The sequence below is a fragment of the Butyrivibrio sp. INlla21 genome, from assembly GCF_900116875.1.
Taxonomy (GTDB): Bacteria; Bacillota; Clostridia; order Lachnospirales; family Lachnospiraceae; genus Butyrivibrio.
Window position 1 is genome coordinate 1 of sequence record NZ_FPCC01000011.1, and the last position, 57,671, is coordinate 57,671.

Below are 57,671 nucleotides of genomic sequence, written 5' to 3' on the forward strand. Positions count from 1 at the left end.
GTTCAGCACCGCCTCGTTTCCTTGTACGGTGGTTACTCCTTTCAGAGCATTTCACGCAGACCTCCCTAGGTACCACACGTTTCTTCCTCTCCATCCATCTGCCTCATCTATCATGCATGATTCCGTGTAGTTATGGGGTTTCGACTTGTGCAGTAGCCTTACCCTCATGCATGACCTCATATGAGATTTCTGTTCGTCAGACCAGAGATTTGCCCGTGAGTTAGTATGTTCCTCACATCCAGCTTCCTTCAGATTCCACCTCGCGATGGACACCCTTGCCTTCGGCTATATCCTTCCCACTACCGGGCGAATTCGGGACTTTAACCCGTTGGAAACGTGCGCCGCTAGGCGCACTACAGAAAAGGGGTCACACCCAGATGATTAAATAATCTGGGCGTGACCCCTTTTTTATGGTTAATTGGTTAATTAGGTTAATTGGAATATTTAATATTGTACCGTTCTCACGGCAGAATCCTCATTAAGCGAAAGGGTTCTCTGTAGGGTAAGGAAGAGATGCCGGCTGGTTGTAGCCGATTGTCTCTGCTCCGATGTACTTAAATACCTCATAGAGAGCCTTTCCGAAGTGACCGAATGCTACAGCACCGTGGTGAGGGAAGTTGCCCTCGATAAGAACGTGTCTATAGAATCTGCCCATCTCAGGAATAGCGAATACACCGATACCGCCGAATGACTTAGTAGCAACAGGAAGAACCTCACCCTGTGCAACGTATGTGCGAAGGTGGTTGTCAGATGTGCTCTGAAGTCTGAAGAATGTGATATCTCCGGGTACGATGTCACCCTCAAGTGTTCCCTGTGTAACTTCCTCAGGAAGGTTTCTAGCCATGATTCTCTGGAACTTCATCTCGCAGCTTGAAAGCTTGCCTGTGCAAGTATTTCCGCAGTGGAATCCCATGAATGTATCTGTGTGCTTGTAATCGAACTTGCCCTTGATGCTCTCGTTGTACATATCCTCAGGTACTGAGTTGTTGATATCAAGGAGAGTAACTGAATCGTTACTTACGCATGTTCCGATGAACTCACTGATTGCTCCGTAGATATCTACCTCACATGATACAGGAATTCCGCGTCCTGTAAGTCTTGAGTTAACGTAGCAAGGAACGAATCCGAACTGTGTCTGGAATGCAGGCCAGCACTTACCGGCAATAGCTACATACTTCTTGTAACCTCTGTGCTCCTCAACCCAGTCAAGAAGTGTAAGCTCATACTGAGCAAGCTTCTCAAGGATTTCAGGCTTCTTGTTACCTGCGCCAAGATCCTTCTCCATGTCCTTAACAACATCAGGAATTCTCTTGTCGCCTGCATGCTTGTTGAAGCTCTCGAAAAGATCAAGCTCTGAGTTCTCTTCAATCTCTGCACCAAGGTTGTAGATCTGCTGAATAGGTGCGTTACAAGCAAGGAAGTTCATAGGTCTGGGACCAAAGCTGATGATCTTAAGATCACGAAGACCTGCGATCGCTCTTGCGATAGGAACGAACTCGTTGATCATCTTAGCGCATCCCTCTGCTGTTCCAACAGGATACTCAGGAATATATGCCTTTACATTACGAAGGTGGAGGTTGTAGCTTGCGTTAAGCATTCCGCAGTAAGCATCTCCTCTTCCGTCGATAAGATCATTCTGTGACTCCTCAGCTGCAGCACAGAACATGATAGGTCCATCAAAGTGCTTAGCAAGAAGTGTCTCTGATATCTCAGGTCCGAAGTTTCCAAGATATACGCAAAGAGCGTTACATCCTGCCTTCTTGATATCCTCAAGAGCATTAACCATGTCGATCTCGCTCTCAATGATGCAGATAGGACACTCATATACGTCCTTATCGTTGTAGTTCTTCTTGTAAGCTTCTACCAATGCTTTTCTTCTGTTTACTGCAAGTGATGCAGGGAAGCAGTCACGGCTTACAGCAACAAGACCAATTTTTACTTCAGGTATGTTTATCATAAAAAATCCCCTTTCTTTGCGCGTTTTTTGCGCTATACCTTTCTTGTCCTTCTTTATATCAAGAGTTGCCAAACTCTCTAAAGAACTAATTAAACATCTTGCCATGTATACATGACATTATACCACTTATGTCCGTGGCATTAAATCTGAATTTCCGCCTTTACACATGTCTTTCCTGTGAGTTCTTTGGATCTCTCATCAGGCTGCATAGTTCCGGCAAAAATATCGAACTTCTTGGAAAAGATCTTTCTGTTTCCGTCGTTGTCTACGGATGTAAATGCTCTGTCTTTTACAAAGATAGTGATCTTCTCAGAAGCGCCTGCCTCAAGGTGTACTCTCTTAAATCCGCACAGACATGCATTGGGAATAGCAAGCTCGTATTCCTTGTCCTTGATGTAAAGCTGAACTACGTCATCTGTTGCAACCTTGCCTTCGTTAGCAACTGTAACGGTTACTTCAGCACCTTCCAATGTTCCGTCTGAAGCTTTCTTAACAGCTACATCGATATCTTTGCATACTACATCGCCGTATGTAAGACCGTAGCCGAAAGGATAGAGAGGTGTTCCCTCAAAGTATCTGTATGTTCTGTTCTTCATGGAGTAATCCTTGAAATCAGGAAGCTCTTCAGAAGAATAGTAGAATGTCACAGGAAGTTTTCCTGAAGGTGAAACATCACCGAAGAGGATATCTGCAACATCCTTGCCGCCAAGTGCGCCGGGATACCAAGCCTGAACAACGGCATTAGCTTCATTCTCAGCCTTAGAAAGGTTGATGGCACTACCTGACATATTGATAACGATAGTAGGTTTCTTCATCTCAAGTACTGAGTTGATGAGAAGTCTCTGAGGCATAGGAAGATTGAGATTAATCTTATCTCCTGATGCAAACTGGTTTCCTGTATCTCCCTCTTCACCTTCGAGTGTCTCATCGAGACCAACTACCACTACAACCACATCTGAATACTCGGCAACAGTCTGTGCCTCTGCGATCCTGTCTGAACCATTAGGATCTGACAGAGCGCTGGCATTGGCCTTCCAAAGGTGGCTACCCTCTGAGTAAAGAACTCTTACATCATCGCCAACTTTATCCTGGATACCCTCAAGAACAGTGATGTATCTTGAAGATGTTCCGTGGTAGTTACCGATAAGTGCCACTCTTGAATCTGCGTTGGGGCCAACTACGCCGATAGTCTTAATCTTGTTCTTATCAAGAGGAAGTATGCCGTCGTTCTTGAGAAGTACGATACTCTCCTTGGCAGCCTTGTGAGCCACTTCAAGGTGTTCCTTGCTCTCAACAACAGTGAACGGGATCTCATCCATCTCTGTCTTATCAAACATTCCAAGAAGGAATCTTGTTGTAAACAATCTCTCGCAAGACTCTGTGATAACTTTCTCATCAATAAGTCCTGCTCTATATGCATTCATGAGCTTCTGATATGTACATCCGCAGTTAAGGTCGCATCCCATATCAAGTGCAAGCTTTACTGACTCCTCGGGAGTCTCTGTAACCTTGTGATTCTCATGGAAGTCTCTTACTGCCCAGCAGTCGGAAACGAAATGTCCCTGGAATCCCCACTTACCTCTAAGAAGGTCTACCATAAGGGGCTTGTTTGCGCAGCAAGGCTCGTCATTTGTTCTGTTGTAAGCACCCATAACTGCTTCTACATCAGCATCCTTGACACACGCCTCAAACGCAGGAAGATATGTCTCTTCCATATCCTTGGGAGTAGCCTTGGCATTGAAATGATGCCTGTCAGCTTCGGGACCTGAGTGTACAGCAAAGTGCTTAGCACAAGCTGCTGCCTTCATGTACTCTCCGTCTCCCTGGATTCCCTTGATAAAAGGAACTGCAAGAGTACTTGTAAGGAAAGGATCCTCTCCGTATGTCTCATGTCCTCTTCCCCATCTGGGATCTCTGAATATATTTACATTGGGAGCCCAGAATGTAAGTCCTTTATAAATATCTCTGTCGCCACGCTTGGACTGCTCATTGTACTTAGCTCTTCCTTCGAGGGCGATGATATCTCCGATATCCTTCATCATCTCCTCATCAAAAGCAGCAGCAATACCGATAGCCTGCGGGAACATTGTTGCCGTGCCGGCTCTTGCAACGCCGTGAAGCGCCTCATTCCACCAATTATAAGCCGGAATACCCAATCTTTCGATCGCGGGGGCATCATAACGAAGCTGAGACGCCTTCTCCTCAACGGTCATCTTCGCCACGAGCTCTTTTGCTCTTTTTCTTGCCTCTGTTCTGTTCATTAATCCACCTCTTAATTATGTTGATATTCCTAATACGATTCAGATTACATGTATAAACATTGTACTGATGATCAGAACACTATTCCTATCATTTAATGCTTTTTACATCTTGAATTATGCGAAAGAAAGGAGCGAACAAAATGCCCGCTCCAAACCGATGATTTAATATATCTTTCTTCCCTTCTCATCGGGAATGCCGCTCTTCCTATAGAAATATGAGTTGATCTGATCTCTCCACTCATTGGCATTCTCGACCTGAAGTCTGAACCTCTCCATCACTCTCTCATATACGTCTTTCGGCACCGCATCTTTTAACGATCCCCATTTTTCCATCAGCTCTTTTGCCTGACATGCCCCTTCAAAATGCGAATCGTAGATGTACTGAATAAGAGTCTGTCCGCTCTTTAGCTTGTAGGTATAAGGTATTCTATGGAAGAAAAGAAGCAGCTCCTCGGGACAGGTATCGGGATCGTTATACATATCCGCATTCTTCTTATAATACTGCTGCGCATATCCCGTTCCCTTATCGCTTCTGTCAACGCCTATCGCATGATGATCGGCTCTGTGATAGGTTCCCCATCTTGAATATTCATATCCGTCAACGCTCGGTCCGTAGTGCGTATTAGGTGTCACCATCCAGCCGATTCCGAGAGGTGCCGTATACTTCTCGTAAATATCTCCCGAATCAAGGAGCATACCCACAAGCACGTCCTCGGATTTTTTATCCCTTGAAGATGCGTAAGTAAGGCGAACCCACTCTCTTGCTATATCTTCAGCCGAAAGACTCATGTCATAAGCAAGTCTTCCAAAGCCGTAGAGATTGGCTGCGGCAAGATCGTTGCCTGTCCAGTTATAGTCATTACCCGTATTAATAACAGCTGCAAATCCGGCGTTCTTATTACCCATCGTCTTACCGCTTATGATGTCGGCAACCGTATCACAACCTTCTTTGCAATAAGTATGGAAGCCCAATACTTCCTTAAACCACGGAATAAGGTAAAAGAGATCTATCTGGTGTCCGGTGTATTCCTGCGCAAGCTGAACCTCAAGCATCTGATTGGTCTTTGTAAGTCCTCCAAGAAGCGGAGATACAGGCTCTCTTACCTGGAAGTCCATGGGTCCGTTCTTTATCTGAAGGATAACGTTGTCGCGATACGCTCCGTCAAACTCTTTGAAATAGTCATAGCCCGCTCTTGCTCTGTCGGTCTTATAATCTCTCCAGTCCTGAGTACAGTTGTAGACAAAGCATCTCCAGATGATGATTCCTCCAAAAGGCTCTACGGCATCCGCAAGCATGTTTGCTCCGTCAGCCTGCGTTCTTCCGTATGTAAAAGGTCCGGGTCTTCCCTCGGAATCTGCTTTTACAAGGAAGCCTCCGATACCGGGGAGCTTTTCAAATACTTCTTTTGCCTTGTCTTTCCACCAGGAAATGACTGTCTCATCAAGAGGATCGCAGGTCTCAAGCCCTCCGATCTCGATGGGAGAAGCGAAGTTTATCGTTAGATACAGCTTTATTCCGTAATCCGCAAATATATCCTGCAGCTCTTTTACCTTGTCAAAAAATCTGTCGGTTATAAGATACGTCGCTGCGCCTTTTACATTGACGTTGTTTATTGCGATCGCGTTGATCCCGATACTCGCCATAAACCTTGCGTAATCGACAGTTCTGTCATTAATGATTATGTCGTCGTTTTCAAAAAAGAATGATTCTCCGGAATAGCCTCTCTCTATGCTTCCGTCCATGTTGTCCCAGTGATTAATCATTCGAAGCGGATTAGACGGAGAAGATTTCTCATTAACACTTTCAACAGAAACACCCATAGCAATTTTTCTAAGAAGCGCAAATACTCCGTAAAGGATTCCGTTTTCATCGCTTGCCTTTACAGTAATCTCGCTATCCGTGCCGGCGATCTCATAGCCTTCTTTTGCGACAGATGATTCTCTGAAAAAAGAGATCTCTTTTGCCGAATCAGCATTCGAAGAAGCGCCTGCTGCCACAAGCTCTGTTCCGACAAGCCCCTTAAGGCCCCTTTCCAGCTCTTTTGCCGCACTTTTTATGATCCTGTTTTCGGCGTCAAATCCTTCAATTATCAGAGCCCGCGTGCCGCCAAGCTCGTTAATCCTGTCATATGAAAGCCAAAGATCTGACCACTTCTTTTTTTCCATCAAAAAAATCCTTTCAGTTTACGAAAATTTACGAAAATATCTAGCTACTATTTTGAGTGTTATATGGTAAAATACTTCTGTAATTTACAGTAGTTTACACGCAAGGAGTATCCTCGTATGATACATGATATCAACGAACAATCCCGCGAAGATATCTATTACGATACGCAAAAAGGTGTGCTGTTATATCACAACACTCTGAGCGAGTATCCGACCCATTGGCACAATGAGATCGAGCTCATCCTGCTTTTGTCGGGAACGCTTCGCGTCAAATTTCACAACGATAAATCAACAGTGATAAATTGTGTGCCCGGAGACATCGTAATGGTTGCTCCCGGAACACTTCATGAATATCTTTCCGAGTCAGATGGCGGAGAAAAGCTTATTCTCCTCTTCGACATCGGCGGATACTCTCAGGTTTCATCTCTTGTTCCGCTTCTTAAAGCAATGCCTGCTTATGTACATATCAAGCAGGAAGAATTTCCCGTTGAGACGGCTCGTCTCCAGAATTACTTCTGGGAGATCGACAGACTCTACGGCCAGCGAGATGAATTCCTTCAGATCTCAGTTTACTCACTTGTTACTTTAATACTTGCGCAGATTGGAAGCATGCACTTAGGCGACACAAATCTTGCGAAAAACACCGCCGATCCTCAGCGCAAGAATATCGATAAGCTTGTAGCGGTTACCAATTACATCGACTCACACAGATCCGACGATCTTACGGTTGAGCAGCTGGCTGAGCTCGCAGGCTTTTCCAAGTTCCACTTTGAAAGACTCTTTAAGAACTACATGGGTATCTCCTGTTATCAATACATAACCAAGCGAAGAGTAATGATGGCTCAGGAGCTCCTCGGCGATACGGATCTCTCGGTCATGGATATCGCGCTTCAATCCGGTTTCTTTAGTCTTTCAACCTTCAACAGGGTGTTTAAAGAGATCAACAAATGTTCACCCACTGAGTTTAGAAAGCTTTACAGGACGGGAGCAGACTTTACTCCCGCCACCTGATCTTTATTCAATAGGAAGTTCAAACGGGCACATCGGTATGCCGATGGCGTTAACAATGAGTCCGCCTCTATAGGTGTTTTCACAGCACCAGCGAAGAGCGACTGCATTCTTAACATCATCCTTGCTGCGTACAACGATGCTGCCCTCTTTTATTTCAGCATCCGCTTCGTGAAGCTCACCGTCTTTATCTACGAAAAAGAAATCTCGTATCTCGGTTCCTTTTCCTTCATCCGAAACTTTTAGTTCCTGTGCATGCTCAAGTTCTACCAGTACAGCTGCCTTTTCATCCTGTACCTTCTTAATTGAAGCAGCCATAGGTCCGCAGTATTCTCCGATGTAGCCGTATTTAAGATGTCCTGCCCAAAGAGCAAGTCTCTCCCCCACAGGCTTCTTGGTCACGGGATGAAGGTCGTTGTCTTCTCCAAGTCCCATAGTAACGACAAGTCCGGTTGAAGGTATATCCAGGATCTTGTTCTGCACAAGTCTAAACTCGCCCCAATTCTCTTCCTCAGTCAAGTCGATCACAAAGTTAGGAAGCTGAACCGCGATGAACGGAAGGTTATCTTCTTTCCATAATTTCCTGTAACCGCGTATCATTTTCTCTGTCAGATCTGCGTAGTCCCAGGGCTGACCAACATTACTTTCACCCTGATACCAGATGATTCCGTCTACAGGGAAATTATGGCAAGGCGCTGTCATTGCATTGTACAGTCCCGAAGAATTCCAGTTGATAAAATCAGTAGGCGGCATCTTGTCGCAGGTTGCACCGATCTTGTACTTCCAGATTCCGTCAAGCTCTGCGGACGCATCTTCGTTAAAGATCTTATACTCCTTGATCGCACCGGGAGTTATCCTTCCAAGTCCAAGCTCGATCTTAAGACGCACGACAAGCGTGTTGTCCTTCTGTCTTGTAAGTCCTTCTCTGATATCATATTTTCTCGGAGGATACTGATATTCGGTTACTCCGACTTTTTCACCGTTAATGTATGTCTCATCGGAATCAACCATTGTTCCGAGGAAAAGACGCGCACTCTTACCCGCAAGCTCTTTTGGCAGATCGAATTTCTTTCTAAACCAGACACTTCCAACGTGTCCTTCCAAAGGAGTTCCGGTAAACATGGTGGGAACCGAAAGTTCATCCCAGTCAGAGTCATCCGTGTTCTCTTTTTCCCAAGAATTCTGTATTCCGAGATCCTTGTTATATAGATCGTTTATCCATTTATTGGTCTTGTCTTCGTTCCACTTGGCTCTCTCATTTCTGAAAGCAGCGTCGTTATATTTGTCGGTCTCGGCGATAAGCTCATCGTAGCCTTCAAGCATCTGCCTGCTCATCCACGACTGGATCCTCGATCCGCCGAGTGAAGCATTGATAAGGCCGACAGCCTGATGAGTCATAGCTCTTAATTCCTTGGCAAAAAAGTAAGCTACTATAGAAAAGCTCATGATGGTGTCTTTGTTTACGGACACCCAGCTTCCCGTGTTGTGCTCTTCGTAAGGCCCGGAAAAACTTGTCTCTTCTATAATCTTAAAGGTACGGATCATGTCTTCGTCTTCTATAGTTCGAAGAAACGGATATTTATCCGCAACTCTGGCACCGGGAAATTCCATGTTGGACTGTCCCGAGCAAAACCAGACTATACCTATCATCACGTCCTTAACAGTGATGCTGTCCCCCTCACTGTCGGAAACCGTAAGATCATAGGGTCCGCCGCCTTCTCTTGCGGGAAGGTAAATGTCAAATCGTCCGTTATCGGAGGTTTCAACATTTCCGACCACTCCGTCAAGCTTTGCCGTTACCCTGACGCCGGGAGTGTCCCAACCCCAGATATGTATGCTTTTTCTTCTTTGTAATACGCATCCGTCAGACAACAAACGCGGTAAAATAAGTCTAGCCATGGCTAATCTCCTATCCTCTTAATGATTTGATTATAACCATTGCTATTCTTATTTTACCGCGTACATATTGCTAAAATCATGCTATATTTTGCTATTACGCAAGATAGTATATCATTTTAGCATTCAAAGCGATATTTTGATTTATTCCTGATTATGTCCGGAGGAACCGATCCTGACAAGCGCTCTGTAGAGCTTGGCTTCCGCTCTTACTCTGGCTTCCTTATCAAGGATCTCGTTCTCAAGCATCTCCTCTGCTTTGGCTTTGGCAGCTTTGGCACGCTCGATATCAATGTCTTCGCTCCACTCCCAAGTTGTGGGAAGAACTCTGACTTCTCCGTTCATAACAGAAAGCATTCCGCCGATACAGGCGGCTTTTCTCTCTTCGCCATCTGCTGTGACGACTTTGGCTGTGCCCATTCCGATAGCCGTACAGTAGTTGGTGTGACGAGCAAGTATCTCGACGTCACCGTCTATCGTACGTAGCAATATCTTTTGAACTTCACCTTCATATTCAAGGCCGTCCAGGGATACAACCTGTAAATGATAAGAAGTGGACATACAGATCCCCCTTACTGCTTCTTAGCTTTCTCAAATACTTCGTCGATAGTTCCAACGAGAAGGAATGCACTCTCGGGAAGATCATCGCACTCGCCGTCAAGGATCATCTTGAATCCACGGATTGTCTCCTTAAGAGGAACGTACTTTCCGGGAAGTCCTGTGAACTGCTCCGCAACGGAGAAGCTCTGTGACAGGAAATTCTGAACCTTACGTGCTCTGTATACGGTGAGCTTATCTTCTTCTGAAAGCTCGTCCATACCCATGATGGCAATGATATCCTGAAGTTCACGATATCTCTGAAGCACCTGCTGTACTCCCTTGGCAACTTCGTAGTGCTCTTTTCCGACGATATCGGGTGAGAGGATACGGCTTGTTGAATCAAGAGGATCAACAGCGGGATAAATACCCTTGGATGCGATGTCACGGGAAAGAACCGTTGTAGCATCAAGGTGTGTGAATGTTGTAGCGGGAGCCGGGTCGGTAAGGTCATCGGCAGGAACGTATACGGCCTGAACCGATGTGATGGAGCCCTTCTTGGTTGATGTGATACGCTCCTGGAGCGCACCCATCTCGGTAGCAAGTGTGGGCTGATAACCTACGGCTGAAGGCATACGTCCGAGAAGTGCTGAAACCTCTGAACCTGCCTGTGTGAAACGGAAAATATTATCGATGAAAAGAAGCACGTCCTGATTTTTAACATCACGGAAATACTCAGCCATCGTAAGTCCGGAAAGACCAACTCTCATTCTGGCTCCGGGTGGCTCGTTCATCTGTCCGTAAACCAGAGCTGTCTTATTGATAACTCCGGATTCTTTCATTTCTCCGTAAAGGTCGTTTCCTTCACGGGTACGCTCTCCAACACCTGTGAATACGGAAAGTCCACCGTGTGCTGTAGCAACGTTATTGATAAGCTCCATGATAAGAACGGTCTTACCTACTCCGGCACCGCCGAAAAGACCGATCTTACCGCCCTTAGCGTAAGGGCAGATAAGGTCAACGACCTTGATACCTGTCTCAAAGATCTCAGTAGCGGGAACCTGATCTTCGTAAGCGGGAGCGGGTCTATGAATAGGCCATCTCTCTGCTGTCTGAGGAGCAGGACCGTTATCAACGGGGTCTCCGAGAAGGTTGAAGATTCTACCAAGACACTCTTCACCAACGGGAACGGTGATAGAGCTTCCGGTATCAACAGCGTCAACACCACGAACAAGTCCGTCTGTTGAGCTCATGGCTACGCAACGTACTACGTCATCTCCGATCTGCTGAGCAACCTCCGCAACCAGCTTGTGATCATCAATCATGATCTCTATAGCATTGTGAAGATCGGGAAGTTCACCCTCTTTGAATCGGATGTCGAGTACAGGGCCTGTAACCTGTATTACCTTTCCAACATGATTTTCACTCATTGTTAAACTCCTTAATTATTTAAAATGATGCACCTGCAACGATCTCCGTGATCTCCTGCGTGATGCTTGCCTGACGTGCTCTGTTGTAGTACAGACTCAAGGTATCTATCATTTCTTCCGCGTTATCTGTAGCGGCTTCCATCGCCGTTCTTCTGGCAGCAAGCTCACTCGCATAAGAAATGCTGATACTGGAATACATGATTCCCGCCAGATATTCCGGAACAATAGCGTTGAACACAGTCTCACTGTCCGGTTCATACAGTATCAGATCTTTAGCCTTGCCATCGTCTGTCTTTTCTTCCGATTTAAGATCGGAAAGAGGAAGAAGCGATGATGCGGTAGGAACCTGAGAAAGCATCGATACAAAATCGGTGTAGCACAGATAAATATGTCCGAACTCGCCGTTTCTGTATGCGTCGCAGATAAGCTTGGCTATCTGGAAACAATCGGAGATTGTTATCTTGGCTACCTCGGCGTATTCTTCCGTGAATAGAGACACTTTTCTGTGCTTGAAATATTCAACGGATTTCTTACCGATGGGAAGGACGGTGTATTCACCTCTGTCCTTGGTCTCCGACTCCATGAACTTAAATAAGTTGGAGTTGTAGCCGCCCGCAAGTCCTCTGTCACCCGCAATTACAACGTACAGCCATTTATCGCTCTTACCGCTCTGGGTATACGGTGATCTGAAATCAGTATTACCGTTTGCGATGTCTGTAAGTGTTGCAAGTGTGGTCTCAAGATAAGGTTTGGATAGATCCGCCTTTTCTTTTGCCTTGCGGAGCTTTGATGCAGCGACGAGCTGCATCGCCTTGGTTATCTGCATAGTGCTTTGAACGCTCTTGATTCGGAGTTTAACAGCTTTCATACTTCCGGCCATTTTTTATCCTCCTATTAATTCGCACTCGCTTTTTTCTTTAAGAAGTTGTCTGTGTATGCGTTCAATGCGTCTTTTAACTTTTTCTCTGTTTCTTCCTCGAGCTTACCTGTCTCGCGAATGTCGCGCATAGCTGCGATTCCGGAAGGATCGTTGTCAAGGAATTCGTAAAGGCCTTCCTCGTACTCTGCAACGTCCGTTGCCTCAACCTTTATAAGGATGTTGTTTACAACGGCGTAGAGGATAGCAACCTGTTTCTCAACGGGAACGGGTTTGTTCTTGTCCTGCTTGAGCACCTCAACGATACGCTCACCTTGTGCAAGACGCGCCTTGGTGTCTTCGTCAAGGTCGGAACCGAACTGAGCAAAGCTCTGAAGTTCTCGATACTGTGAATATACGAGTTTAAGTGTACCCGCAACCTTCTTCATTGCCTTGATCTGAGCGTTACCACCAACTCGGGATACCGAGATACCGGGGTTAACGGCCGGCATGATTCCCGAGTGGAAGAGCTCTGTCTCAAGGAATATCTGTCCATCTGTGATAGAGATAACGTTGGTCGGGATGTACGCCGAAACGTCGCCCGCCTGTGTCTCGATGATGGGAAGTGCGGTAAGTGATCCTCCTCCGTTCTCATCGGAAAGCTTGGCAGCTCTCTCAAGAAGTCTTGAGTGGAGGTAGAAAACGTCTCCGGGATAAGCCTCACGTCCGGGGGGTCTTCTGATCAAAAGTGAAAGTGCACGGTATGCTACGGCGTGCTTGGAAAGATCGTCGTAGATGCAAAGCACGTGCTTACCTTTATTCATAAAATACTCACCCATTGCACAACCTGTGTAAGGTGAAATGTACTGCAGCGGGCTGGGCTCAGAAGCTGTAGCGGCAACTACGATTGTGTAGTCCATTGCGCCGCCCTTCTTAAGGTCCTCAACCAGCGCCGTTACTGTCGAACGTTTCTGTCCGATGGCAACATAAATACAGATAACATCCTTGCCCTTCTGGTTAAGGATAGTATCTATAGCTATTGTTGTTTTACCTGTCTGTCTGTCACCGATGATAAGCTCACGCTGACCTCTTCCGATGGGAATCATTGAATCGATAGCCTTGATACCTGTCTGAAGAGGCTCTTTAACGGGCTGTCTTGCAATGATACCGGGAGCGGGTGACTCCACAGGTCTGTATTCCGATGATTCGATCGGGCCTGCACCGTCGATAGGCTGTCCGATAGCATTAACGACACGTCCGATCATCTTCTCACCTACAGGAACAGATACGACTCTTCCTGTACGCTTAACGGTCTGTCCTTCGCTGATTCCTACATCTTCTCCGAACAAAACCGCAGATACTACTGTTTCTTCGAGGTTCTGGGCCATTCCGAATGTACCGTTTTCAAACTCCAAAAGCTCTCCGGACATACAGTTCAAAAGGCCGCTGACTCTGGCAATACCGTCACCGACTGTGAGAACCGTTCCGGTCTCGTTCTGGATTATTGCGTTCTGATAATTCTTTATCTGGCTTCGAATGACCTCGGATATTTTTTCTGGTTTCAGTTCCATATTATCCTCCGACGTTTATTTTTCTTTATATAACTGTCTCGTCGACACGTCTCTGTATCTCGGATAACCTGCCTTTGACCGTTCCGTCAAAGAGCTGTCCTTCAAGATCGACGCGGACTCCTCCAAGAACTCCGGGGTCAACCTTCTGTGAAAGAAGTACTTTCTTGCCGCTTATCTTCTCGAGCTTTGCTTTAAGCTGCTCAAGCTGCGCGTCTCCCAGCGCTACTGCTGTGGTAACAAGGGCATCTGCGATACCGTGTTCCTCATTGTAGCTCCTTCTGAATCTCTTCTGACAAGCAGAAAACTCACGCAAAAGATCTTTTTCTATAAGGATCTTGATGAAGTTAAGAAGGTATTCCTGACATCCGTCTTTAAAAGCTTCATCAACAAGCTGCAATCTTTCTTTCTTGGGAACGGAAGGTTCCGAGAGGAGAGTGATATAATCGGGATTTTCTTTGAAAAGATCCCTTATGATCTCCATTTCTCCCAGTATTTCATCCGTAAGGTTCTCTTCGGCTGCCAGATCATACAGGCTCTGCCCATAAAGATCTCCAGCTTTACTCATGATTACCTCTTTTCTTTGATTAAGCTCCCACCTTGCTTATGAAGTCATCGATAAGCTTCTTGTGGTCTGCCTCATTGATCTCTTTTTCTACAACCTTACCTGCAATATCCATTGCAAGTCCGCCGATTTCATCTTTGGCCTCGTTGATAGCCTTCTTCTTCTCCTGCTCAATATCCGCAGCAGCTCTGGCTTTGATATCCGAAGCTTCCTGCTGAGCCTCTTTTACCATGGCATCTGCCTTGCTCTGTGCTTCCTTCTGTGCTTCGGAAACTATCTGAGCCGCCTCGGCATGTGCGTTGGTCAAGCTGCTCTCGTATTGGTCTTTCAGAGAATCGGCTTCTTCTTTGGCCTCTCTTGCTTCCCTGATCTCTTTATCCGCAAGCTCTTTTCTCTTCTCAAGTATGTTATTGATAGGTTTGAAAAGAAATCTCTTGATCAGATACATCTGAATGAAAAGATTTATTATCTGTGCTATAAAGGTCCAGGGAACCAGTGTTACCAGTTCCTGCGTATTCTTAGCTTCCGCAGTGAACATCATAAGCGCCTGTAATTGCATATATGTTCTCCTCTATATCGAATACGAATCCTTTATTACTGCAGATAGTTCATGAACATTCCGGGTGCTACGAAGATAAGCAGAAGTCCTGTAACGAATCCGTAGATACCGGTTGTCTCTGCAACGGCACAACCAAGAAGCATTGTACTTGTTACATCACCTTTGCACTCAGGCTGACGTCCGATTGCTTCAAGAGCCTTAGAAACAGCAGTTCCTTCACCAATACCGGGTCCGATACCTGCGATAAGTGCACATCCTGCACCGATTCCGCATCCTGCAAGTGCTATACCTCTAGCTAATAACTGAAAATCACCCATAATTATTTGTCCTCCTAGAAAACAATTTGTTTTTGTTCTTAATATTTTTTATTTGTTTTTAGCCTTCTTCCGCTGCATTGGCGATATACATTACCGTCAACATACAGAAGATGAATGCCTGCATGCATCCTGAGAACCAATCAAAGTACACGCCCGTGATGGCCGGGACACCTACTCCCAAGATAGGGATATTGGAAAGGAATTTGCCTACAGCTCCGGGAATTAGTCCGAAGAGCGCTGCCGATGCAAGTCCCAAAGCCCAATAGATAAGGCCATCGATAACTACGCCGGAAAGGATATTTCCGAAGTGACGGCAAGCCATGCTGACCGGTGTCGCAAGTTCGGAAAGAATATTAAAAGGTGTCATTACCGCAATAGGTGTTGTGAATCCCTTTAAATATCCGCCGACGCCGTTCGTTTTTATCTTGGTGGCTGTGATCATGATAAATACGACCACTGCCCATGCCGCTTCTGTCGAAAGATCCGCCGTTGGACTTCTTAGTCCCGTAAGGCTGATAAGATTTGACACCACACTTGTGACAAACAGTGCCGCCACAAACGGGATCAGCTTATCAAACTTGTTTCCGCCGGTGTTGTTACGAACGAAGTTGTTAGCCATCTCGACAAGCATTTCGGCGAATGCCTGTCTCTTTGATATGTTCTCAGTCCTCAGATCCCTTGTAAGGAATATGCACAGGCCTGTGATTATTGCCATTACGATCCAGCTTACAACCAGTGTCTCAGTGATGTTGATGTCTCCGAGAATGGGAATTCCCGTATGGATCGTCGCATATATTTTGGGGCCGACAACCGAGAAATCATTACTCATATCTTCGTCTTCAACCTCCTTTCCCCGCAGATAATAAACCGCGTAGTTTTATCATCAAGCTAGGAATGAAAAGGGGAAGTATCCCCGATACCGGATTGATGACCGGTATCACAATTGCAAGAATGATCCACAGAAACTGAAGCAGTGTCCTATATCTGTAGCTCACTCCCATTGTGCTCCTAGCCTTCGCATCGTCAGTAATTGATGCCACCTTTTGCACGGTTACCGCCATCCAAAAGAAATTTCCGACAGCAACGGCAAAACCGCCGATCGCTCCAAGGATAACTTTTATATCAAATGGTGCCCAATCGGGTATAACCATGTGCAAAACGAAAAACACAACGATCATGATGAGAATACCTACAGCCGTCCATGCCGCAACTATCCCCGTCTCTTTTTTAACTGCAGACTGTAACTTCATGCCTGATTCTCCCCTGTCTTTAGTCTTAGTTCAAAACTCAAATATGTTTATTAAACGATATTTCGTTTTTGTTTCTTGATTTCTTTTTAGATTCTTTGTTAAGAACTGCCAGATATACCTTATAGGCAGTCGTCATAGAACCTCCAAGCCCCAATATAAATCCCGGTATATAAACCCACGCTCCCACTGATAGCTTGGAGCATAATAGATAACACGCAAACAGACACATAAGAAGCGGCATTATCAGGGATAATCCCAATTGCCCGATCATAGCTAATTGACCAAATATTTCAGACATTCGCTTCATTTGCATCTAAATTCTGTCTACGCTCCTTTTTTAGTAAAATTCGATACAATCCTACCTTATATCTTAACTTATTTACGCGCATTTCTCAATAAAACGAATCGTTATCGCAATTTTTACTCACTTGATACAAAAAAGTCGGATACCGCGTAAATACTGGATTTCGCGACATCCGACTTCTGTGTTTATATATATTTTACAAAATTTTACCGTTATATTTCGTATAAATCGCCATACCTAGCGGGCTAAAGCCATGTAGTACGACTTGTTCTCAGTCTTCCTGAGGCTCTTCTACGGCAGTAGTCTTGATATGAAGCTCCTCAAGCTGCTTGTCTGTAACGAATCCGGGAGCACCCATCATAACGTCCTGAGCGTTCTTGTTCATAGGGAAAGGAATGATCTCTCTGATAGAGTCCTCTCCTGCAAGGAGCATAACCATACGGTCTACACCGGGAGCGATTCCTGCGTGCGGAGGTGCTCCGTAGCAGAACGCATTGTACATAGCGGGGAACTTGGCCTTAACGTCATCTTCGCCAAGTCTTACCATCTCAAATGCCTTGATCATGATCTCGGGATCGTGGTTACGAACGGCACCTGATGAAAGCTCTACGCCGTTACATACAAGGTCGTACTGATCCGCTGTAATTGAAAGAGGATCGATCTCGCCTCTCTCAGCCTTGAGAAGTGTCTCAAGACCGCCGCTGGGCATTGAGAAAGGATTGTGGCAGAACTCAAGCTCGCCTGATTCCTCGCCAATCTCGTACATAGGGAAATCAACGATCCAGCAGAATGTGTACTGCTCTTTATCCATATGTCCGGGAACAGCAGCGCCAAAGGTCTTAACGATAACACCTGCAGTCTTCTGTGCAGCGCCGAGCTTGCCGCTTGAAAGAACAACAAGGTCGCCAGCCTTAAGATTAAGTGCTGAAACAACTGCGTCCTTGATAGGAGCAACAAACTTGGAGATACCGCCTACAAGCTCGTTGTTCTCATCTATTCTGAACCAATAAGCCTTGTTTCCTGACTGAACCTCAACATCGCTTATTGTCTTATCGATAAACTTTCTGCTCTCTTTGAAATCAGATATAACTACAGCCTTGATCCTTACATCTGTAGCGCTTCCGTCCTCTGCGGTCTTGGCAAAAGGTCCGAAGCCACAGTCTGCAAGCTGCTCTGTAACATCCTGTACTGTGAGGTCGATTCTGAGATCGGGCTTATCCGTTCCGTACTTCTCCATTGCCTCGAGGTAAGGAATACGCATGAAAGGTGCACCTGAAGCGCGGTCATAGTTACCGTACTTAGCAAAAATGGGAGGAAGTACATCCTCGATAACTGCAAATACATCTTCCTGAGAAGCAAATGCCATCTCCATGTCAAGCTGATAGAACTCTCCGGGGCTTCTGTCGCCTCTTGCGTCCTCATCACGGAAACAAGGTGCAATCTGGAAGTAGCGGTCAAAGCCTGCTGTCATGAGAAGCTGCTTGAACTGCTGAGGTGCCTGAGGAAGTGCATAGAACTTGCCGGGATGCTTTCTCGCAGGAACAAGGTAGTCTCTTGCGCCCTCGGGTGAAGATGCTGTAAGTATGGGAGTTGTGATTTCCAAGAAACCATGCTCCGTCATTGACTGACGAAGAGCTGCAATTACGTTACATCTAAGGATGATGTTCTTTTTAACCTCGGGATTACGAAGGTCAAGGTATCTGTACTTAAGACGAGCAGTCTCATCAGCCTCTCTTGAGTGATTGATCTCAAAAGGAAGCTCATTGTATCTGCAACGACCGAGAATCTCGATAGACTCGGGAACGACCTCGATGTCTCCGGTTTCCTGCTTGGGGTTCTTAGAGCTACGCTCTCTTACTACACCCTTAACGGAAATTGTAGACTCTTTGTTGATAGCCTTGGCTGTCTTAACCATCTCCTCAGTCTCAAGAACGATCTGTGTTGTGCCGTAGAAATCACGAAGTACGACGAATCCGAGTCCGCTTCCTACTTCTCTCATATTCTCAAGCCATCCGACAAGCGTAACGCTCTTGCCGGCATCGCCGATACGAAGCTCACCACAGTTATGTGTACGTGATTGCATCATGTGTATTACTCCATTTCTGATTAAAAATATTGATGTTTTCGCAATTTAAAATGCGCGGTATCGGAAAAAATCCAATACCACGCACAACATTTTAGAACATCATTGCATTAGTTGCAAGTGTATTTACCTTATTATTATTTAACCTTGTTGCCGCCCCATTCCACAACGGTGAATCCGTCTCTGCTGCCCTCTTGTATGGACTGAGGATTGATCTTTACATATTTATCGGAAGGATACCACGCCATGAATACACGGATAAGATTATCGGGCTGAGGAGAAATGCTAAGCTTTGCTCCCTTCTTGTATGTATCGCCCTGGAAACTGATAACGTTATATTCATTGCCTTCCATTCTGGGAAGCCAGAACTCAATGAACTCAGCGGTCTCAGCATCATTAAGTCCCATCTCGTGAAGCTTGTCATTAAGGAAGCTCTCGGTATCAGATCCCTTAACACAGAAGCCTGAGAAGAAATCATACTCGTAATTGGGATCTCCTTCCCAGAAAAGATAATCGTATGTCTGTCCGTCATAAGTGATCGTACCGTCCTTGTCGGCAACCACTTCCCACTTATTCTCAGAACTAAACTCAGGAATAAGTTCATTGAGATTACCGTCATAGTTAAGACTTACCTCTACCTCTGTTCCGTCTTCTTCGGGATATAAGTAAATTACAGGCTTAAGGTCAAGTCCCGGCTCTTCATACTTCGTATCCGGACATTTCTTTCTGGCGCAAAAAGCAAATCCTACGCAGCATAGCATAAGACAAGCAGCCAGAAAAGCTATTATATACTTTGTTCTCATAAGCCCACCTCCACAATACTCTCATAAATAGGGAAATTCCCACAACATAATTATATACTTATTATCGTCAAAAAGATAGATATTCATGAGTGAATTGCAAGATTTTTTATTAATTTTGCCCGAATTTATCTGAATTCTTTGGAGTAGTAAGGGATTATTATGTCTTCTCCCGCAGTAACCATGCCGCCTTCCTCGATATGATTGATACTGCAGACTTCGGCGATATAGTCATCTATACTGTCATAATTCTCATATGAGATGTTGGCAGACGCTATACTCCAAAGCGAATCACCGGCAGTAACAGAGATTTGCTTATAGTATTTGTAGAGAATATCACTATTATCCACCTTGGCATTAAGTGTTATCGTCATGGCAAAAAAGATTATCGCAAATACCACAAGCGCCGCGATAAGTCCCAGCGCAAGGCGCTGTCTTCTTACTATCTTCTGTCTTCTTAACTTGTTCTTATAAATCCTAAGCTCACTCTTTGATAAAAATCTCTGATCGTTATATAAGCTAGCCGCAGTCATAAGTGCCCTTGTCATATCACACCTCCAAAATACTTCCCTCTACACGAGCTCTTTCTCCCCAATGAAAAAAGCTTGTGCTGTCGGGTAGTTATCTACCTTACAACACAAGCTTATAATTTTAGGTGGGTCATAAAAAGGACAGCTTATCGTTCAGCCTTCCCCGTAATATTCTAGCACAGCTTTTCCTACATTTTGAGCAACGCCTTCTCCATAGAGTGAATCTATAACTCCTGCGACTTTAGCATCACTTATATATGATCTTGCGCCCGCGATCAGCATGGATCGGGCATTACTCATGTGATACATTTTATTCGTATTGTCTTCAAGTCTCTGCACAAGTTTATGACGTTTTGTCTGATCCTTCGGAAGTTTGGCAAAAGAGTGATAGATTTCCTTAAGTTCTTCTTCCAATGCCTTATGTTCCTCGGGCGTCATGGAATCTATTTCTTTAAGGGCTTTTAAGTAGTTTTCTTTACTTCCATACATTCGAAGAATATCTTCCCCGATCTCTCCTTTCGTGAGATTGGTCTCCACAGTCTTTTTCATCTCTGCAATATCTTCTTTTTTTACAGGCTTACTTGTAACCTTCTTGATCTCAGCTTCTTTTTCTTTAGCCTCTTTTATCAGAATGTCCGATACCGTCTTGGCTTCATCTTCTGTAAAAGGTTCAAAGCTTATATTCTTCCCTTCCGAATCAAGTCCATCAATCACTCTTATCAAGCCGTTCAGCTTATTGACTTTACGAACCAGCTTTTCTTTTTGAGCCCTCAGAATGCTGTTGTAATCACATTTTCCGGCGTCCAGGATTTCTTTTATCTCAGAAAGCGGGATCTCCATTTCTTTCAGAAAAGCTATGGCGCGCAGCCTCTTTAAATCTTCGTCGTCATATAATCTATAGCCGGCGTCGCTTCTTTTCTTCGGGACGAGAAGCCCTATATTGTCATAGTGTCTTAGGGCTCTCTCCGATAGCCCTGCTATCTTAGCAACTTCTTTTACTGTCTTCATGGTCAAGCCTCCTTTTAGATTAAGTTTAAAGCTTGACGCTACGTCAAGGTCAAGAAAATTATAACACAGCAAAATCCTTAAAAAAATCTGCATTTGACGAAAGTATATAGAAGTATATAATTAAATTAAAAGTATATAGAAGTATATAAAAGTATATAAGACTATAAAAAGTATATAGAAGTATATAAGCAACACAAAAGTATATAGGAGGACGCCATGGAACGAAATCCATTTGTACTCAACTTCGGAAAAGTCCCAACTCAATACATCAGCAGAGAAATTCTCATAGATGAAATTGTACAGGAGCTTACAGCGGAGAACGCGCAGAATAACTGCTTTATGCTTACAGGTACAAGAGGAAGCGGAAAGACTGTTACAATGACTTCCATAGAAAAAGAAATTTCCACGTTCGAGGATTGGATCATTATAAGACTCAATTCTGAGAGAAACATGCTTGAAGGACTTGTCGCGAAGTTATATGACAGCAAAGAATTCATAACCAAATTCATTGATACAAGCATCAATCTGTCAAAATTCGGAATCGGTGTGACCGTAAGCTCTAAGCCGCCCGTAGCCGACATCGAATCTGCGCTTGAGAGAATACTAAAAGAAATCAAGAAAAAGAAAAAAAGACTTCTCGTTACAATAGACGAAGTCTCCAATACTGAATATATGAGAGAATTTGCCAGCAGCTTTCAGATATTGATAAGAGAAGATCTCCCCATCTTCTTGCTAATGGCAGGATTGTATGAGAACATACACGATCTCAAAAACGAAAAGAATCTTACGTTCTTGTACAGAGCGACGCAATATGAAATGGAGCCTCTTAATCTGACGCTGATCGCAGACAGATATTCTAAGGTATTTGGCATATCTTATGAAAAAGCAATGGATATGGCTGTGATTACCAAGGGTTATCCTTTTGCGTATCAGGCAATGGGAAAGTATGTCTGGGATGACAAAAAGCACGAATTAAACAATTCCGTTCTGCTTAAATTTGATGAAGCACTCAGCCACTACGTCTACAAAAAAATGTGGTCCGAGCTTTCACAGAAAGACAAGTGGTTTATGTCTTTCATAGTACAAAAAGAAGATATGCCCGTTTCCGAACTTTTAGAAATATCTGCCCAGAAGAAAAATGAGTTTTCACAGTACAGAGAAAGACTCAGAGACAAGGGTCTAATAGATGTGTCGACTCACGGTATCATCAAATACACGCTTCCAAGATTTGATATCTTTGTAAAAAATCAGCCTCAATAAAAACATTGCCCCTTGCCTGAATTGCTTTCAGGTAAGGGGCATAAATTTTGTTTATGATTTTTATTTAAGATCTTTTTCCGTGATTGCCTTTACGTTAGGTGTTCTGCCGTCCTCTGAGCAAGGGATTTCGATCTCCTTATTCTTAAGCTGCGTGACAGCTTTCTCTCTTAAATCCTTATCCCATTCATAACCTGTGATCTTCCAGTTATCATCGCACTCGGGTTTGATCTGGCCTTTCTTTACGTTGGTTATATAGTCACCGATCAGCTCTCGAACTCCGCCGATATCGCCTTTGACATCGATCTCTACAAGCTTAGGAAGTTCCTCGCCTTCCTCATAAACCTCTCCGGGTGTGAGAAGGTGAGATGAAGCTCTGTAGTTGTTTACTGCGATATCAAACTCATCGTCGTCGCGGACGGGTGTACCGTCAGGCCATGTAAGATTCTCAATCCTGCTGCCGGGTTCTTTCGAAATGTTGATCTCGTAGTTTACACCCGCAAACATATCGAAATTGTAAGCGCGAACATCGGGGTTAAAAGAAATTGTGAGGTCGCCGGGTTTAAAGGTGTTAAAATACTTCGCCGACCACTCCATGTATTTCTTGAGCTGCGCTCCTGTCATGTGCAGCTTGTAAAGTGTATTGGTATATTTGTAAATAAGAGCCGTATCGCACTTCTTGATATCTCCGGGATACATGTTGGCGCCAGCTGTAAACAGCGCTGCAGCTGAAACTTTGGCTCCCGTATAATGAAGCTGAACATCATTTATAAGATCGATAAGAGCAGTGTCTTCTATCTGCGCTGTAGGAATCTCTTCAATCTCATTGACGGGAGAAAGCTGATCTCCGACAAGCTTTCCTATAACACTGTTTGCATCATTCTTGGCCTGCTCATCATATTTACTAAGGAGTTCAACGAGCTCGGGATCTGCTTCATAATCTTTGGTCTCAACACTCTTTGATGTCTTATCGGCAACCTTGTAACCGTCGCCATTCTTCTCAAGCGTAAGATCAATAACAGAGAAGGTCTTCGCCATCTCTGTGTTCATAACAACGAGCGTACCGTTTATCGTCTCGCCTTCAACCAATGCGTGTGCATGAGATGCAAGCATAACATCAAATTCGGGACACTCCTTTAAAATATCCTCAACTCCGGAATTGGGAACATCGTACTCGTCATCGATTCCCATATGATATACGCCGACAAGAACATCATACTGTCCTTTAATACTGTCGATTATCTTGCGTGTCTCCTCAAGCGGATCGGTAACCATGCAATCGGCAAGGTTTACACTGTCCCAACGTGTAATGTTGGGAGTAACCATTCCGATTACGGCTACTCTTATTCCGTTCTTCTCAATGATGGTGTATCCGTCCGCAATCGGCTCTCCGTTTTCATCATAAACATTGCCGCCAAGCGTAGCGCATTCCAGATCTCCGATGGTCTTTTTTACAACGTCCATGCCGTAGTTGAACTCATGGTTTCCGACCGTCCAGACATCATATTTAAGGGCATTTATCGCCTGTATCATAGGATGTACGTCATCTTCTCCGACAAAGATATCGGAATAATTGTCCTGAATAGTGTCACCTGCGTCAAAAAGCAAGGTGTCATCCGTACGATACTCTTTTAATGCTGTAGAAAGCTGAGCTACACTACCTGAAGTATCTTCGGCGTTAAGGGCATAATCCCAAGGCAGGAACTTTCCGTGAAGGTCACTTGTTCCGATTATTCTGAGGGTTTTGGTCTCCGCGCCGGCTCCCGTCTGATCTAAGCTTGCTTCCACGGAGGCACTGTCTGCAGCATTTGCCGCTCCGTTATCCTCATCCTTCGGCGCACTACCGCCGGCCGCGCATCCCACAGCCAGAAACAGAGCCATACTTAACGCAATAACACTTGATAAAACTTTTTTCATTATCATTTCTCCTTCCCTTTATAAAATAAGCGTTTTATATATTCAGATGCAGCAGCCTCGTTGCGATATTGAAATACGCAAGGAGCGAAAGCGCATCAACGATCGTTGTGATCATGGGACTCGCCATAACAGCAGGGTCAAAGCCGAGCTTGGATGTGATCATCGGCAAGCAACAGCCTATGAGCTTAGCAATGACAACAACCATAAGCAGTGTCAGACAAATGACTGCCGCAACCGAAACGGTGAGTCTGTCAAGAAATATCAATTTAAGGAAATTAGCTGCTGCCAGCGTAAGACCGCATAGCACGGCAACTCTTATTTCTTTCCATATGATCTTAAAAAGATTCGCAAACTCAATCTCTTTTAACGAAAGACTACGAATGATAGAAACGCTTGCCTGCGAACCCGCATTACCGCCTGTATCCATAAGCATGGGAATATATGCGGTAAGTATTACGTATGCGGAAAGTGCATCTTCAAACTTAGTGATGATCGCACCGGTAAATGTAGCACTGACCATGAGGAACAGAAGCCACGGCATTCTGCTCTTGTAAGTCTCAAAAATACCAACCTTGGGATAAGGCTTGTCAGACGGCACGATAGCGGCCATCTTCTCGATATCCTCGGTAGCCTCTTCTTCCAAGATGTCCACAACGTCATCGATAGTGATGATTCCGACCATACGTGATTCGTTGTCTACAACGGGCATGGCGGTGAAGCCGTATTTCTGGAACATTCTCGCAGCTTCTTCCTGGTCGGTCATCGTATTGATGCTGATGACATTGGTGTTCATGATGTCACCGATCACGTCATCGGGTTTCATGATGAGCAAATATCTGAGCGCTACGGTTCCGACAAGTATCTTTTGCTTGGTAACAACGTAGCAGATATTGATTGTCTCGGAATCAACGCCCTTTTGCCGTATTCTGTTGATCGCATCTGTGACGGACATATCTTCGCGCAGATCAACATACTCCACGGTCATGATACTTCCGGCAGAGTCCTCAGGATACTGCAGAAGGTGATTGATATCAGCGCGTGTCTCGGGACTTGCGTTGGCAAGTATGCGCTTAACTACATTGGCCGGCATCTCCTCCAAAAGGTCGGTAGCGTCATCGGCCATTAGATTGTCAACGATTGTGGAAGCCTCTCGATCTGACAGTGAACGAATGATATATTGCTGATCATCCAGCTCCAGATCGGCAAATACGTCGGCAGCCATGTCCTTGGGAAGGATTCTGAACATTTTAAGTGAATCCTCATCCTCCATCTCTCCCATTGCAGCAGCGATATCTACTGTATTCATCTCTGAGATTGTCTGGCGAAGCTTGGTGTATTGCCTAGATTCAAGAAGCTCTTTTAAGATTTCAACGATTGTCTTCTCTTCTTGTAATTCCATGGTAATCTCCTTTTCTATGTGCGGTTTTTATGGTACTTCGACCGGGAGCAGGATCGCTGCCACATTTATGTGAATCCTTCTTCATAAAAACCACCACCTTTCCTTCGGAGATTTCCCAATAGGGATGCGAATTGCTTTAGATTAACAAGCACATTTACTGTACCACAAAATGCCCCAATTGTGTAGGGATTACGAAAAGAAAACACAGGCAAAAAATCCGATTGCCGATTGGGATAAAAATTGCAAAATGGAGTAGACGCAAAAAAGAGAGAAAATTATACTATCTCGTGTTAGCAATAACTAACTTGGTGTAAAATTATAGAAAGGAACATTTAAACGATATAAAAAAGAAAAAGGAAGCAACCTGTTTGATCGCTTCCTTTTTATATGTTTTATTCAAGTTTGAATTTTCCGACTTCGGTTCGGAGCTTTCCGGAAAGTTCGCTGCTGGCGGAAGCATCCTCATCAATCTTGAGCATGTTCTCGCTCATCTCAACGGACTTCTCCGCAGTGCTCTGCACATGCTTGGTCGCATCTTCCACAGCGCTGTTTATCGATCCCGTAGATTCCCGGATGAGATTTACATTACTCTGTATCTGCTCGGAAGCTTCTGCAAAGCGTTCCATCATCTCATCGATTCGCTCTGCCGAATTCAGGTAATCATCACTTATATTAACGAGCTTATCAAAGCCGTCTATAGTAGTTTCTTTTACAAAATCCAAAAGATCTTTTGCCTCCGTCGCAAGTTCGTTAACCGCGGTTACAACTTCGGATGAAACTGTCTGAATCTCACTTGCCGCCTTCTGTGAATTGCTTGCAAGTTCACCAATCTCCGCAGCAACAACCGCAAAGCCTCTTCCTGCATCTCCCGCTCTTGCCGCCTCTATTGAAGCATTCAGTGCAAGAAGATTGGTCTGGTTTGATATCGCGATGATATTTCCCGTAAGATCTTCAATCCTGCTTACAGCCTTTGAACGTTCAATCTTATCGGAAACAGACTCAGCCATATCCGAAACTTTTTCTTCGGCGCTGCTTCGCTCAGCTTCAGCTCTTTTGCCCGTTTCAGAAGCGGAATTCTTAACTTCTTTGGAGAAATCACGGCCACCTTCTATTTCTGAAACAATGTCCTTAAACGAATCCGTAATTTCATTCATATGCTCGGCCATCTCATTGAGCGAACTCGACGTATTCTGCATAACAGAGCTCATATCCGTGATCGTGGCAGATATCGCCTCGGAATTATTTCTTGCATCTTTGATATTTTCCGCGATGTGTCCCGACGCCTTACTAAGCTGGTCGGAATCTGTATTTATGGAAAGAAGCATCTCGCGGATAAACGAAATGAGCTTATTGATATTCCCACCGATAACTTCAAATTCATCTCCGGAATCAAGTTCTATATTTTGGGTTAGATCTCCGTCACCTTTGGTAAGCTCGACAATTTTATCATTTAAAAGCACAAATTTTTTGCTCAGTGCTCTGCTCAAAATGATGAGGATTATGCAGCCCACTATAAGTACGAGCAGGCAGGTGATAATAATATCTTTTACTAGTGCTCCCGTCTGTTCTTGTACCCAGTCCATGCTGACATCTGCGCCGACTGCGCCGACAACCTTTCCATCTACATAGATAGGGCTGTAGGACGTTATATGTGTGCCCCACTCATCAGTATAAGGCTCATCACTTGAAACAACCTGTCCCGAGAGTGCTTCTATAACTTCGTCATCGGTAAACTCATCTCCGATATAGGACATGTCCTCAATCTGCGCATCGATAGCATATTCCAAAGACTTATCGGCAGCATATCTTACCGTATAAAGATATTCAACACCCGAAGCGTTAAGCATCTTAGTTAGGAAATTGCTGACCTTTAGATAGTCTTCCGTTTCCTCCTCTCCCGGTTGTACCGACGCAACTATGCTTCCGTCGATAAGTGCAGCGGCAGATGATGATATGGCTTCAGTGTTCTTTCTGATCTCCTGATTCAAAATATTACTTGCTTTGTTATAGATAACAATTCCCAATATGATGTCCGCAACAATAAAAAGGGCTATAACTCCAACAATTACTTTCTTGATTATACTGATCTTACGTACTTTCATGCGAGACTCCTCTCTGCGTAGAAAACAGGCAAAAAAACATAACAAGAACGTCTATAAAAATAATACCTTACAATCGGTATTAAGTGAATTAAATATCTATAAAATCGTACTCGTCAAAAAAGTTAATTTTTTTGAAAGAATTTTTGATTTTAGTATTGCAAAGATAATTCCATGGTGTTATAGTGTATTAGTACTGGTAGTACAGTATGTAATACACGCTTGTTTACTGGAAAGAGGCGATTTTTTGATGTCAAGAGAATTAGATAGTATTTATTACAATAGCAGATCGGATATGAAAAAGGCCAGCGGCGCAAACACACGTAGATCGGAAACACGCAGATACAGTGACGACAAGCCTTCTTACCGCAGAGGAGAAATTTACAATTACGGTAAAGAAGATGTACGAAGGCCCAGACCTCGCAGGTTTGACCCTCAGACAGGCGAGCCGCTTCAGCGTGTGCCTAGATTTGATCCACAGACTGGCGAGCCTTTAGCAAGCTCACGTAGGTCAGACAATATAAGGACAGATGCTCGCAGATACAGATATGACGATGTCAGAGCAAATACTCGCAGAGGTGACGATAACAGAGCGGACTACCGCAGGCGCGAGCCCGGAAGACCTGAACCTCGAAGAGCCGATCCTCGCAAGTTTGAGGATAACAGAACTCGTACTCGCAGACCGGAAGCAGACAATCACGACGAATTTGCAATAAGACCCGGAAAGCGCAAAAAGAACAAGCTTTTTGGCAGTTTTTCCCTTCTTGTTATAGAGCTTCTTGCTCTTGCAGGACTCCTTTTCTTTATAGTAAATAAACTTCCTATCAGCGGCGGGCTCGAGACCTCTGAGATAACTGAGTCTTCACAGTCTTCCGATAAGAAAAAAGCAAACGGCAAGGAAGATATAGATGTCCCTTCATGGGTTCAGGTTGATCTGATAGACAGTGTAGATCAAGGAAATCCTTCAAGGACATTATTACCTTTGGATGGCGTTGAAGATATAGTAATCCACTATACCGCCAACCCCGGAACAAGCGCCGCACAGAACAGAAGCTATTTCAACGACCCGAGTTCAGATTCCTGTTCTCATTTCATAGTAGGAATAGAAGGAGAAGCAATTCTGTGTGTACCGCTTAATGAAAGATCCGCGGCCACCAATCACAGAAATAATGACACTATTTCCATCGAGGTCTGCCATCAGGATGAGACAGGACAGTTTACCGATGCATCATATGATACGGTTATAAAGCTCACCCAGTGGCTTATGGATAAATATAATCTCGATACGGATCATGTCATCAGACACTACGATGTTACAGGAAAAGAGTGTCCTAGATATTTTGTACAGCATCCCGACGCATGGGATCAGTTCAAAGAAGATCTTAAGAAATAACAACACTTACATAGCACTTACCAATCCTCCAAATTGAAAACGTGCGCAAGGCGCACATAAAGCAAAAGCCCGAGTGGTCATATACCACTCGGGCTTTTACAATGTAAAAAAGGCAAATATATTTGATCACAGGTTAGAGTAACCCATCAAATATCTATCAACTTCTCCGGCACAGGCGCGGCCTTCCGCGATTGCCCAGACAACAAGTGATTGTCCTCTGTGCATGTCTCCTGCGGAGAATACTTTGGTGTCACCTACTCTGTAGGTTTCTTCACCGGTAATAACAGTTCCTCTCTGACTTCTTTCTACTGAAAAAGCGTCAGCGGAATAATCCTCGCAGCCAATAAATCCTGCTGCAATGAGAAGTAGGTCACATTTTAATTTCTTCTCGGAGCCGGCTACTTCAGTAAGCTTTCCGTCCTTAAATGTAACCTTTACGGTTTCTATTTCTTTAATAGCACCCTTCTTGTCAGTAGTGATGCTCTTAACTGTTGTTTCGTATACTCTCGGATCTTCTCCGAATACGCTTATTGCTTCCTCGTGACCATAGTCGGTCTTAAGGACCTTTGGCCACTCGGGCCAAGGGTTGTTTGCGGCACGCTCCACAGGAGGCTTAGGCATCATCTCAAGTGCAGTAACACTCTTAGCGCCATGCCTTAAAACAGTTCCGATACAGTCATTACCTGTATCACCACCGCCTACGATAACTACGTGCTTTCCTTCGGCGTCGATATATCCGCCATGCTCCTTTAATGCCTCAACGCTTCTGTCCTTAGATTCTAAAAGAGCCTTTGTAGTCTGTGTAAGGAAATCAACTGCGTTATACACTCCCTTTACCTTAGCGGGATCCGCAACGGCAAGAAGTCTTGGCTTCTTTGCACCGCAGCAAAGTATAACCGCATCATATTCTTTTAACAGCTTCTGAGCTTCTTTCTTATCTACGTTAACGCCGGTGTGGAAAGTAACTCCTTCCGCCTCCATGAGCTTACGGCGTCTTTCGATGACTTTTTTATCCAGCTTCATGTTGGGGATGCCGTACATAAGAAGACCTCCTATGCGATCTTCACGCTCATATACGTCAACCAAATGTCCTCTGTGATTGAGCTCGTCCGCTGTAGCAAGTCCTGAAGGACCGCTTCCTACAACCGCAACTCTCTTTCCGCTTCTGATAGCGGGAATCATAGGCTTAACATAGCCTTTTTTGAATGCCGTCTCTATAAGATAGAGTTCGTTGTCGTGAACGGTAACAGCATCACCGTTCTGTCCGCACATGCATGCTTTCTCGCAAAGTGCGGGACATACTCTTCCCGTAAACTCGGGGAAGTTGCTGGTCTTGTGGAGTCTGCTGTAAGCATGCTGCTCATGACCTGCATAGATCTGATCGTTCCACTCGGGGATCAGATTGTGAAGCGGACATCCGGTTACCATTCCGCTTAGTTTTATCGCAGACTGGCAAAAAGGCACTCCACAGTTCATGCACCTTGCTGCCTGCTCTGCTCTTTCATCTCTGTCGAGGTATGTGTGAAACTCTTTAAAATTACATAATCTTTCCTTTGGAGGCACATCTCCATTGGTTATTCTTTTATATTCAAGAAATCCTGTCGCTTTTCCCATTGTTCTGCCTCCTATTTACTTATTAGGTACGATCTTTTTGAAGTTCGGAATATATTCATCGAAGTCTGACAGAATCTCTTTTGCATATTCGGAATCTGTCTCTTTTGCATAGTCCTTAAGAATAGCCTTAAGCTCATCAATGTCTGCTTTCTCGGTCAATCCAAGGAGGTTAAGAATCTTAACTGCCTCTTTTGAAAGAGCATCCATAGATCTTAAAAGAGGTGTCTTTTTATCAAGAGCTTCTCCGCCGTATGAGCAGAATGCTGTAGGAATGTAAAGTGATCCGTCCTTTATAAATGCAGGTGATGAAGGATCCCATGCTGTATATCCTCTGGCCTCGAATGTTGCCCTGAGTCCTCCTGAAGGGAAGCTTGATGCATCAGGCTCACCCTTAACAAGCTCTTTTCCTGAGAACTCCATGAGGATCTGTCCGTCTCCTGTAGGTGAAATGAAGCTGTCGTGCTTCTCTGCGGTAAGACCTGTCATAGGCTGGAACCAGTGTGTGAAGTGTGTTGCACCGTTTTCGATAGCCCACTCTTTCATTACTGCCGCAACCGTATTTGCAACATCGAGTTCAAGGTGTGTTCCTTTTTCTATTGTCTTGTGCACTGCCTTGTAAATATCCTTGGGCAAGCGCTCTTTCATAATCTTGTCGCTAAATACCAGACATCCGAATTGTTCTGTAAGTTTTGATGCATCAATCATCTTTTTGTCCTCCATATTCATACTCATTTATTTTGCAGATGCTCCGTAGTTTGAAAGAACTCTTGCGGAAGGATCGTTTACATTGCAACCTTCCCAGTTCTTGTTGGGCATCCAGAAGTCCACAACCATATCTGACTGGCCGGGATAATACTTTTCAAAAATCTCTCTGTACCAAAGCGATTCCTTTGTAAAAGGTGTTGCGTGAGTGTATTTCTTTTTCTTGGTCTCGTAATCTGCGTAGGTGTAAAGGCTGTCCGCACACTCTATAAGGTCATCACGAAGTGAATGTCCGACCGCATCGGAGAAAGCTGCTTTCTCTCTCATGAGGATAGTTCTCGGTATCAGTTCATCTTTTTCAAACGCATGGCGCAAAAGATATTTACCGATGCCGTAGGTGTTCATCTTCTTCTCCGGGTCAATGCTCATTACATACTCTACAAAATCAAGATCTCCGAAAGGAACTCTGGCTTCAAGAGAGTTTACGCTGATACATCTGTCGGCTCTGAGCACGTCGTACATGTGTATCTCGTGAATTCTCTTTTGCGCTTCTTTCTGGAACTCATCCGCGCTCGGTGCAAAGTCTGTATATTTATATCCAAAGAGCTCATCGGATATCTCTCCTGTAAGGATTACCTTGATATCTGTGTTCTCGTGAATCCATTTACACAGAAGATACATTCCGATAGAAGCTCGTATAGTCGTAATATCATAAGTTCCGAGAGCTTCTATTACAGGCTCGACCGCCTCGATAACATCTTTTTTGGAAATGATCACTTCCGTGTGTTCGCTTCCTATATAATCCGCAACTTCTCTTGCGTACTTGAGGTCGATCGCGTCTATGTCCATTCCGATCGCGAAGGTTCTTATCTTCTTGCCAAGCATCTTTGCTGCGGCTCCGCAAACAAGTGATGAATCAAGGCCGCCCGATAAAAGAAATCCTATCGGCGCATCGGCTGAAAGTCTCTTTTCTATTCCTTTGAGAAGCTTGTCGTGAATCTTTTCCGCGATCACGTTTACTTCATCAAACTTTACTTCTTTTACCTTAGTCATATCTCTGTAGCAGATGAACTTGCCATCCTCGTAGTAATGTCCGGGAGGGAAAGGCATTATCTTGTCTGCCACACCAACCATGTTCTTAGGTTCCGATGCAAAAATTATGTTTCCTTTTTTGTCGTATCCATAGTAAAGAGGTCTGATTCCTATCGGATCTCTTGCGGCTATGAACTTTTTCTTTTCACCGTCATATATGACGCAGGCAAATTCCGCATCGAGAATATCGAACATCTTGGTTCCGAGTTTCTCATACAAAGGGAGGAGTATCTCGCAATCACTGTCACTTCTAAAGCTGTATCCGAGGGATACCAGGTACTCTCGCAGTGCTCTGAATCCATATAACTCACCGTTACAAATCACTGCATTATTATTAAGGTAAAAAGGTTGCATTCCTTCTTCATTCAGTCCCATTATCGAGAGACGATTAAAACCTATATATCCTTTTTCTACCTTTTTGTACCTGGACATATCCGGGCCTCTAAGGCTTGTTCTTTGCAAAAGAGTTTGAAACTCCTGCTCGGATATGTCATCACCTTCGTATGTCAGTATTGCGCACATACTCCATCCTCCTAGTTATTCTTTTATAATGAACTTACGCCCCAGCTTTGCTCGACGTAAGGCGTTCGCACCGGGCTCGAAAGAACCTCGCCAAGTGCTCACAATTATTCAACGTCTGCAAGAGCTTCAAGATCTTCCTCACCTGTTCTGATCTTTACTACCTTGTCTACGCTGTAAACGAAGATCTTACCGTCGCCGATGTGGCCGGTGTACAATGTCTTCTTAGCTGCTTCGATAACGCTCTCTACAGGGATCTTACTTACAACAACCTCAACCTTGACCTTGGGAAGAAGTGTTGCATCCATCTCAACTCCACGGTACATGTCGCCGGAACCCTTCTGAACTCCGCATCCCATTACCTGAGTTACCGTCATGCCGGTTACACCGAGATCGTTCATTGCCTTACGAAGCTTGTCGTAACGAGAGAGCTTTGCGATGATTACTACTTTATGTATAGCGGACTGTGTATGAACAGGACCTGTGACAACGGGAACCGCTGCATCTTTCTGCACCTGTGAAGCATATACATATTCGCTCTGACCAAGATCTGTGTTGTCGTTGACATCCATGTTGAGGGTGTTTGAGACATCCATGATAGCGAATCCTGAATATGCAGAAGCAAGTCCGTGCTCTGTTGAATCAAGTCCGAGGATTTCTTCCTCTTCTGTAACTCTAAGTCCAAGTATCTTCTTAATAGCGAAGAATGTAATTGTAATAGTAACTAATGTCCAAGCTGCTACGGCTAAGAATCCTGTGATCTGAATACCAAGAAGCTTGAAACCGCCGCCGTAGAAAAGACCTACGAGCTCATTGCCCTGTGCATCAGCGATTGAATAACCGGGTGCTGTGTTTGTAGCAAAAAGACCTACAGCAATTGTTCCCCAGATACCGTTTAAGCAGTGAACCGCAACGGCACCAACAGGATCGTCTACGTGAAGCTTGTAATCAAGGAACCATACTCCGAAGCAAACAAGGAGACCTGCTACAATACCGATCACGATTGCTCCGAAAGCATCTGTTACATCACAGGGAGCTGTGATAGCTACAAGACCTGCAAGTGATGCGTTGAGACACATTGAAACATCGGGCTTACCATATCTGAGCCATGTGAAGATCATACATGTTACAGTTGCAAGTGCAGGTGCGATTGTTGTTGTTACGAATACGGATCCGAGCTGCTCTACTGAAGTACAAGCCGCACCGTTGAATCCGTACCATCCAAGCCAAAGGATGAATACACCGAGTGAAGCTGCCACAAGGTTGTGTCCGGGGAAAGCATTTACCTTGGTAACTTTGCCTTCCTTATTTCTTTCGAACTTACCGATACGGGGTCCTAAGATAGCTGCTCCGATAAGAGCTGAGATACCACCAACCATGTGGATACATGTTGAACCTGCAAAATCATGGAATCCCATCTGTGCGAGGAATCCGCCGCCCCATACCCAATGTGCTTCAATGGGGTAGATGATTGCTGAGATAACTGCCGAGTACACACAATATGATAAGAACTTTGTTCTCTCAGCCATTGATCCTGAAACGATTGTTGCTGTTGTTGCACAGAACACAAGGTTGAATACAAAGTTGGACCAATCAAAATTTGCATAATTTGTGAAGATGTCAAATCCGGGTCTACCGATGATTCCTACGATATCTTCACCAAGTAATAAACCAAAACCAATTAAGATGAATACTACAGTACCGATACAGAAATCCATAAGGTTCTTCATTATGATATTTCCGGTGTTCTTGGCTCTTGTAAAACCTGCCTCACACATAGCAAATCCGGCCTGCATCCAGAATACCAACGCTGCACCGATCAGAAACCAGACACTGAAGACCTGGCCGTTAACCGCGCTTAAGATTTCTTCACTCATACTTTCTCCTCCATTCTGATTACCGAGAAATCTATTGTTTTCAAGATCTCTCTAATGATAAAAGGACGGTACAACGGGATTGCTGCATATTAACATCAGCATGACACCCCATTGTGCCGTCCTTACATATTAAATAATTATTGCCGGTCATAGACCGTTTTTTGTATAGGACAAGTTTCCTATGTATGAATACTTGTATACAATTAAAAGTATACTTCCGCGGATTAGTATCCAAAAACACAGAAAGCGCCTTAGAGAGTATTCTCTAAGACGCCCTTGCCTTATTGTTTAAGATTGTACTTCGGTATACAATCATTGTCAAGCATGTTTTTAAAATTTTTTTCAATTTATTTTTGAAGTCACTGTTCCTTCGCACCAACACTGCTGTATAATAACGGAGACACTATCTAACAGATGAATATTTCAGGAGATTATCATGGGCAAGAAATCCGTCAGAGAAAATAAGAATATCTACTTTGAAAGCAGAGAGGCTCTGGGCCTTACAAGAGCTCAGGCAAGTGAGCTTATAGGAACCATCAGCGAGAGCCGCCTTGAGAAGCTTGAGACGGAAAAGACTCTTGTTCATCCCGAGGATGTCGTTGATATGGCCAATGCATACAAGCGCCCCGAACTGTGCAACTACTACTGCACGCACGAGTGCCGTATCGGAAAAGATACAGTTCCCGAGGTTAAGGTTTCTTCTTTATCGGAGATCGTCCTTGGCATGCTCTCGGCACTTAATTCTCTCGACAGTCAAAAAACAAAGCTCATCGAGATTACCGCTGATGGCGTTATTTCTGACGATGAGCTTAAAGATTTTGTTGAGATACAAAAGCAGCTTGATAATATCGATATGACCGTTGAATCCCTTAAGATCTGGATGGCTAACATGATCGCTGAAGGTAAGATCAATGCCAAGAAGCTAAAAGATCTTCAGAAATAATCCATTCTGTCATACTTGATCGAAGATTCTTTTTCTCCAGCTTCCTTTCATATATCTAAGCACACATCCTATTCCGGTTATGGCCCATGTAAGTCCGTTGGTATACCAGCAGCCCCACATTCCTATGCCGGATATGGATACCAATATCGCCGCAAAACCCAGTCTTCCTACAACTTCAAGTATTCCGTTTATAAGGGCAAACGCGGCATCTCCTACGCCGTTGAGCGTTCCTCTGAACACATATATAAGTCCTAAGAAGAAATAGAACATACTTGTTATCTTAAGTCCCTTAGCGCCAATCTTGATGGCGTTTTCATTGGGCGTAAATAATCTTATTATATTCTCTCCTTGCGTAAACATAACTATAACCATAAGAACACTGAATGCCGCAATAAGAGCAACACTCTTTATGCATCCGCTCTTTACCCTGTTAAGCTTTTTGGCACCGGTATTCTGTCCCGTAAATGTTGATACGGCTGTTCCAAGCGATCCCAGAGGCTGCTGAACAAGCTGCTCGATCCTACCTGTTGCCGTATAAGCTGTCATAACGTCACTCTTAAAGCCGTTTACTACCGTTTGAAGTGCCACGCAAGAAAAGGCTATAAGCGCGTTCTGAAGTGCAAGCGGAACTCCGAGCCTTATAGCGTTGTCTATGATATCGGTATCAACCTCGCGATGTCTTTTTTCTATCTGAAGATATGGATTGATCCTGATTCCCACAACTATCGATCCGATCATGGCGATTGTCTGAGAGATGACCGTTGCAAGCGCAGCTCCCAAGACGCCCATTCCGAGCCATTTAACGGTTATAAGATCAAGGACAATGTTTATAAGACAGGCAACCACCAGGAAGATAAGAGGAGTTCTTGAATCTCCGAGCGCTCTTAATATAGAAGAGATCATATTATAACCTGCAACAAGGATTGTTGCTCCGCAGACAACTCTCATATATGTAAGGGCATCTGCCATACACTCATCCGGTATCTTCATTATATTAAGTATAGGCTTTGCGAGGGTCACACTGATGATACTCATGAGCAGACCTGCTACAAGCGTAATATAGATTGAGTTACCGACTATCTTCTTAACGTAATCATCCTTTCCCGCGCCAAAATGCTGCGAGATCATGATGCCGACTCCGGCTCCCATTCCCATACAAAGTGAGAAAAAGAGAAAGTTGACACTTCCGACCGCACCAATAGCCGGCATTCCGTATTTACCGCCGTAATGTCCCACGATAATGGTATCCGCCATGTTGTAAAACTGTTGGAAGAGATTTCCAAAGAGCATTGGGATAGTGAACTTAATAAGAAGCAGAAGTTCATTGCCTTCTGTCATGTCGGTGACATATCTTTTATTCATAATACGCCTCATATGATAATCTGGGTAAAAGCTGTATTTTTAAGGCTTTCACATATCTTCACTCTATCATTGTTTTGTGCAAAATAAAATAGTTTAAATTATTATTTTTATCTAAAATCATGAAGCGTATGACATAAAAAAAGAACGACCCGAAAAATCGAGTCGTTCTTCTTATTATAAAACAACGTATTGCAATGTAACTTGTTTATGTTATCAAAGTGCCTCGTGGCATGTACGAGCGATAACGTCAAGCTGCTGCTCCTTAGTAAGGTTGATGAACTTAACAGCATATCCTGATACACGGATAGTGAAGTTAGCATACTCAGGCTTCTCAGGATGCTCCATAGCATCGATGAGCTTCTCCTTACCAAATACGTTAACGTTGAGGTGATGAGCACCCTGGTCGAAGTAACCGTCAAGAACGTTAACAAGCTTGTTTGATCTCTCCTCGTCGTCATGACCAAGAGCGTTGGGGTTCATTGTCTGTGTGTTAGAAATTCCGTCAAGAGCGTACTCGTAAGGAATCTTAGCAACAGAGTTAAGTGAAGCAAGAAGTCCGGCCTTCTCTGCACCGTATGAAGGTGATGCTCCGGGTGCGAATGAAGCGAATGCAGGTCTTCCGTCAGGTGTAGCACCTGTAGCCTTACCGTAAACAACGTTAGATGTGATAGTAAGGATAGATGTTGTAGGCTCAGAATCACGATATGTGTGGTGCTTCTCGATCTTCTTCATGAATGTCTTAAGGAGCCATACAGCGATCTCGTCTGCTCTCTCATCGTCGTTACCGTATCTGGGGAAGTCACCCTCGATCTTGTAATCTACAACAAGACCTGACTCGTCACGTACAGTTGAAACCTTAGCGTACTTGATAGCTGAAAGTGAATCAACAACGTGTGAGAATCCTGCGATACCTGTAGCGAATGTACGTCTTACGTTTGTATCGATAAGAGCCATCTCAGCTGCTTCATAGTAATATTTATCGTGCATGTACTGGATAAGGTTGAGGATGTTTACATAGAGTCCTGCAAGCCAATCCATCATGATGTCATACTTACGCATAACCTCGTCGTACTCAAGAACGTCGCCTGTGATAGGAGCCATTTCAGGTCCAATCTGCATGTGCTTACCGTCTTTTGTAAGGAACTTCTCATCCTTACCGCCGTTGATAGCGTAAAGAAGGCACTTAGCAAGGTTAGCTCTTGCTCCGAAGAACTGCATCTCTTTACCTGTCTGTGTAGCTGATACGCAGCAGCAGATGCTGTAATCATCGCCCCAGATAGGACGCATAACATCGTCGTTCTCGTACTGGATAGAAGATGTTGTAACAGAAATCTTAGCAGCATACTTCTTGAATGTAGCGGGAAGCTTAGATGTGTAAAGTACTGTAAGGTTAGGCTCGGGTGAAGGTCCCATGTTCTCAAGTGTGTGGAGGAAACGGAAGTCGTTCTTTGTAACCATGTGACGTCCGTCCATACCAAGTCCACCAACCTCAAGTGTTGCCCAAACGGGATCGCCTGAGAAAAGGTTGTTGTATGAAGGGATACGAGCGAACTTAACCATTCTGAACTTCATTGTCATGTGGTCGATAAGCTCCTGAGCCTCGCTCTCTGTAAGTGTTCCCTCTTTAATATCTCTCTCGATGTAGATGTCAAGGAATGTAGATACACGTCCAACTGACATAGCAGCACCGTTCTGAGTCTTGATAGCTGCAAGGTAACCAAAGTAAAGCCACTGAACAGCCTCTTTTGCGTTCTTAGCAGGTGCAGAAATATCATAGCCGTAAACCTTAGCCATCTCTTTCATTCCCTTAAGAGCTCTAACCTGCTCTGAGATCTCTTCTCTCTGACGGATGATGTGATCAAGCATTGTTCCGTCACCGCAGTTGTTGTAATCTTCCATCTTCTTGTTGATGAGGTAGTCGATACCGTAAAGAGCAACTCTTCTGTAATCGCCTACGATACGTCCACGGCCGTATGTATCAGGAAGACCTGTTACGATGTGGCTGTGTCTTGCTGCTCTCATCTCAGGTGTATATGCATCAAATACTGCCTGGTTGTGAGTCTTATGATACTCAGTAAAGATCTTGTGGAACTTCTCGTTAACCTTGTAGCCGTATGTCTCAGCAGCTTCCTCAGCCATCTTGATTCCACCGAAAGGCATGAATGCTCTCTTAAGAGGCTTGTCAGTCTGAAGACCAACTACCTTCTCGAGATCCTTCATAGACTCATCGATGTATCCGGGGCCGTATGCTGTAAGGCTTGAAACAACCTCTGTCTCGCACTCAAGGACGCCGCCCTTTTCACGTTCCTGCTTCTGGAGCTCCTGAAGCTTGCCCCAAAGCTTATCTGTTGCTTCTGTGGGGTCTGCCAAAAAGCTCTCATCTCCATCATAAGGTGTATAATTGTTCTGGATGAAATCTCTTACGTTAACGTCATCCAGCCAGTGGGTTCCTTTAAAACCTCTCCATGCTTCGTTCATATTGAAATACTCCTTCTAAAACAGTATTGTTAAATTATTGTCACTGGTATTGACCGAGAATTATATTACCATTTAGCATTTGGCCAAACATTGATTAGAATCAAGTTTTAAAAAATATTGTTAAAAAAAAGACAGCGCTTTTTTGCTGTCTTTTTCGATATATCGATCACTTTAACCCGCGTAAAATCTGGGTTGCGTTCTCTACACGCTCTTTAGACGGCGATTTTACGCCTTCTAACTGGTACGGTATTCCGAGAGCCTCGAATTTATGCTGTCCCAGAGAATGGTAGGGAAGAACTTCTATCTTTTTAACGTTAGAAAGATTCTCAATAAATGCTCTGGTCTTTATGAGGTATTCGTCAATGTCCGTGATATCGGGAACAAGTACGTGTCTTATCCAGATAGGCTGTCCGATCTCCGATAAATACTGCATTCCGTCGAGAATATTCTCATTGGGAAGTCCCGTGAGCTTCTTGTGTTCCTCATTATCTATGTGCTTGATATCAACGAGCATAAGATCCGTTACTTCCACAAGCTTATTAAACTTGGAAAAGAAAGGTTCTTCTCTTGTAAAAGGCTGTAGTGCCGTATCTATGCAGGTATTTATTCCGCGCTCTTTGGCCTTGGTAAAAAGCTCGATAAGGAAATCAATCTGAAGGAGAGGCTCGCCTCCGCTTACCGTGATTCCGCCTTCCTCGCCCCAGTAGCTGCGATATCTCTCGGCAAAATCAAGCAGCTCGTCGGGTGTTCTCATATCCTCCGACTTGGGATCCCATGTATCTGCGTTGTGACAATACTTACATCTGAGATTACATCCCTTTAAAAAAACTATAAATCTGATTCCGGGTCCGTCAACGGAACCGAAGGTCTCTATCGAATGAATTGCACCTTTAATCATAAACACTCCTAAATTACTGGTAAATATATATATCCCTAAGGGCGTCTCTGTCAAGGACCTTGATCCTTGCATGACCGAGCCTTTGTATCAGGCCCTCTTTTTCCATTTCGCGCAGCTTCCTGCTGACGGTCTCTGTCCTTAGGTTGACGCTCGCAGCTATATCATCGAGCTTTAAAACTATATCATCTTCTACGCTTCTGTCAACTCTGTACATCAAAAAGCCGGCCAGTCTTGCCATGGGATCTTTGGTTGAAAGCAGCATGTTACGCTCATTGGCGTCATGAAGCTTTTTACTCAAAAGAATAATAATATTCATGGCAGCTGTCGGATTGTCGACTACCTTGATGAAATCGTCTCTGTGAATCGTGCAGATGGATGCATTGGTAAGACATACCGCTGAATACGGATAAATACTGCCATCCAGGAACATTCCTTCCCAGATGATATCGTGATCGGCGAGAATAGTGATGATCTGTTCTCTTCCAAGGGAATCATATCTGCAAAGCTTAACTCTTCCCTTCCTGATTATACATATGGAGTCAACAGGCTCACCTTCTCGGAAAAGATAACTGTTCTTTTTGAGCGTTTCATGAACGGAATGCTCCATAAGGCTGACCTGAGCATTGACGGGAAGTCCTTCCATGATGGGCACACTCTCTGTGCAAAGTCCTCCGCAATCCTCACATATCTTAAGGCCTTCGATGCCTTTTTTCAGCTCTTCTTTATTCTTTGGAGCCTGATATATTCCTTTGTTTTTCTGATCTTTCTTTTCACTCATATAAATACCGAAAATGCAAATAATAAAACCTTAGTATCTTGCGCATCAACGGCGACCGCAATTTACTTGTGTGACCATGCGTAGCAATAAGCCTGTGTCCTTGCGGCAAAAGGCTCTTTTTTCAATAACTCTCTTACTTCTTCTTTGGTATACCATCCGGGCTGAATCTCTTCAAGAGTCGAGCTGCTCTTGGCAAAGGTGCCGGAAGCTCTTCCGACGCAGCATACATTCTTCTCGTTGGAAAAACCGACGGCGCTGTAACTCTCGCCGATCCAGTCATCTATGGCGATGATATCAAGCCCCGTCTCTTCCTTGAGTTCTCTTCTGGCGCTTTCTTCAGGAACTTCGCCGGGATCGATAAGTCCCGCGGGGAAGTTATAAACCCAGGCACCTGCTGCCATTCTGAACTCTTTATTTATAAGTATTTTTTCGCCGGTCTCATCGTGCATGATGAGCACTACCGCATCAACTTTTTTGTTGCGAATGTCATCAAAGCCCTTAAGATCGGGATTTCTGCTGATTATCTCGTATGTCTTGTCTTTGTTGTCTACTGTCTTGTAATGCAGATTGTAGCGGGTAATAAACTCGCCCTGCTCTCTTTTTTCAAGATACTGAAAATCCATAGTTATTACCTGATTCTTGTAAATGCACGGTGTGTGCGTTTCTGTTTATGCTTAGAACTTTACTGAAGGAAGTTCGTACTTGCGCTCATAGAAATCAACTGCCTGCTCGAAGCCTTCTCTCTTTTCGGCCTTAAGTGCTTCAAGATAACCGTGAGCATCGTATGCATCCTCATTAACTTCAATGATTCCGACAGCTATGTTACTGCAGTGATCGGCGATACGCTCATAATCGGTTCCGATGTCGCTAAGATCAAAGCCCTGCTCGATCGTACATTTTCCTTTGCGAAGTCGTCTTACGTGACGACGCTTAACTTCTTTATGAATACCGTCAATAGCTTCTTCCAAAGGTTCGATAGTCTTGGCAACTTCGGGATCCTGAGTCTTAAGCGCATTGATCGACATATCCACGATCTCTTTTACCGCAGAAGAAAAGATATCCATCTCGCTCTGCGCCTTGGGTGTAAAGCTTCTCTTGTTCTCGCTCATTCCACGAGCCTTCTGCATGATGTTGAGCGCGTGGTCACTTATTCTCTCATAGTCTGTGATACAGTGCAGAAGCACTGAAAGTGTATGGCTGTCCTCGGGTGAAAGATGATGGTTGTTTATCTTCATAAGATAAGTTCCGAGCTGGTCTTCGTACTGATCGACCTTTCTCTCAAGATAATCAACCTCTTCCGCTACATCTTCCTTGAAATCGGTAATAAGGTCTACAGCCTTGTACAAGGAATCTTTTGCCATGTTAGCCATATCAATGGCTGCCTGTCTTGCCTGTTCAAGAGCAAAGGGCGGGTTTGAAAGGAAGCGGGGATCGAGTGTGCGGATTCCCTGCTGTTCCTCCTGCTCCTTCTTCTCTTTTTCATCTATAGGAATTGTCTTAAGCGCAAGGTTTACAAGTAATCCCGCAAAAGGAAGCATGAGCGGCGTTGCGACTAAGTTAATAAGCGTATGAATTCCGGCGATTCCTGCCATTCCGATCCTGTTGCCCATAAAAGAAAAATGAACAATGCTGTTTACTATATAGAAGATGATCATGAATGAAAGAGCCTTGATAAGGTTGAAGTAAAGGTGCATGAGAGCTGTTCTCTTACCGTTCTTATTGGCACCGAATGATGAAAGAATGGCTGTAATACATGTACCTACTTCGGCTCCCACTACGACGGGAATTGCTACACTGTATAATACGGGAACATCCCTCGCGATCGCCTGAAGCACACCGATAGTACCGGCCGAGCTCTGGATAACCATTGTGAAAATGATTCCGACCATGAATCCGATAATGGGATTGCTGAATGTTGTAAGAAGCTGCTTGAACTCCTCATTGGTCTTAAGCGGAGCCATGGCATCCGACATGCTGCTCATTCCAAACATAAGAACAGAAAATCCGAGAAGAACTGTTCCGATGTTTTTCTTCTTGTCGTTCTTGGAGAACATATATAGAGCTATACCTATCATTGCAAGGAAAGGTGTAAATGACTTGGGTTTAAGTAAGCTTACAAAGAAATTCTCACTGCTGATACCGTTAAGTGAAAGAAGCCAAGCTGTAAATGTTGTACCAAGGTTGGCACCAAGGATAACATTGACTGCCTGCTTAAGAGTCATAATTCCCGAGTTAACGAGACCGACTACCATTACGGTAGATGCGGATGATGATTGAACCAGTGCGGTAACACCGACACCGAATAAATACGCGATTATAGGATGCTTGGTTACTTTAGCAAGTACACTTTCAAGCCTTCCTCCGGCGGCCTTGGTAAGACCTCCGCTCATAACATTCATTCCGTAAAGGAACATCGCAAGACCACCTATCAGTCCTGCTATCAAAGTAAATAATTCTTTTGGGTCCATTTCTCCTCCATAGGCACTCATCATTAAGAGCTTCACTCTCCGTACCTATCAAACTATAATCCTTCTGTTACACATATATATTAAAGGATGTAGAGGAAAAAAGCCACCTTAAATTAAAGGATGCCGAAAAACACTGCGTTCTTGGCTTGTTCTCCGGCATCTGATATTATAGCTGTTTCATCAATCTTACATACTTGCCTCTTGCGGCATTTGGTTGCTTGGCACCTCCCGTTTTTACGGTGTTATACTCTTCGCCGTAGATATTCTCTTCAACTTCTACGGTATCAAGCTCCGTAAATCCAAGCTTTTTGCATAGGTTAATCGATACGGTGTTTTCTTCTTTTACAAGTGTCTGGACTTTTTCAAAAAGAAGAATCTCCTTTCCGTATTGCAAGATCGCATCGCAGGCTTCGTAGGCATAGCCTTGTCCCTGATAGTCTTTTCCTATAAGAAAGCCAAGCTCGATATCATCAAAGCCGTTTCTTACGGAATATCCCGCTCTTCCTATGACGGTGTTGTCATCTCTTTTTACTACTGTCCATATTCCAAAGCCCATAAGGCCGTAAACTTTCTCAATATAATCTTTCTGATAGCGCTTCTCATCTTCGGGATTTTCAAAGAGGCCTTCCATATACCTGGTCATCTCCGGATCCTTGTATAGCTCGTAGAATCTGTCGACATCGGAAAGTGTGGTCTCTCTTATAAGTAGTCTTGGTGTCTTGATAACTTCCCACGGAAGATGCGCATATCTTTGATATGCCTTTATATAAGAATCGATATCGACGTCTTGTATATCGGTAAAGACATATTTAAGCCCGGAGAAATCGTCATTCTTGTTGAGCTTGTGAGACAATCCGACAACATAGGCTCCGGTCTCGGTAAGTAGCTTCGCAGCAAGACTCGAATCCGTGAGAAAAAGAGATTCTTCCAACGAGACGCCTTCCGTCGAGTCTTGATCTTTCTCGCCGGCTTTTCTTTCATCTCCGACACCGCCTGCAAGCTTAACCGTTACATCGAACCCGCAGCTTTTTACATACTCCGCCGCCTCATTAATATTTGCTGCGACTTCGTTGTCCGTCATATTCTTTTTATCAATATAAAACAAGATCTTCTTCAGCACTGATGGGCTCCTAAACAGAAAAAGATTCCCTAAGGAATCCTCGCGTTCATAATTTATTTACAATTAATTAAAAGAATGGTTACCTCAAATCATCTTTTGTACATACTCGCCTGTTAATATAATATTGTCAGATGAGTTAAGACAATACCAAATAAAACTTTTTCATAATATGCCAGGTAAGTTAGCTTACCTGGCATCCTCCCTTTTTAGGGTCTTTTTTTATTTCTGGCCGTTTCCAAGAAGAAAGCTTTCCATATCGGCAACAGCATTTGCTTCGTCCGTACCCTCAGCAATCACGGTAACCTCTTCACCCGAATTGAGGTTGAGTGTCATCATTCCCATGATGCTCTTAGCGTTTACTTTCTTGGACTGTGCTTCGATGTGCACTGTGCTCTCGTACTTGCTCGCAAGCTGAACAAGTTCAGCAACGGGTCTAGCCTCAAGCCCTCTGGGCAACTTGATCTCAACAGATTTTGTTAACATAATAATTTCCTCCTCATCTCAGCTTCTCAGCGAGCTCACTTAACTTTCTAAGACGATGATTAACACCGGATTTACCGACAGGCGGCTCCAGATAACTTCCCAGTTCCAAAAGTGTTGCATCCGGATGCTCGAGCCTTACCTCTGCCATTTCTCTAAGGCTATCCTGTAGGTTGTCGAAACCGTAATGGTCTCTTATATACGTTATGTCCTCTATCTGCTTGGTGGCTGCATTAACCGTCTTGGTTATATTGGCAACCTCACAGTTGACTCTCCTGTTGATGGAATTCCTCATCTCCTTGACTATCCTGAGATTCTCAAGATTCATAAGGCTTACATGAGCTTCCATTATATTAAGAAGATCAACTATTCCCGAGCCCTCCTTAACATAGAGCACATAATACTTTTTGCGTTTAACTATGCGGGCCTCGATATCAAAGCTCTCGATCATCTCTTGTAACCGGATTGCCTGAGTCTCATGATCGCAGACAAACTCGAGATGATATCCTTTGTTGGGATCGCTTATGGAACCAAGACATAAAAAAGAATCTCTTATAAATGCTCTTTTACAACATGAGTTCTTGGTGACCATGGGGCTGATACCGTCTTGTAAGTCCTTAAGCTCTCCCTCGGGAGTAACGAGCTTAACTGCCTTGAGGCAAGCTTCAAGAACCGTTTCTTCAATCGGCACAGGCCTGTAAACACGCCCATTTTCCTTGATATCAGCATCTTTCTCCAAAATGCTAGTTCCTATATTAAATGCTTTTCTTAATAATGTAAAGAACTTTCTGACTATCAGTTCATTGTCGGCCTGAAGGAACAGTTCCTTATGCCCGTCGCTGTCAGTTTTTATGTATCCGATGCCGGATATTATGGCCGCTATCTCAGCCAACTGACAGTGTCTTGAATTCCCGATATGCCTGGCAAGTTCTTCTTTTACATCCGATGAAAAAGACATATCTCACCTTGTTTCTCTCTATCAAAACCTTAGCATCGAAAAATTATAAGTCCGATCACTTCGCGTGCTTGACATCTCTGTGCGCCAGCTTAAGTCCGAAGTTTCCGCCCGAAGCCTTGAGCCTGTCATAAAGCTCATTGGCAATGGTGACGCTTCTGTGCTGACCGCCGGTACAACCTATTGCTACAACCAGCTGATACTTTCCTTCCTGAACATAACCCGGAATAAGGAAAGTAAGCATGTCCGTCAGCTTATCAAGGAACTCCCCGCATGCAGGAAAGCTCTTAACGTAATCCTGAACGGGCTTATCATTTCCCGTCTGTGGTTTGAGCTCATCTATATAGAAGGGATTGGGTAAAAACCTTACATCAAAAACAAGATCGGCATCCGAAGGAATTCCATACTTAAAGCCAAATGAAAGAATCGTGACCATAAGCGAATTGTAGTCTTCGTTCTTTACGAAGATCCTGTCGAGCTCTTCTCTAAGCTCTCTAGTAAGAAGCTGGGAGGAATCGATAACGTAATCCGCACGCTTCTTGACCTCTGCAAGAACCTCTCTCTCCTTGGCAATACCGTCTTCGATACGATTGCCCGTTGCATTTACATTCATTGGATGAACACGTCTTGTCTCTTTGTATCTCTTGATGAGCACCTGGTCGCTAGCGTCCATGAAAAGAACTTCAACCGGGATTCCCCTTTCTTTAAGGGAATCGATCATTCCCGCAACCTGGTCAAATCTTTCACCGGCTCTTGCATCAATTCCAAGAACCGCCTTATCTATCTCATTCTCGGGAAGCGTTATAAGCTCCGCAAACTTCTCAATCAGAGAAACGGGAAGATTATCAACACAGTAGAATCCCGCATCCTCAAGCATATGTATCGCGGTAGCTTTTCCGCCGCCGCTCATTCCGGTTACAATAACGAACCTCATAAATTAGCCTTCCTTATATATCTTTCAAACCAAAAACTATTAAAACATCAAAGTGCTCAGAACTCACCAAGCATTATTACTTCAGGCTCGAGCTCAACACCTGATTCTTTTTGCACTTTATCTTTTACTTCAGTTATAAGTCTATATATATCGGACGAAGTCGCTCCGCCCTTGTTGATAACAAATCCGCAGTGCTTATCCGAAACCGCGGCGCCGCCGACACTGTATCCGCGAAGCCCCGCATCCTCGATAAGCTTACCCGCAAAATATCCTTCGGGTCTTTTAAAAGTAGAACCTGCGCTTGGATATTCGAGCGGCTGCTTGTCCCTTCTTCTTGAAGCAAGCTCCGCCATCTTTGCGGTTATGGCTTCTTGGTCACCCTTTTCAAGCTGTAACGCAGCGGAAAGAACAACATATCCTCGTCCCTTTATCGCGCTGGTCCTGTATCCGAATTCCATGGTCGAATTATCAAGCACCATTATCTCGCCCGAAGGAGAAAGCACCGTAACCTCTTTGGTCACCAGCTTCATCTCACCGTCATAGGCTCCCGCGTTCATGATCATCGCTCCGCCTATTGTTCCGGGAATCCCCGCAGCGAACTCAAAACCCGTAAGTGAATTATCTCTGGCAAAAGAAGCTATGGCTGAATTAAGTGCTCCGGCTCCCGCCACGATCGTTGTGTCATCCTTGAGCGTAACCTCGGAAAACTTCCTAAGTGAAATAACCGCTCCGTCAAAGCCCTTGTCCGACACAAGAATATTGCTTCCGTTTCCGAGGATAAAAAAGGCTGCGGAAATACGATCAAGTACTTCGATAACCTTTTTAAGCTGCTCGGTGTCAGCCGGACTTATAAATAAGCTCGCAGGCCCACCCGTTTTAAACGTTGTGTGCCTGCTCATATCTTCGTTCTCTATTACATTTTCGGATGAGACAATCTGTCTCATATACTCAACTACTTCTTTATTCAAAAAAACTTTCACCTCTATAAACGTCTGACTATAGCCTTTTCAGACCTCGCTCTATCAATACAGAAGCATCTTAGCTGCGCCAAATACTCCCGCATCGTTTCCAAGCTTTGCAAGAGCAAACTTAGCATCTGCACAGCCTGAGAATACATACTTCTTGAAGCTTGGCATCAAAAGATCAAAGAGCATATCGCCGGCCTTGGAAACACCGCCGCCGATAACGATGATCTCAGGGTTAACAACAGTTGCAACCGCTGCGATACCTTTTCCGAGATAATAGCCGTATTTATCGGCACAGATCTTTGCGATCTTATCGCCGTTCTTTGCTGCATCGAAAATATCTTTACAAGCAAAGTCCTTGCCGCGAAGAACACTGTCATCGTCGTACTCCGCAAGAACTCTTTTTGCAATTCTTACTGCACCGGTTGCGCTCGCAAACTGCTCAAAGCAGCCGTGATTACCACATCCGCATGCATCGGGCTCATCATCTACAAGGTGAATGTGTCCGATCTCTCCGCCCGATCCTCTTGAACCTGTAAGGATCTTGCCTTCATTTATGATACCGCCGCCAACTCCGGTTCCGAGTGTTACAAGGAGCATGTTGGGATAACCCTGTCCGCCGCCCTTCCACTGCTCGCCGAGAGCCGCAACGTTAGCGTCGTTTCCTGCCTTAACGGGAAGCTTAAGTCTTGAATGAAGCTCATTAACAACATTCATCTTTTCCCAGCCAAGGTTAACCGCCTGATGGCAAACGCCGTCGACATTAACGGCACCGGGAACACCTACGCCCGCACCGATAACTTCAGAATCGTCGATGCCCTTTTCGTTCATCTTGGCTCTTATAGACTGCGCAACATCGGGAAGGATATTCTCTCCGTGATTCTCAGTTCTTGTGGGGATCTCCCAAACCTCGATCTTCTCGCCCGCCTCAGTGAGAAGTCCGATCTTAACCGTAGTTCCTCCGATGTCTACGCCAAATACATATCTGCTCATTTTCTATAATTCTCCTCTATAAATATGATAACGAAGTCAAAAGAAATATTGCCTCCGATTATTTCTGTCTTTCAGATCAGTCGTCGTCTTCCTCTGATCTTCTCTTTGCAAGTGAATTCTGAACTCTGTTGTAGAGCTCCTGTGCCGCATTGTAACCCATTGCCTTCTGTCTGTGGTTAACCGCTGCGGACTCACAGATGACAGCAAGATTTCGTCCGGGACGAATCGGGATGCGATGGCACACGATCTTGTTTCCGAGGTACTCTGTGTACTCTTCTTCAAGACCGAGTCTGTCGTACTCTTTATCTTTATCCCAGTCCTCAAGCTTGATAACAAGGTCGATCGTCTGGGTCTCTCTTACACTCGATACACCGTAGAGGGTTTTAACGTCGATGATTCCGACACCTCTCATCTCGATGAAGTGCTTGGTTATATCGGGAGCCGAGCCGATAAGCGTCTCCTCACTTACTCTTCTAAGCTCAACAACATCATCGGATACAAGACGATGTCCTCTCTTGATAAGCTCTATTGCAGTCTCTGATTTACCAATTCCGCTCTCACCCGTGATAAGAACGCCGACACCGTAAACATCGACAAGAACGCCGTGGATTGAAATGCAGGGCGCAAGCTTAACATTGAGCCATCTGATGATCTCCGCCATAAATGCGGAAGTTGATTTCTTGGTCATAAGTACAGGAACTTTTTCCTGCAATGCGATCTTTATGAATATAGGATCCGGAATGAGCTCTCTGCAGAAAACAACTCCCGGAATATCAAACGATAGAAACTCTTTGTACATTTTCTCTTTTTCATCGTCGGAAAAAGACTCCATGTACGTGTACTCAACGAATCCGATTACCTGAAGTCTGGTCGCTTCAAAGTGTTCAAAGTAACCTGCGAGCTGAAGTGCCGGTCTGTTGATATCAGGCTGGCTGATACGGATCTTCTTGATGTCCAGCTCGGGTGTCAGATTATCGAGCTTCATTTTCTCGATGATGGTTTTAAGACTAACGCTTGCCATAAAGACCTCCCAATAAGCATTAACTATATACGGCTAAATAATATCATAGAAACTATACTTCTTCAATTTGCTTCGCTGTGAAAAAAGCCATAGATGTCTGCCGCAACATTCTCGGGAATCTCGGGAACCGCAGAGAGTTCCTCGACAGTTGCGTTCTTGATATCTTCTATCGATCTGAAATGCTTCATCAGCGCTTTTCTTCTTGCCGGGCCTATGCCGGGAATGTTATCCAGAGAGCTCTTGACCTGCGACTTGCTGCGAAGGGATCTGTGATATTCTATCGCGAATCTGTGCGCTTCGTCCTGAATCCTGGTGATGAGCTTAAAGCCCTCGGACCTTGTATCTATCGGCAGCTCTACATTATTAAAATATAGGCCTCTGGTTCTGTGATTGTCGTCTTTGACCATTCCGCATACGGGGATCTTGATTCCAAGTTCTTCAAGAACTTGCAAACAGATGTTGACCTGACCGCGTCCGCCGTCCATAAGTATAAGATCGGGAAACTTGGTAAAGCTTCCGTATTTCGCATCGATATCTCTTACTTCAAGCTCTTGTCTTTCTTCGATTCCGTGAAGGAGACGCCTCGTAAGGACTTCGTGCATGCACGCGTAGTCATCGGGACCCGCGACAGTTTTTATCCTAAACTTTCTGTAGTCACTCTTTTTAGGTTTACCTTTTTCATATACGACCATTGAACCAACATTGGCAAAGCCACTGATATTCGAGATATCATAGGCTTCCATTCGGTTAAGGCCTTTTATACCAAGGAGCTTTTCAATCTCTTTTACCGCTCCTATTGTTCTTCCTTCTTCGCGCTTGATGCGCTCTTTATCTTTACTTAAGACAAGCTGTGCGTTCTGCGCCGCAAGCTCCATGAGTTTTTCCTTCTGACCTCTTTCGGGGACGGTGATATATACCCTGCTGCCTTTTCTTGTCGAGAGCCATTTTTCAATGATCTCCATGTCTTCTATTGTCTCAGGAAGCATAAGGGTTCTGGGAATAAACGGTGTGCCCGCATAGAATTGTTTTACAAAATCCTGAAGGATCTCGGCCTGCGGATTTTCAGACACGTGTGTCATATAGAAATGCTCTCTGCCGATAAGCCTTCCGTCTCGCACAAAGAATACCTGAACTACCGCATCTTTGTCATCCGATGCGATCGCGATGATATCTTTATCTTCCATAGAAGAGTCTGTCATTTTCTGCTTCTGCGCAACGACCCTGACGCTCGCAAGAAGATCTCTGTAGCGCGCCGCTGCCTCGAAATCGAGCTCGTCCGACGCATCCTGCATCTTCTGCTCAAGCTCTTTTATAATGACGCCGTAATTGCCGCCCAAGAATTCAAGCGCTTTATCGACCCTTTCTCTGTACTGCTCTTTGGTGACTTCACCGGTGCAGGGGCCGCAGCACTGCTTCATATGATAATTAAGGCACGGTCTCTCTAGCCCGATATCTCTCGGAAGATTCCTATTGCAGGTCCTGAGTCCGTAGAGTTTGTTTATCAGATCGATAGTGTCTTTTACCGCTGCCGCGCTCGTGAAAGGGCCGAAGTATCTCGATCTGTCTTTTTTCATAAGTCTGGAAAAAAGAACTCTCGGATAATCCTCGGCTACCGTGACTTTAATGTAGGGGTATGTCTTATCGTCTTTTAACAGGGTATTGTATCTTGGGCAGTGCTCCTTGATGAGATTGTTCTCGAGCACAAGTGCCTCAAGTTCGGAATCCGTGACAATGTATTCGAATCTCGCGATCTGCTTGACCATCCTGTCGATCTGCGGTCCGCGACCTATATTTGAACGAAAATAAGACCTGACACGATTGTGCAGGTTTATCGCCTTGCCTACATACATGATGGTGTCGTTGGCATCATGCATGATGTAGACCCCGGGCTTGTTCGGGAGTTTTTTTAGTTCTTCTTTGACATCAAAGTTTGCCATTATAATACTTGCTTATGATCTCACGCTCGATAATGAAATCGGACTTGTTATCCGGCTCGGGCTCTGGATCCTTGATCTCTTCAAGTACCCTAGTAGCATACTCCTCAGCACTTTCAAGGGGCATAGTCTGCTCCAAGTATCTGAGGTCTTTACTATAAAGAAGGTAGTTCTCGTTCTTACCTTCAAAAAAGTTCTCTGCTTTTTTCCAAAGGCTCTCGGAAGTGCCCCATGTAACTACGGCTTTGCCGCTGCCTATATGGCCACTCTGCGCGCCCTGTTCCTGAGCTGCTCGTCTGATCTTCTCAGCACCTTTTCTTGCACTGCTGCCGCTAAGAACCATGATGTAGTGATACATTCCAAGCTTGAACCACATAAGAATGGCAAGCAAGAACATAACTACAGCTATGATGGTTGAAACAGTCGCAACCATATTGAAATATTGAATATTTCCGTCCATATCAATCCTCCGTTATCCCGCAAAAGAGATAACTTCAATCATTTGCCGACGTTGTCCAGCACTTCCAATGCCGAATCAACGATTCTCTGCGTCTCTTCCATTAAGTCTTTCTGCTTCTGCGTAAGCTCATAAGAGATAATAATATCTTTCTCAATATGAGTGTGAATAGCATAAAGCTCGTCTGTCATCTCCTGAAGCCCTACACCGTCTGCGTAGAACTTATTGGCATTATTATATACCTGGCTTGCAAGCTCTTTATAGATTACAAGAGCAGTTACTACATTGTCAGCCTTGGCAATATTACCGTCTGCTATAGCTACGAGATCGTTCCAGAAGTCCATGTAGCTAACTTCCTTATCGCCACTCTTAGACTCTTTTCCTATGATCGAATAGTACTGTGAGATCTTGCCAAGCCTTGTAGCTCTTTCCTGTCTGGACTTGGGAAGTCTTCTCTGACTTGTTGCAAGCTCAAACCACTTGGCAGCCATCTGCTTGTTGCCTGTATCATTATAATTGTAGAAATACGCAAGTCCATATTCATAAGCCACTGCCGCATAAGCATCTTTATCCTGAGAAAGTTTTTTCTCTATGGTGCTGTTATCTACGGGAGTGATCATGATCTGTCTGATCAGCTCGTCTTCTTCCTTGGTCAAAACCTCATCTTTAAGGAAGACTTTATTAAGAAGATCGAGGTATCCGTCTTTATTGGTGGGCTGTACCATTATAGCTTTCGTGTACAAAGTGGTCGCGGTCAGTTCATCCTCTGCGGCATTAGCGGCAGCTTTATATTCGATGTAGCTTTCCTCCACTATGTTTTTAGCCCTGCTGTGTGAATCTATCGCTGTTACTGTAGCAAGGAAACAAATAATAAGGACGGTAACAAAAAGAGAAACGCTGAGCTTAGCCTCTTTTCTGTAGCCCTTATCGAGCTCTAAATAGTTCTGAAGATCGTACATTACTTCCGCGCAGGAGTTGTATCTGTCCTCGGGATTACTCTGTACGCATTTGTTTATGATGTACTCAAGTCCGGGTGAAAGCGCCGGATTCCAGTCTCTTATCGGCTTGAACTCGTACGGAGGCTCACTCGGGCTGTGTCCGGTAACAAGGTGATACAACGTCGCTCCAAGGCAGTAAATATCTGTTCTTGCGTCGGTCTGTCCCATTCCGCCGAACTGCTCGGGTGCCGCGTAATCACGGGTTCCAAGGTATGAAGTATCGCCGGTATTTTCTTCTTTATACTCACGTGCCGTACCAAAATCGATAAGTGTGATCGTTCCGTTGGGACGAAGCATAATATTGGACGGTTTAAGATCTCTGTATATGATCGCGGGTTCTCTTGTGTGAAGGTACTCGAGAACGTCACAGAGCTGGATTCCCCACTCTATTACGTACTCCTGAGGCTGTGGTCCGATGTAATCAAGCGCTCTCTCAAGAGTGTTGCCCTCGATATAATCCATAACGATAAGGAAGCGACCATCCTCTTCGATAACGTCGACGATGCTCGGTAGATATGGATGAGAAAGAGTCTTCAAAAGCTCAGTCTCCGTTATAAGGCTCTGCTTGACAAGCTGGAAATTGGTCACGGCATCTTCCCTGACCTCTTTGATCGCCCACTGCTTGTTGGCACGCTCGTTCATCGCAAGATAAACCGTGCTCATTCCGCCTTGGCCTATTACATTAAGTACCTTGTACTTCCCTCCGACAATGCTTCCTATTTCTAACATAGCTGCTTCCTATCATTAATATCGCGTATTCGTCATAGCGCAATACTAGTATGCGTAAATTTGTATGGCAGAAATGTTATCTTTCTCGCCTTTTGATTTAATAAGTTCCAAAATCTCGTCAAGTTTCTTTTGCATATCATCTTCTGTTACATCGGGCAAAATGTCAAGTCCATCTGTAAATTCTTCTTCGGTGAGTTTGCGCCAAAAACCGTCAGAGCACAGTATTGCTGAGGTATTGGGGGCAACTTCTCCAAAAATAAATTGTGGCTTGACCGTCTCGGATGCACCGACGCATTGCAAAAGAACACTTCGCTGAGGGCTCTCCTCCGCTTCATCTCTTGTCATAACGCCCTTGTCTATGAGACTTTGGACAACGCTCTGATCATGAGTGATCTGCGTTTTCTCTTTGTCTTTTAACATATATATACGTGAATCGCCGACATTGACGGCAATGAATTCATCGCCGATAAAAAGAATAGCGACAACGGTGGTTCCCAGTTTGGCTCCGTTTGCTCTTCCGAACGCGCCCAGTCTCTTGTTGACGTCGTTAATAAGCTCTGTCCACTGGTACTGAATCTCCGCCCGGACATCCGCCTGTTCGCCTTCCGATTCATTGTCGAGCCGTTCTGTCTTGTTCTTTCCGGAAAGCGCCGCCGGGAGTCCCTTTTCAAACCATGTCGCGAAAGCCGCAACGAGATCCGAACTTGCAACCTCTCCCTGAGACAGTCCGCCCATTCCGTCGCACAAAACGCCCATCAGAACCTTTCCGTATTGACTTGTTCCCGCCACCTTAACCATGATGGCGTCCTGATTGACCTGTTTCACCAGGCCTTTGTCAGTGCAAAAGCACACTTTAAATTCCATGTTGTCACCTAGATCATTATTAGCATAGCTATTGGATTATATTATATAAAACTTCATTGGGAGTATCAATTCTTTCTGCTTCTATTTATCAGCTATATCTTGGCTATCATAAAAATAGAATAATCCCAAAAAGACTAGTGTCGGAATCGTTAAAAACAACTGCACACGCAATGATGATATAAAGGACAATATCATATATTTACCAACTATTGCTCCTATAATTTTTACTATGATACTAAAGAATATAAGCAAAGCAGGAGCGATAAATATAAATTTAAACTTTCCTGTAGAAAGTCGCTCTCCCTTTATTCCGTAATGGCTGACAATTCGAAAAAGCAAGACATATGCCAATCCAACCATAAATGCTCCAACTGTGAAAGCAATATAAAAGATGATCTCACCGGATTCCGCCGTAATATTCCTTACCAGTACAACCATCATTCTAACCAGATTAATAACCGAAGACAGAACAAATCCTCCGTACACAAACTGTGAAAATCTATATTTTCTTATCAGCAATATTGATATGACAAGAAGAAGCGGTAATATTCCATCCAATATAAACATTATGGAATACAGTGCCGCCATAACGCTTGAAAAAGCAATTAACCCATCCATTTTTATAGCTTCGAATGATGTGATTAACGATGCAAAAAATCCATAAACCGAAAATATCTCCGCCAGGACATTGAAAAGAACCGCCTTTGACGAAAACTGTCTTTTTGTACTGTCTGTCTTGTCCGGTAGGATATTCGCATGTATCAAAGCTATGATCGGAGTTACCAATCCATAAAAGAAAAATCCGATCTTAGCTCCGTAATAGCCTTTATTGTTCACTATATTCATTGCGATAAAAGCCAGCAGAAAAGCTACTGCCAAGCTTATAAATTTAAGGATCATTAATCTATTTCCTCCAAATAGTTTTCATACAGTAAAAATAATTATTTCTACAGATTGTCCCGTAAATAATGCTCATAAACTCGAATCAATTCATCAATATCAACATTCTTCTCTTCAACGTAAGGTTTTGATAACATTTCCCCATCTTTTTTTGTGTATACAACCCTTACCTTCGGCGCTGACACCTCATTTCTATCTAGCTGTTTCCTGCATACATATTGTTCGATTCCTAACCATCCCGGAAGCAATCCCAGTCCATACTCAATTTCAATCTTTCCATCTATAATATTATTAACTAACCACTCTGTAGGAATCTTAGACAATCCGGTGTCATAATCCACATAACACATTACATAGAAAATATCTGTCAATTCTTCTTCATCTACTTTTTTTGCCATATCCCCATAACTATTCGGCTGAAAATCCATTCTATATTTTTGAGGATCACTTGTAATTATATGACTATAATCAGCATGTTCCGCCTTATAGAATCTCCAATCTTCACCGAATTGTACAATCTTACACGTATAGCGGTATTCATTTCCTTTATATTTTGCTATCATATTCATGGCTGTATTATACCTTTTTACTCACACGCATTACGGTTCTTCTTTAAGATGTATACCATTTTAACTTGTCTTGATATATGCTCTCTGCTCTTCTAACCTTCTCCACTAATAAGTCACATGCCTCTTCTTCAGTGGCTACAACTTTAGAATATCTAGGCATTCCTCTTTCAGATTCCGTTATGAAAATGCGATATCTTCCGTCCTCTAACTTATGTATTCCAAATACATCTGTACAGTTATGCCATTCATTATTACTATAAACCACTTCTCCTTTAACATATTCTTTTACGGTACCATCCATGTGTACCTTCAGTAAATCCTCTTTCTCTAACACCTCTTCTAATTCAGGAATATTCATTTTGGATTCCTCTTAACTAATGAATCTTTTTACTTTTTATTTTTTTCTGTATACCATTGCAATGATTTTTTATATATTCTGTCCTTTCTTCTAATCATCTCTAATAAATCTTCACATGCCTCTTCTTCAGTCCCGTACATACTAGTGTAATCAGATATTCCTCTTTCAGAGTCATTTATAAAAGTATAATATAACCCCTCATCAGACTTAACTATTCCGAATACATCTGTATATTTTTGCCATTCGCCATTTTTATATATCACTTCGCCTTTCACATATTTTTTAACGGTACCATCCATATGTATCTCAAGCAAATCTTCTTTCTTTAATGTCTCCTCTAATTCAGGAATATTCATTTTTAATTCCTCTTAACTAATGAATCTTTTTACTTTATATTTTTTCCCCAATCCTCCAGAGCAAAGAATTTCCGCTTACTTTTATAAATTTTTCCACCAATATTCTCTATATACACGAATTAACTCATCAATATCTACCCTTTTTTC

50 protein-coding genes and 1 pseudogene (1 of these 51 running past the window's edge) are annotated in these 57,671 nt (G+C 44.1%); 4 read left to right on the forward strand and 47 right to left on the reverse strand.

What is annotated here, in order from left to right; all coding sequences use genetic code 11:
- Positions 1–478: 478 nt before the first annotated feature.
- From BM377_RS07950 to BM377_RS07960, 3 genes are all read right to left on the reverse strand, one after another.
- Positions 479–1,957 (reverse strand): L-fucose/L-arabinose isomerase family protein, encoded by a 1,479-nt coding sequence (locus tag BM377_RS07950; RefSeq protein ID WP_092246625.1) that lies wholly within the window; start codon positions 1,955–1,957, stop codon positions 479–481.
- A 140-nt stretch (positions 1,958–2,097) separates the two neighbouring features.
- Positions 2,098–4,218 carry a glycoside hydrolase family 3 C-terminal domain-containing protein gene (locus BM377_RS07955; protein ID WP_092246414.1) on the reverse strand — a complete coding sequence of 707 codons (2,121 nt, stop codon included), beginning with the start codon at positions 4,216–4,218 and terminating at the stop codon, positions 2,098–2,100.
- A gap of 162 nt (positions 4,219–4,380) precedes the next feature.
- Positions 4,381–6,384: an alpha-glucuronidase family glycosyl hydrolase gene (locus BM377_RS07960; RefSeq protein ID WP_092246417.1), complete on the reverse strand. Its 2,004-nt coding sequence runs from the start codon at positions 6,382–6,384 to the stop codon at positions 4,381–4,383.
- Between the two features lie 117 nt (positions 6,385–6,501).
- Between BM377_RS07960 and BM377_RS07965 the strand changes: the two genes are divergently transcribed.
- Positions 6,502–7,395: a helix-turn-helix transcriptional regulator gene (locus BM377_RS07965; RefSeq protein ID WP_092246420.1), complete on the forward strand. Its 894-nt coding sequence runs from the start codon at positions 6,502–6,504 to the stop codon at positions 7,393–7,395.
- Positions 7,396–7,398: 3 nt separating this feature from the next.
- On the opposite strand, the gene BM377_RS07970 is transcribed toward BM377_RS07965, so the two are convergent.
- The 15 genes from BM377_RS07970 to BM377_RS08040 all read right to left on the reverse strand — a co-directional run bounded on the left by BM377_RS07970 (position 7,399) and on the right by BM377_RS08040 (position 21,095).
- Entirely contained in the window at positions 7,399–9,291 is a 1,893-nt protein-coding gene (locus BM377_RS07970; protein ID WP_092246423.1) for a sialate O-acetylesterase, read from the reverse strand.
- Positions 9,292–9,432: 141 nt separating this feature from the next.
- Entirely contained in the window at positions 9,433–9,849 is a 417-nt protein-coding gene (gene atpC / locus BM377_RS07975; protein ID WP_092246426.1) for an ATP synthase F1 subunit epsilon, read from the reverse strand.
- 11 nt (positions 9,850–9,860) lie between these two features.
- Positions 9,861–11,255: a F0F1 ATP synthase subunit beta gene (gene atpD, locus BM377_RS07980; RefSeq protein ID WP_092246429.1), complete on the reverse strand. Its 1,395-nt coding sequence runs from the start codon at positions 11,253–11,255 to the stop codon at positions 9,861–9,863.
- A 19-nt stretch (positions 11,256–11,274) separates the two neighbouring features.
- On the reverse strand, positions 11,275–12,135 hold the full coding sequence (gene atpG, locus BM377_RS07985; protein WP_092246432.1) for an ATP synthase F1 subunit gamma: 861 nt from the start codon (positions 12,133–12,135) through the stop codon (positions 11,275–11,277).
- Positions 12,136–12,149: 14 nt separating this feature from the next.
- Positions 12,150–13,682 (reverse strand): F0F1 ATP synthase subunit alpha, encoded by a 1,533-nt coding sequence (gene atpA / locus BM377_RS07990; protein WP_092246435.1) that lies wholly within the window; start codon positions 13,680–13,682, stop codon positions 12,150–12,152.
- A 25-nt stretch (positions 13,683–13,707) separates the two neighbouring features.
- Positions 13,708–14,247: an ATP synthase F1 subunit delta gene (gene atpH, locus BM377_RS07995; RefSeq protein WP_092246438.1), complete on the reverse strand. Its 540-nt coding sequence runs from the start codon at positions 14,245–14,247 to the stop codon at positions 13,708–13,710.
- A 19-nt stretch (positions 14,248–14,266) separates the two neighbouring features.
- Complete coding sequence (gene atpF, locus BM377_RS08000) at positions 14,267–14,803, reverse strand: F0F1 ATP synthase subunit B (protein ID WP_242948124.1); 537 nt, start codon at positions 14,801–14,803, stop codon at positions 14,267–14,269.
- Positions 14,804–14,838: 35 nt separating this feature from the next.
- On the reverse strand, positions 14,839–15,120 hold the full coding sequence (gene atpE, locus BM377_RS08005) for an ATP synthase F0 subunit C (protein ID WP_092246440.1): 282 nt from the start codon (positions 15,118–15,120) through the stop codon (positions 14,839–14,841).
- 58 nt (positions 15,121–15,178) lie between these two features.
- Positions 15,179–15,949, reverse strand: a complete 771-nt coding sequence (locus BM377_RS08010) for a F0F1 ATP synthase subunit A (protein ID WP_092246443.1) — start codon at positions 15,947–15,949, stop codon at positions 15,179–15,181.
- A gap of 10 nt (positions 15,950–15,959) precedes the next feature.
- Positions 15,960–16,370, reverse strand: a complete 411-nt coding sequence (locus BM377_RS08015) for an ATP synthase subunit I (RefSeq protein ID WP_092246446.1) — start codon at positions 16,368–16,370, stop codon at positions 15,960–15,962.
- A 37-nt stretch (positions 16,371–16,407) separates the two neighbouring features.
- Positions 16,408–16,683, reverse strand: a complete 276-nt coding sequence (locus BM377_RS16735) for an AtpZ/AtpI family protein (RefSeq protein ID WP_334292991.1) — start codon at positions 16,681–16,683, stop codon at positions 16,408–16,410.
- Between the two features lie 262 nt (positions 16,684–16,945).
- Positions 16,946–18,760 (reverse strand): aspartate--tRNA ligase, encoded by a 1,815-nt coding sequence (aspS, locus tag BM377_RS08025; protein WP_092246449.1) that lies wholly within the window; start codon positions 18,758–18,760, stop codon positions 16,946–16,948.
- Between the two features lie 134 nt (positions 18,761–18,894).
- Entirely contained in the window at positions 18,895–19,560 is a 666-nt protein-coding gene (locus tag BM377_RS16515; RefSeq protein WP_092246452.1) for a hypothetical protein, read from the reverse strand.
- Between the two features lie 125 nt (positions 19,561–19,685).
- A complete protein-coding gene (locus tag BM377_RS08035; RefSeq protein ID WP_092246455.1) occupies positions 19,686–20,105 on the reverse strand; it encodes a hypothetical protein in 420 nt (139 codons plus the stop codon).
- Positions 20,106–20,240: 135 nt separating this feature from the next.
- Entirely contained in the window at positions 20,241–21,095 is an 855-nt protein-coding gene (locus BM377_RS08040; protein ID WP_177223832.1) for a MerR family transcriptional regulator, read from the reverse strand.
- 216 nt (positions 21,096–21,311) lie between these two features.
- Between BM377_RS08040 and BM377_RS08045 the strand changes: the two genes are divergently transcribed.
- Entirely contained in the window at positions 21,312–22,355 is a 1,044-nt protein-coding gene (locus BM377_RS08045) for an ATP-binding protein (protein WP_092246461.1), read from the forward strand.
- 60 nt (positions 22,356–22,415) lie between these two features.
- Here BM377_RS08045 and BM377_RS08050 read toward each other — a convergent pair whose 3' ends face one another.
- The 3 genes from BM377_RS08050 to BM377_RS08060 all read right to left on the reverse strand — a co-directional run bounded on the left by BM377_RS08050 (position 22,416) and on the right by BM377_RS08060 (position 27,770).
- On the reverse strand, positions 22,416–24,269 hold the full coding sequence (locus tag BM377_RS08050) for a 5'-nucleotidase C-terminal domain-containing protein (RefSeq protein ID WP_242948125.1): 1,854 nt from the start codon (positions 24,267–24,269) through the stop codon (positions 22,416–22,418).
- Positions 24,270–24,303: 34 nt separating this feature from the next.
- Complete coding sequence (mgtE, locus tag BM377_RS08055) at positions 24,304–25,668, reverse strand: magnesium transporter (protein ID WP_092246464.1); 1,365 nt, start codon at positions 25,666–25,668, stop codon at positions 24,304–24,306.
- A 392-nt stretch (positions 25,669–26,060) separates the two neighbouring features.
- On the reverse strand, positions 26,061–27,770 hold the full coding sequence (locus BM377_RS08060; protein WP_092246466.1) for a methyl-accepting chemotaxis protein: 1,710 nt from the start codon (positions 27,768–27,770) through the stop codon (positions 26,061–26,063).
- Between the two features lie 247 nt (positions 27,771–28,017).
- Here BM377_RS08060 and BM377_RS08065 point away from each other — a divergent pair, with 247 nt between their 5' ends.
- Positions 28,018–29,160 carry a peptidoglycan recognition protein family protein gene (locus tag BM377_RS08065; RefSeq protein WP_242948126.1) on the forward strand — a complete coding sequence of 381 codons (1,143 nt, stop codon included), beginning with the start codon at positions 28,018–28,020 and terminating at the stop codon, positions 29,158–29,160.
- A 126-nt stretch (positions 29,161–29,286) separates the two neighbouring features.
- Here the strand turns inward: BM377_RS08065 and BM377_RS08070 are convergent, their stop codons facing one another.
- The 4 genes and pseudogenes from BM377_RS08070 to BM377_RS08085 form a co-directional block, all read right to left on the reverse strand.
- Positions 29,287–30,774, reverse strand: coding sequence for a glutamate synthase subunit beta (locus BM377_RS08070; protein WP_092246469.1), 1,488 nt, complete (start codon positions 30,772–30,774; stop codon positions 29,287–29,289).
- Between the two features lie 159 nt (positions 30,775–30,933).
- Positions 30,934–31,479 (reverse strand): annotated as a pseudogene (locus tag BM377_RS08075) (glutamine synthetase III); the annotation flags it as partial.
- 27 nt (positions 31,480–31,506) lie between these two features.
- A complete protein-coding gene (gene asnB, locus BM377_RS08080; protein ID WP_092246471.1) occupies positions 31,507–33,090 on the reverse strand; it encodes an asparagine synthase B in 1,584 nt (527 codons plus the stop codon).
- A 104-nt stretch (positions 33,091–33,194) separates the two neighbouring features.
- A complete protein-coding gene (locus tag BM377_RS08085) occupies positions 33,195–34,964 on the reverse strand; it encodes an ammonium transporter (protein WP_092246474.1) in 1,770 nt (589 codons plus the stop codon).
- Between the two features lie 436 nt (positions 34,965–35,400).
- Here BM377_RS08085 and BM377_RS08090 point away from each other — a divergent pair, with 436 nt between their 5' ends.
- Positions 35,401–35,907 carry a helix-turn-helix domain-containing protein gene (locus BM377_RS08090; protein WP_092246477.1) on the forward strand — a complete coding sequence of 169 codons (507 nt, stop codon included), beginning with the start codon at positions 35,401–35,403 and terminating at the stop codon, positions 35,905–35,907.
- Positions 35,908–35,916: 9 nt separating this feature from the next.
- Here BM377_RS08090 and BM377_RS08095 read toward each other — a convergent pair whose 3' ends face one another.
- The 22 genes from BM377_RS08095 to BM377_RS08200 all read right to left on the reverse strand — a co-directional run.
- Positions 35,917–37,269, reverse strand: a complete 1,353-nt coding sequence (locus tag BM377_RS08095; protein ID WP_092246480.1) for an MATE family efflux transporter — start codon at positions 37,267–37,269, stop codon at positions 35,917–35,919.
- 213 nt (positions 37,270–37,482) lie between these two features.
- The gene (gene pflB, locus BM377_RS08100; protein ID WP_092246483.1) at positions 37,483–39,747 is read right to left on the reverse strand and encodes a formate C-acetyltransferase; all 2,265 of its coding nucleotides are present in this window, start codon (positions 39,745–39,747) and stop codon (positions 37,483–37,485) included.
- A 166-nt stretch (positions 39,748–39,913) separates the two neighbouring features.
- Positions 39,914–40,645, reverse strand: a complete 732-nt coding sequence (gene pflA, locus BM377_RS08105) for a pyruvate formate-lyase-activating protein (RefSeq protein ID WP_092246486.1) — start codon at positions 40,643–40,645, stop codon at positions 39,914–39,916.
- 13 nt (positions 40,646–40,658) lie between these two features.
- Entirely contained in the window at positions 40,659–41,423 is a 765-nt protein-coding gene (locus BM377_RS08110; RefSeq protein ID WP_092246489.1) for a Crp/Fnr family transcriptional regulator, read from the reverse strand.
- Positions 41,424–41,485: 62 nt separating this feature from the next.
- On the reverse strand, positions 41,486–42,046 hold the full coding sequence (locus BM377_RS08115; RefSeq protein ID WP_092246492.1) for an NUDIX hydrolase: 561 nt from the start codon (positions 42,044–42,046) through the stop codon (positions 41,486–41,488).
- 51 nt (positions 42,047–42,097) lie between these two features.
- Complete coding sequence (locus BM377_RS08120; RefSeq protein ID WP_092246495.1) at positions 42,098–43,891, reverse strand: Na/Pi cotransporter family protein; 1,794 nt, start codon at positions 43,889–43,891, stop codon at positions 42,098–42,100.
- A gap of 166 nt (positions 43,892–44,057) precedes the next feature.
- Complete coding sequence (locus tag BM377_RS08125; protein ID WP_092246498.1) at positions 44,058–45,011, reverse strand: GNAT family N-acetyltransferase; 954 nt, start codon at positions 45,009–45,011, stop codon at positions 44,058–44,060.
- Between the two features lie 219 nt (positions 45,012–45,230).
- Positions 45,231–45,494, reverse strand: a complete 264-nt coding sequence (locus tag BM377_RS08130) for an HPr family phosphocarrier protein (protein ID WP_092246501.1) — start codon at positions 45,492–45,494, stop codon at positions 45,231–45,233.
- Positions 45,495–45,507: 13 nt separating this feature from the next.
- Positions 45,508–46,449 carry a DNA-binding protein WhiA gene (whiA, locus tag BM377_RS08135; protein WP_092246504.1) on the reverse strand — a complete coding sequence of 314 codons (942 nt, stop codon included), beginning with the start codon at positions 46,447–46,449 and terminating at the stop codon, positions 45,508–45,510.
- Between the two features lie 55 nt (positions 46,450–46,504).
- Positions 46,505–47,380, reverse strand: a complete 876-nt coding sequence (gene rapZ / locus BM377_RS08140) for an RNase adapter RapZ (protein WP_092246507.1) — start codon at positions 47,378–47,380, stop codon at positions 46,505–46,507.
- A 56-nt stretch (positions 47,381–47,436) separates the two neighbouring features.
- Positions 47,437–48,324: a UDP-N-acetylmuramate dehydrogenase gene (murB, locus tag BM377_RS08145; protein ID WP_092246635.1), complete on the reverse strand. Its 888-nt coding sequence runs from the start codon at positions 48,322–48,324 to the stop codon at positions 47,437–47,439.
- Between the two features lie 78 nt (positions 48,325–48,402).
- Positions 48,403–49,338 (reverse strand): ROK family glucokinase, encoded by a 936-nt coding sequence (locus tag BM377_RS08150; protein ID WP_092246510.1) that lies wholly within the window; start codon positions 49,336–49,338, stop codon positions 48,403–48,405.
- 76 nt (positions 49,339–49,414) lie between these two features.
- On the reverse strand, positions 49,415–50,359 hold the full coding sequence (hprK, locus tag BM377_RS08155) for an HPr(Ser) kinase/phosphatase (protein ID WP_092246513.1): 945 nt from the start codon (positions 50,357–50,359) through the stop codon (positions 49,415–49,417).
- Between the two features lie 62 nt (positions 50,360–50,421).
- Entirely contained in the window at positions 50,422–52,296 is a 1,875-nt protein-coding gene (gene uvrC, locus BM377_RS08160; RefSeq protein WP_092246516.1) for an excinuclease ABC subunit UvrC, read from the reverse strand.
- Entirely contained in the window at positions 52,283–52,753 is a 471-nt protein-coding gene (locus tag BM377_RS08165; RefSeq protein WP_092246519.1) for a hypothetical protein, read from the reverse strand. The genes uvrC and BM377_RS08165 overlap by 14 nt, the downstream gene beginning before the upstream one ends.
- A gap of 38 nt (positions 52,754–52,791) precedes the next feature.
- Entirely contained in the window at positions 52,792–54,477 is a 1,686-nt protein-coding gene (locus tag BM377_RS08170; protein ID WP_092246522.1) for a serine/threonine protein kinase, read from the reverse strand.
- 45 nt (positions 54,478–54,522) lie between these two features.
- Positions 54,523–55,341, reverse strand: coding sequence for a PP2C family protein-serine/threonine phosphatase (locus BM377_RS08175; RefSeq protein WP_092246525.1), 819 nt, complete (start codon positions 55,339–55,341; stop codon positions 54,523–54,525).
- 81 nt (positions 55,342–55,422) lie between these two features.
- Complete coding sequence (locus BM377_RS08180; protein ID WP_092246528.1) at positions 55,423–56,241, reverse strand: hypothetical protein; 819 nt, start codon at positions 56,239–56,241, stop codon at positions 55,423–55,425.
- A 47-nt stretch (positions 56,242–56,288) separates the two neighbouring features.
- The gene (locus BM377_RS08185; RefSeq protein ID WP_092246531.1) at positions 56,289–56,810 is read right to left on the reverse strand and encodes a hypothetical protein; all 522 of its coding nucleotides are present in this window, start codon (positions 56,808–56,810) and stop codon (positions 56,289–56,291) included.
- A 43-nt stretch (positions 56,811–56,853) separates the two neighbouring features.
- Entirely contained in the window at positions 56,854–57,168 is a 315-nt protein-coding gene (locus BM377_RS08190) for a hypothetical protein (RefSeq protein ID WP_092246534.1), read from the reverse strand.
- Positions 57,169–57,197: 29 nt separating this feature from the next.
- Positions 57,198–57,524 (reverse strand): hypothetical protein, encoded by a 327-nt coding sequence (locus BM377_RS08195; protein WP_092246537.1) that lies wholly within the window; start codon positions 57,522–57,524, stop codon positions 57,198–57,200.
- Between the two features lie 81 nt (positions 57,525–57,605).
- A protein-coding gene (locus tag BM377_RS08200) for a hypothetical protein (protein WP_092246540.1) crosses the window boundary here: on the reverse strand, positions 57,606–57,671 show its final stretch. 447 nt of this gene lie beyond the right edge of the window; only the last 66 of its 513 coding nucleotides appear in the window; the start codon falls outside the window, past its right edge; it ends in the stop codon at positions 57,606–57,608.

Excerpts from the sequence above, each read along its gene's own strand:
- whiA (WP_092246504.1), bottom strand. The coding sequence starts at position 46,449 with ATGTCTTTTTCATCGGATGTAAAAGAAGAACTTGCCAGGCATATCGGG.
- pflB (WP_092246483.1), bottom strand. The coding sequence starts at position 39,747 with ATGAACGAAGCATGGAGAGGTTTTAAAGGAACCCACTGGCTGGATGAC.
- uvrC (WP_092246516.1), bottom strand. The coding sequence starts at position 52,296 with ATGGCAAACTTTGATGTCAAAGAAGAACTAAAAAAACTCCCGAACAAG.
- BM377_RS07955 (WP_092246414.1), bottom strand. The coding sequence starts at position 4,218 with ATGAACAGAACAGAGGCAAGAAAAAGAGCAAAAGAGCTCGTGGCGAAG.
- BM377_RS08190 (WP_092246534.1), bottom strand. The coding sequence starts at position 57,168 with ATGAATATTCCTGAATTAGAAGAGGTGTTAGAGAAAGAGGATTTACTG.
- atpA (WP_092246435.1), bottom strand. The coding sequence starts at position 13,682 with ATGGAACTGAAACCAGAAAAAATATCCGAGGTCATTCGAAGCCAGATA.
- BM377_RS08185 (WP_092246531.1), bottom strand. The coding sequence starts at position 56,810 with ATGAATATGATAGCAAAATATAAAGGAAATGAATACCGCTATACGTGT.
- BM377_RS16735 (WP_334292991.1), bottom strand. The coding sequence starts at position 16,683 with ATGCAAATGAAGCGAATGTCTGAAATATTTGGTCAATTAGCTATGATC.
- BM377_RS08045 (WP_092246461.1), top strand. The coding sequence starts at position 21,312 with ATGGAACGAAATCCATTTGTACTCAACTTCGGAAAAGTCCCAACTCAA.
- BM377_RS08015 (WP_092246446.1), bottom strand. The coding sequence starts at position 16,370 with ATGAAGTTACAGTCTGCAGTTAAAAAAGAGACGGGGATAGTTGCGGCA.
- BM377_RS07960 (WP_092246417.1), bottom strand. The coding sequence starts at position 6,384 with ATGGAAAAAAAGAAGTGGTCAGATCTTTGGCTTTCATATGACAGGATT.
- BM377_RS07950 (WP_092246625.1), bottom strand. The coding sequence starts at position 1,957 with ATGATAAACATACCTGAAGTAAAAATTGGTCTTGTTGCTGTAAGCCGT.
- BM377_RS16515 (WP_092246452.1), bottom strand. The coding sequence starts at position 19,560 with ATGAGAACAAAGTATATAATAGCTTTTCTGGCTGCTTGTCTTATGCTA.
- atpC (WP_092246426.1), bottom strand. The coding sequence starts at position 9,849 with ATGTCCACTTCTTATCATTTACAGGTTGTATCCCTGGACGGCCTTGAA.
- BM377_RS08090 (WP_092246477.1), top strand. The coding sequence starts at position 35,401 with ATGGGCAAGAAATCCGTCAGAGAAAATAAGAATATCTACTTTGAAAGC.
- murB (WP_092246635.1), bottom strand. The coding sequence starts at position 48,324 with ATGAGACAGATTGTCTCATCCGAAAATGTAATAGAGAACGAAGATATG.
- BM377_RS08060 (WP_092246466.1), bottom strand. The coding sequence starts at position 27,770 with ATGAAAGTACGTAAGATCAGTATAATCAAGAAAGTAATTGTTGGAGTT.
- asnB (WP_092246471.1), bottom strand. The coding sequence starts at position 33,090 with ATGTGCGCAATACTGACATACGAAGGTGATGACATATCCGAGCAGGAG.
- rapZ (WP_092246507.1), bottom strand. The coding sequence starts at position 47,380 with ATGAGGTTCGTTATTGTAACCGGAATGAGCGGCGGCGGAAAAGCTACC.
- atpF (WP_242948124.1), bottom strand. The coding sequence starts at position 14,803 with ATGCAATTACAGGCGCTTATGATGTTCACTGCGGAAGCTAAGAATACG.
- atpH (WP_092246438.1), bottom strand. The coding sequence starts at position 14,247 with ATGAGTAAAGCTGGAGATCTTTATGGGCAGAGCCTGTATGATCTGGCA.
- BM377_RS08120 (WP_092246495.1), bottom strand. The coding sequence starts at position 43,891 with ATGGACCCAAAAGAATTATTTACTTTGATAGCAGGACTGATAGGTGGT.
- BM377_RS08070 (WP_092246469.1), bottom strand. The coding sequence starts at position 30,774 with ATGGGAAAAGCGACAGGATTTCTTGAATATAAAAGAATAACCAATGGA.
- BM377_RS08130 (WP_092246501.1), bottom strand. The coding sequence starts at position 45,494 with ATGTTAACAAAATCTGTTGAGATCAAGTTGCCCAGAGGGCTTGAGGCT.
- BM377_RS08065 (WP_242948126.1), top strand. The coding sequence starts at position 28,018 with ATGTCAAGAGAATTAGATAGTATTTATTACAATAGCAGATCGGATATG.
- atpD (WP_092246429.1), bottom strand. The coding sequence starts at position 11,255 with ATGAGTGAAAATCATGTTGGAAAGGTAATACAGGTTACAGGCCCTGTA.
- aspS (WP_092246449.1), bottom strand. The coding sequence starts at position 18,760 with ATGATGCAATCACGTACACATAACTGTGGTGAGCTTCGTATCGGCGAT.
- BM377_RS08165 (WP_092246519.1), bottom strand. The coding sequence starts at position 52,753 with ATGGACGGAAATATTCAATATTTCAATATGGTTGCGACTGTTTCAACC.
- BM377_RS08035 (WP_092246455.1), bottom strand. The coding sequence starts at position 20,105 with ATGACAAGGGCACTTATGACTGCGGCTAGCTTATATAACGATCAGAGA.
- BM377_RS08150 (WP_092246510.1), bottom strand. The coding sequence starts at position 49,338 with ATGAGCAGATATGTATTTGGCGTAGACATCGGAGGAACTACGGTTAAG.
- BM377_RS08095 (WP_092246480.1), bottom strand. The coding sequence starts at position 37,269 with ATGAATAAAAGATATGTCACCGACATGACAGAAGGCAATGAACTTCTG.
- BM377_RS08115 (WP_092246492.1), bottom strand. The coding sequence starts at position 42,046 with ATGGATTTTCAGTATCTTGAAAAAAGAGAGCAGGGCGAGTTTATTACC.
- BM377_RS08050 (WP_242948125.1), bottom strand. The coding sequence starts at position 24,269 with ATGAAAAAAGTTTTATCAAGTGTTATTGCGTTAAGTATGGCTCTGTTT.
- BM377_RS08040 (WP_177223832.1), bottom strand. The coding sequence starts at position 21,095 with ATGAAGACAGTAAAAGAAGTTGCTAAGATAGCAGGGCTATCGGAGAGA.
- BM377_RS08180 (WP_092246528.1), bottom strand. The coding sequence starts at position 56,241 with ATGATCCTTAAATTTATAAGCTTGGCAGTAGCTTTTCTGCTGGCTTTT.
- BM377_RS07965 (WP_092246420.1), top strand. The coding sequence starts at position 6,502 with ATGATACATGATATCAACGAACAATCCCGCGAAGATATCTATTACGAT.
- hprK (WP_092246513.1), bottom strand. The coding sequence starts at position 50,359 with ATGGCAAGCGTTAGTCTTAAAACCATCATCGAGAAAATGAAGCTCGAT.
- pflA (WP_092246486.1), bottom strand. The coding sequence starts at position 40,645 with ATGATTAAAGGTGCAATTCATTCGATAGAGACCTTCGGTTCCGTTGAC.
- BM377_RS08085 (WP_092246474.1), bottom strand. The coding sequence starts at position 34,964 with ATGAGTGAAGAAATCTTAAGCGCGGTTAACGGCCAGGTCTTCAGTGTC.
- BM377_RS08175 (WP_092246525.1), bottom strand. The coding sequence starts at position 55,341 with ATGGAATTTAAAGTGTGCTTTTGCACTGACAAAGGCCTGGTGAAACAG.
- BM377_RS08010 (WP_092246443.1), bottom strand. The coding sequence starts at position 15,949 with ATGAGTAATGATTTCTCGGTTGTCGGCCCCAAAATATATGCGACGATC.
- mgtE (WP_092246464.1), bottom strand. The coding sequence starts at position 25,668 with ATGGAATTACAAGAAGAGAAGACAATCGTTGAAATCTTAAAAGAGCTT.
- BM377_RS08195 (WP_092246537.1), bottom strand. The coding sequence starts at position 57,524 with ATGAATATTCCTGAATTAGAGGAGACATTAAAGAAAGAAGATTTGCTT.
- BM377_RS07970 (WP_092246423.1), bottom strand. The coding sequence starts at position 9,291 with ATGGCTAGACTTATTTTACCGCGTTTGTTGTCTGACGGATGCGTATTA.
- atpE (WP_092246440.1), bottom strand. The coding sequence starts at position 15,120 with ATGGGTGATTTTCAGTTATTAGCTAGAGGTATAGCACTTGCAGGATGC.
- BM377_RS08170 (WP_092246522.1), bottom strand. The coding sequence starts at position 54,477 with ATGTTAGAAATAGGAAGCATTGTCGGAGGGAAGTACAAGGTACTTAAT.
- atpG (WP_092246432.1), bottom strand. The coding sequence starts at position 12,135 with ATGGCCGGAAGTATGAAAGCTGTTAAACTCCGAATCAAGAGCGTTCAA.
- BM377_RS08110 (WP_092246489.1), bottom strand. The coding sequence starts at position 41,423 with ATGAGTGAAAAGAAAGATCAGAAAAACAAAGGAATATATCAGGCTCCA.